The 47,934-nt window shown below is 32.6% G+C and carries 40 protein-coding genes; 22 read left to right on the plus strand and 18 right to left on the minus strand.

Annotated elements, in window-relative coordinates; genetic code table 11:
- The first annotated feature begins 184 nt into the window (after positions 1-184).
- From thrS to Q0739_RS15085, 6 genes are all read left to right on the plus strand, one after another.
- Positions 185-2,119 carry a threonine--tRNA ligase gene (gene thrS, locus Q0739_RS13960; protein ID WP_298239352.1) on the plus strand — a complete coding sequence of 645 codons (1,935 nt, stop codon included), beginning with the start codon at positions 185-187 and terminating at the stop codon, positions 2,117-2,119.
- A gap of 37 nt (positions 2,120-2,156) precedes the next feature.
- On the plus strand, positions 2,157-2,696 hold the full coding sequence (infC, locus tag Q0739_RS13965; RefSeq protein ID WP_366140814.1) for a translation initiation factor IF-3: 540 nt from the start codon (positions 2,157-2,159) through the stop codon (positions 2,694-2,696).
- 109 nt (positions 2,697-2,805) lie between these two features.
- Positions 2,806-3,003: a 50S ribosomal protein L35 gene (gene rpmI, locus Q0739_RS13970; protein WP_033955892.1), complete on the plus strand. Its 198-nt coding sequence runs from the start codon at positions 2,806-2,808 to the stop codon at positions 3,001-3,003.
- A gap of 148 nt (positions 3,004-3,151) precedes the next feature.
- Complete coding sequence (gene rplT / locus Q0739_RS13975; protein WP_298239353.1) at positions 3,152-3,496, plus strand: 50S ribosomal protein L20; 345 nt, start codon at positions 3,152-3,154, stop codon at positions 3,494-3,496.
- Between the two features lie 141 nt (positions 3,497-3,637).
- Positions 3,638-6,742, plus strand: coding sequence for an amidohydrolase family protein (locus Q0739_RS13980; protein ID WP_366140812.1), 3,105 nt, complete (start codon positions 3,638-3,640; stop codon positions 6,740-6,742).
- Positions 6,743-6,745: 3 nt separating this feature from the next.
- The gene (locus Q0739_RS15085; protein WP_366140813.1) at positions 6,746-6,919 is read left to right on the plus strand and encodes a hypothetical protein; all 174 of its coding nucleotides are present in this window, start codon (positions 6,746-6,748) and stop codon (positions 6,917-6,919) included.
- Positions 6,920-6,931: 12 nt separating this feature from the next.
- On the opposite strand, the gene Q0739_RS13985 is transcribed toward Q0739_RS15085, so the two are convergent.
- Entirely contained in the window at positions 6,932-7,354 is a 423-nt protein-coding gene (locus Q0739_RS13985; RefSeq protein ID WP_298239354.1) for a secondary thiamine-phosphate synthase enzyme YjbQ, read from the minus strand.
- A 448-nt stretch (positions 7,355-7,802) separates the two neighbouring features.
- Here Q0739_RS13985 and Q0739_RS13990 point away from each other — a divergent pair, with 448 nt between their 5' ends.
- The gene (locus tag Q0739_RS13990; protein WP_298239355.1) at positions 7,803-8,243 is read left to right on the plus strand and encodes a hypothetical protein; all 441 of its coding nucleotides are present in this window, start codon (positions 7,803-7,805) and stop codon (positions 8,241-8,243) included.
- Positions 8,244-8,250: 7 nt separating this feature from the next.
- Here Q0739_RS13990 and Q0739_RS13995 read toward each other — a convergent pair whose 3' ends face one another.
- The 6 genes from Q0739_RS13995 to tgt all read right to left on the minus strand — a co-directional run bounded on the left by Q0739_RS13995 (position 8,251) and on the right by tgt (position 15,594).
- On the minus strand, positions 8,251-9,435 hold the full coding sequence (locus Q0739_RS13995; RefSeq protein ID WP_366140815.1) for an asparagine synthetase B: 1,185 nt from the start codon (positions 9,433-9,435) through the stop codon (positions 8,251-8,253).
- Between the two features lie 274 nt (positions 9,436-9,709).
- A complete protein-coding gene (gene dnaB, locus Q0739_RS14000) occupies positions 9,710-11,248 on the minus strand; it encodes a replicative DNA helicase (protein WP_298239357.1) in 1,539 nt (512 codons plus the stop codon).
- 168 nt (positions 11,249-11,416) lie between these two features.
- A complete protein-coding gene (locus Q0739_RS14005; RefSeq protein ID WP_298239358.1) occupies positions 11,417-12,370 on the minus strand; it encodes an acetyl-CoA carboxylase carboxyltransferase subunit alpha in 954 nt (317 codons plus the stop codon).
- Positions 12,371-12,427: 57 nt separating this feature from the next.
- Positions 12,428-13,324 carry a DMT family transporter gene (locus tag Q0739_RS14010; protein ID WP_298239359.1) on the minus strand — a complete coding sequence of 299 codons (897 nt, stop codon included), beginning with the start codon at positions 13,322-13,324 and terminating at the stop codon, positions 12,428-12,430.
- A complete protein-coding gene (locus Q0739_RS14015) occupies positions 13,311-14,387 on the minus strand; it encodes an LptF/LptG family permease (protein WP_298239360.1) in 1,077 nt (358 codons plus the stop codon). The genes Q0739_RS14010 and Q0739_RS14015 overlap by 14 nt, the downstream gene beginning before the upstream one ends.
- 76 nt (positions 14,388-14,463) lie before the next feature.
- Positions 14,464-15,594, minus strand: coding sequence for a tRNA guanosine(34) transglycosylase Tgt (gene tgt, locus Q0739_RS14020; protein WP_298239361.1), 1,131 nt, complete (start codon positions 15,592-15,594; stop codon positions 14,464-14,466).
- Positions 15,595-15,762: 168 nt separating this feature from the next.
- On the opposite strand from tgt, the gene Q0739_RS14025 reads away from it, so the two are divergent.
- The 5 genes from Q0739_RS14025 to Q0739_RS14045 all read left to right on the plus strand — a co-directional run bounded on the left by Q0739_RS14025 (position 15,763) and on the right by Q0739_RS14045 (position 22,577).
- A complete protein-coding gene (locus Q0739_RS14025; protein ID WP_298239362.1) occupies positions 15,763-16,608 on the plus strand; it encodes a transketolase in 846 nt (281 codons plus the stop codon).
- Positions 16,609-16,643: 35 nt separating this feature from the next.
- Positions 16,644-17,597, plus strand: a complete 954-nt coding sequence (locus Q0739_RS14030; RefSeq protein WP_298239363.1) for a transketolase family protein — start codon at positions 16,644-16,646, stop codon at positions 17,595-17,597.
- 145 nt (positions 17,598-17,742) lie between these two features.
- Positions 17,743-18,369: an outer membrane beta-barrel protein gene (locus Q0739_RS14035; RefSeq protein ID WP_298239364.1), complete on the plus strand. Its 627-nt coding sequence runs from the start codon at positions 17,743-17,745 to the stop codon at positions 18,367-18,369.
- 109 nt (positions 18,370-18,478) lie between these two features.
- Positions 18,479-20,398 (plus strand): transglutaminase-like domain-containing protein, encoded by a 1,920-nt coding sequence (locus tag Q0739_RS14040; protein WP_298239365.1) that lies wholly within the window; start codon positions 18,479-18,481, stop codon positions 20,396-20,398.
- Positions 20,399-20,405: 7 nt separating this feature from the next.
- The gene (locus Q0739_RS14045) at positions 20,406-22,577 is read left to right on the plus strand and encodes a hypothetical protein (protein ID WP_298239366.1); all 2,172 of its coding nucleotides are present in this window, start codon (positions 20,406-20,408) and stop codon (positions 22,575-22,577) included.
- Positions 22,578-22,600: 23 nt separating this feature from the next.
- Here the strand turns inward: Q0739_RS14045 and Q0739_RS14050 are convergent, their stop codons facing one another.
- The 3 genes from Q0739_RS14050 to Q0739_RS14060 are packed head-to-tail and all read right to left on the minus strand — an operon-like array spanning position 22,601 to position 25,939.
- Positions 22,601-24,298 carry a sodium:solute symporter family protein gene (locus Q0739_RS14050; RefSeq protein WP_298239388.1) on the minus strand — a complete coding sequence of 566 codons (1,698 nt, stop codon included), beginning with the start codon at positions 24,296-24,298 and terminating at the stop codon, positions 22,601-22,603.
- A 16-nt stretch (positions 24,299-24,314) separates the two neighbouring features.
- Complete coding sequence (locus Q0739_RS14055) at positions 24,315-24,572, minus strand: DUF4212 domain-containing protein (protein WP_298239367.1); 258 nt, start codon at positions 24,570-24,572, stop codon at positions 24,315-24,317.
- Positions 24,572-25,939 (minus strand): alanine/glycine:cation symporter family protein, encoded by a 1,368-nt coding sequence (locus Q0739_RS14060; protein WP_298239368.1) that lies wholly within the window; start codon positions 25,937-25,939, stop codon positions 24,572-24,574. The genes Q0739_RS14055 and Q0739_RS14060 overlap by 1 nt, the downstream gene beginning before the upstream one ends.
- A gap of 88 nt (positions 25,940-26,027) precedes the next feature.
- Between Q0739_RS14060 and Q0739_RS14065 the strand changes: the two genes are divergently transcribed.
- The 3 genes from Q0739_RS14065 to Q0739_RS14075 all read left to right on the plus strand — a co-directional run bounded on the left by Q0739_RS14065 (position 26,028) and on the right by Q0739_RS14075 (position 28,814).
- Complete coding sequence (locus Q0739_RS14065; RefSeq protein WP_298239369.1) at positions 26,028-27,137, plus strand: heparan-alpha-glucosaminide N-acetyltransferase domain-containing protein; 1,110 nt, start codon at positions 26,028-26,030, stop codon at positions 27,135-27,137.
- Complete coding sequence (locus Q0739_RS14070) at positions 27,124-27,492, plus strand: RNA methyltransferase (RefSeq protein ID WP_298239370.1); 369 nt, start codon at positions 27,124-27,126, stop codon at positions 27,490-27,492. The genes Q0739_RS14065 and Q0739_RS14070 overlap by 14 nt, the downstream gene beginning before the upstream one ends.
- A 149-nt stretch (positions 27,493-27,641) precedes the next feature.
- On the plus strand, positions 27,642-28,814 hold the full coding sequence (locus Q0739_RS14075) for an LETM1-related biofilm-associated protein (protein ID WP_298239371.1): 1,173 nt from the start codon (positions 27,642-27,644) through the stop codon (positions 28,812-28,814).
- Positions 28,815-28,917: 103 nt separating this feature from the next.
- Here Q0739_RS14075 and Q0739_RS14080 read toward each other — a convergent pair whose 3' ends face one another.
- From Q0739_RS14080 to Q0739_RS14110, 7 genes are all read right to left on the minus strand, one after another.
- Positions 28,918-29,673: a LytTR family DNA-binding domain-containing protein gene (locus tag Q0739_RS14080; protein ID WP_298239372.1), complete on the minus strand. Its 756-nt coding sequence runs from the start codon at positions 29,671-29,673 to the stop codon at positions 28,918-28,920.
- Between the two features lie 87 nt (positions 29,674-29,760).
- On the minus strand, positions 29,761-30,105 hold the full coding sequence (locus Q0739_RS14085; RefSeq protein ID WP_298239373.1) for a 2TM domain-containing protein: 345 nt from the start codon (positions 30,103-30,105) through the stop codon (positions 29,761-29,763).
- A 12-nt stretch (positions 30,106-30,117) separates the two neighbouring features.
- On the minus strand, positions 30,118-30,423 hold the full coding sequence (locus tag Q0739_RS14090) for a 2TM domain-containing protein (RefSeq protein ID WP_298239374.1): 306 nt from the start codon (positions 30,421-30,423) through the stop codon (positions 30,118-30,120).
- Positions 30,424-30,436: 13 nt separating this feature from the next.
- On the minus strand, positions 30,437-31,777 hold the full coding sequence (locus tag Q0739_RS14095) for a histidine kinase (RefSeq protein ID WP_298239375.1): 1,341 nt from the start codon (positions 31,775-31,777) through the stop codon (positions 30,437-30,439).
- Positions 31,778-31,794: 17 nt separating this feature from the next.
- Positions 31,795-32,418, minus strand: a complete 624-nt coding sequence (locus Q0739_RS14100) for a hypothetical protein (protein ID WP_298239376.1) — start codon at positions 32,416-32,418, stop codon at positions 31,795-31,797.
- A gap of 163 nt (positions 32,419-32,581) precedes the next feature.
- Positions 32,582-33,307 carry an energy transducer TonB gene (locus Q0739_RS14105; protein ID WP_298239377.1) on the minus strand — a complete coding sequence of 242 codons (726 nt, stop codon included), beginning with the start codon at positions 33,305-33,307 and terminating at the stop codon, positions 32,582-32,584.
- 131 nt (positions 33,308-33,438) lie between these two features.
- The gene (locus tag Q0739_RS14110; protein ID WP_298239378.1) at positions 33,439-35,592 is read right to left on the minus strand and encodes a TonB-dependent receptor; all 2,154 of its coding nucleotides are present in this window, start codon (positions 35,590-35,592) and stop codon (positions 33,439-33,441) included.
- Positions 35,593-35,841: 249 nt separating this feature from the next.
- Between Q0739_RS14110 and Q0739_RS14115 the strand changes: the two genes are divergently transcribed.
- Genes Q0739_RS14115 through Q0739_RS14130 form a run of 4 tightly spaced genes read left to right on the plus strand, consistent with a single transcriptional unit; the run spans position 35,842 to position 41,739 of the window.
- Complete coding sequence (locus Q0739_RS14115; RefSeq protein WP_298239379.1) at positions 35,842-36,285, plus strand: MarR family transcriptional regulator; 444 nt, start codon at positions 35,842-35,844, stop codon at positions 36,283-36,285.
- Positions 36,286-36,295: 10 nt separating this feature from the next.
- Entirely contained in the window at positions 36,296-38,704 is a 2,409-nt protein-coding gene (locus Q0739_RS14120) for a 3-hydroxyacyl-CoA dehydrogenase/enoyl-CoA hydratase family protein (RefSeq protein WP_298239380.1), read from the plus strand.
- A 4-nt stretch (positions 38,705-38,708) separates the two neighbouring features.
- The gene (locus Q0739_RS14125) at positions 38,709-39,899 is read left to right on the plus strand and encodes an acetyl-CoA C-acyltransferase (RefSeq protein WP_298239381.1); all 1,191 of its coding nucleotides are present in this window, start codon (positions 38,709-38,711) and stop codon (positions 39,897-39,899) included.
- Between the two features lie 28 nt (positions 39,900-39,927).
- The gene (locus Q0739_RS14130) at positions 39,928-41,739 is read left to right on the plus strand and encodes an acyl-CoA dehydrogenase family protein (RefSeq protein WP_298239382.1); all 1,812 of its coding nucleotides are present in this window, start codon (positions 39,928-39,930) and stop codon (positions 41,737-41,739) included.
- Between the two features lie 87 nt (positions 41,740-41,826).
- On the opposite strand, the gene Q0739_RS14135 is transcribed toward Q0739_RS14130, so the two are convergent.
- On the minus strand, positions 41,827-43,299 hold the full coding sequence (locus Q0739_RS14135) for a S8 family serine peptidase (RefSeq protein WP_298239383.1): 1,473 nt from the start codon (positions 43,297-43,299) through the stop codon (positions 41,827-41,829).
- Between the two features lie 274 nt (positions 43,300-43,573).
- Between Q0739_RS14135 and Q0739_RS14140 the strand changes: the two genes are divergently transcribed.
- The 3 genes from Q0739_RS14140 (at position 43,574) to Q0739_RS14150 (ending at position 47,875) form a co-directional block, all read left to right on the plus strand.
- Positions 43,574-45,220 carry a M1 family metallopeptidase gene (locus tag Q0739_RS14140; protein ID WP_298239384.1) on the plus strand — a complete coding sequence of 549 codons (1,647 nt, stop codon included), beginning with the start codon at positions 43,574-43,576 and terminating at the stop codon, positions 45,218-45,220.
- Positions 45,217-45,798, plus strand: coding sequence for a YdeI/OmpD-associated family protein (locus Q0739_RS14145; protein WP_298239385.1), 582 nt, complete (start codon positions 45,217-45,219; stop codon positions 45,796-45,798). Before Q0739_RS14140 ends, Q0739_RS14145 begins: the two co-directional genes overlap by 4 nt.
- 178 nt (positions 45,799-45,976) lie before the next feature.
- Entirely contained in the window at positions 45,977-47,875 is a 1,899-nt protein-coding gene (locus Q0739_RS14150) for a S9 family peptidase (protein WP_298239386.1), read from the plus strand.
- Positions 47,876-47,934: the final 59 nt, after the last annotated feature.

The following is a 47,934-nucleotide window of genomic DNA, read 5'->3' on the forward strand; positions in this document are numbered from 1 at the left end:
AGTAGAAAGCACACAGCACAACGAAGCAGGGACGAGGATTTGGAACCCTTCGACTACGCTCAGGATAAACTCAAGCACAAACCAACCTTAGAAAGGGAAGACCATAATTAAAATTATACTGATATATATATTGTGTGGGTTTGTTTATACTATTATCTTTGCTCCCTGATTTTAATTTATATTAATGATACATATAACGTTACCCGATGGCAGTGTTAAAACGTTTGAAGAAAACGTTACACCAATGGATGTTGCGAAAAGCATAAGTGAAGGATTTGCAAGAAACGTAATTTCTGCAAGTTTTAATGGTACAACTGTTGAAACTGTGACACCTTTAACTACGGATGGCTCATTGGTTTTATATACTTGGAGGGATGATGAAGGTAAAATGGCTTTCTGGCATAGTTCGGCACATGTTTTAGCCCAAGCTATTGAGGAATTATATTCTGGTGCTAAATTAACTATTGGTCCTGCCATTGAAAATGGCTTCTATTATGATGTAGATTTTGGTGAGCATGTAGTTTCGGAAAAGGATTTCAAGGTTATTGAGAATAAGATGTTGGAAATTGCTCGCGGAAAGCATGACTTTAATTTGAGAGCCGTTTCTAAAGCTGATGCATTGTCCTTATATAAGGATAATGATTTTAAAACTGAATTAATTGAGAATCTAGAAGATGGGACTATTACATTTTGTGATCATTCAACATTTACAGATTTATGCCGTGGAGGACACATTCCTAATACTGGTATAATAAAAGCTGTGAAAATATTAAGTGTCGCTGGCGCTTATTGGAGAGGTGATGAAACTAAGCCACAATTAACTCGTGTATATGGTATTTCGTTCCCAAAACAAAAAGAGCTTACTGAATATTTAGAAATGCTTGAAGAAGCAAAAAAACGAGATCACAGAAAATTAGGCAAAGAACTGGAATTATTTACCTTTTCACAAAAAGTTGGCCAAGGTTTACCCCTTTGGCTACCTAAAGGGGCTGCTTTACGCGAACGTTTAGAAAATTTTTTAAAAGCAGCGCAAAAGAAAGCTGGCTACGAAATGGTTATAACGCCACATATTGGGCATAAAGATTTATATGTTACCTCGGGACATTACGCAAAATATGGCGAAGATAGTTTTCAACCAATTACTACGCCAAAGGAAGATGAGGAATTTTTATTAAAGCCTATGAATTGCCCACATCATTGTGAAATTTACAAATCATCGCAATGGAGCTATAAAGATTTACCTAAACGTTTTGCGGAATTTGGTACGGTTTATAGGTATGAGCAAAGTGGCGAATTACACGGTTTAACTCGCGTTAGAGGTTTTACACAGGATGATGCGCATTTGTTTTGTACACCAGACCAATTAGACAAAGAGTTTAAAGATGTTATAGATCTGGTACTTTATGTTTTTGGTTCTTTAGGATTTGAAAACTTTACAGCACAAGTTTCTTTAAGAGACCCTGAAAATCCAGACAAATATATAGGTGATCCTGAAAACTGGAAAAAAGCAGAACAAGCAATAATTAATGCTGCCAACGATAAAGGGTTGGATTATGTTATTGAAACTGGCGAAGCTGCTTTTTACGGTCCAAAATTAGATTTCATGGTAAAAGACGCCTTAGGAAGACGATGGCAACTTGGTACTATTCAAGTAGATTATACCTTACCCGAACGTTTTGATTTAACATATAAAGGCAGTGATAATGAGCTTCATAGACCTATTATGATTCACCGTGCACCTTTTGGAAGCATGGAACGTTTTGTAGCATTATTACTAGAACATACAGGTGGTAATTTTCCGCTTTGGCTGATGCCAACTCAAGCCATTATATTATCAATTAGTGAGAAATATGAAAAATACTCTGAAAAAGTTTTAAATTTGCTAGAAAATGACGAAATTCGCGCCCTTGTAGACCATAGAAATGAGACTATAGGGAAGAAAATAAGGGAAGCCGAAATGCAGAAACACCCTTATATGATCATTATTGGAGAGCAAGAGGAGAAAGAAGATAAAATTACTGTGCGTCAACATGGTGGAGCAGATTTAGGCACGATTTCTGTAGAAGCTTTTTCTGAAATAATAAAAGAAGATATTAAGAAAACGTTGAAATCGTTTTAAGAAAATAAGTATAATTTAAAAAGAAGAAACCATAGCAATTCGTAGAAGACAACAACCGAGAAGGGTTAAACAAGAGGATAAACATAAAATTAACTCTAAGATTACAGCGCCAAATGTCCGCTTAGTTGGGGACAATGTAGAAATGGGTGTATATTCTACAAGAGATGCCATTAAAATGGCAGATGACCAAGGACTAGATCTCGTTGAGATTTCGCCTAATGCAGCGCCTCCTGTATGTAAAATCATGGATTATAAAAAGTTTCTTTACGAGCAGAAGAAACGAGACAAGGCTTTAAAATCGAAAGCTACTAAGGTGGTTGTTAAAGAAATTCGTTTTGGCCCTAATACAGATGACCATGATTACGAATTTAAAAAGAAACATGCTGAGAAGTTCTTAAAAGAAGGAGCAAAACTTAAAGCTTTTGTTTTTTTTAAAGGACGTTCTATTATATTTAAAGAGCAAGGACATATATTATTATTACGTTTAGCTCAAGATTTAGAAGAGTTTGGTAAAGTTGAACAGATGCCAAGACTTGAAGGAAAAAGAATGACAATGTTTATTGCTCCTAAGAAGTAATAACAAAACAATAAATCTTATTTTATAAAAATAAGATGCTGAATAATCCCGATAGTTGTCGGAACAGCAAACAGTAATTAAGCGAAGTAATTAAAACTAGGAGAAGAAAATGCCTAAAATGAAAACAAAATCTAGTGCCAAAAAGCGTTTTAAGCTTACAGGTACTGGTAAAATTAAAAGAAAGCACGCTTTTAAGAGTCACATCTTAACAAAGAAGTCTAAAAAGCGTAAGCTTAAGTTAACTCATGATGGTTTAGTACATAAATCAGATGAGAACAATATTAAAACCATGTTACGTTTAAAGTAATATTCGTTTTAATCGGTTAAAACAATTTATAAACCCTGGAGTTAGGCCTCATTGATTTATGATTAACGATTGTTAATTTTAGATTTCTGAACCAAAGTGTCGCTAAATAAAAAAAAAGACCGCCTACTACAAAAAAACAATTAAAATTATGCCAAGATCAGTAAATTCTGTAGCAAAAAGAGCTAGAAGAAAAAAGGTTCTAAAACAAGCAAAAGGTTACTTTGGAAGACGTAAAAACGTTTGGACAGTAGCAAAAAATGCGGTTGACAAAGCGATGCAATATTCGTATAGAGACCGTAGAAACAAAAAGAGAACATTCCGTGCTTTATGGATTACGCGTATTAACGCAGGAGCCAGAGAACATGGTTTATCTTACTCTCAATTTATGGGAAAATTAAAAGCTAATGATATTGAATTAAACCGTAAGGTTTTAGCAGATTTAGCCATGAATAACCCAGATGCTTTTAAAGCAGTTGTAGATAAAGTAAAATAAGGCGCTTAGCCTATTGTAAAACATATTATTCGCTTAATAAAAATCCGATTCGAAAGAGTCGGATTTTTTTATGCCTCAAAAACTTAACATTTTATTTTTAAAAATACATTATCTTTCTACTTCATTATAAATCAACCTAGCATGTTACGCTATCTTTCAATTACACTAATTACCCTCTGTTCTATTTTCAATATACAAGCTCAAGACAAAAAGAAAGACACGTGGGATGTTTCTAATCCAGAAGGTGAATGGAACTTTAAAAACTTAAAGCTCTCTACAGATGAAGGAACTTGGATGAATTTAGATGTCAGTCCCGATGGCACTCAAATTGCGTTCGATTTATTAGGCGATATCTATATCATACCTGTTGAAGGAGGCAAAGCTAAAATATTAAGAGAAGGATTACCCTTTGAATTGCAACCTCGTTTTAGCCCTGATGGGTCAAAAATTTCATTTACAAGTGATGCTGGTGGTGGCGATAATATTTGGACCATGAATATTGATGGAACAGATGCAAAACAAATAACCAAAGAAACTTTCAGATTACTTAATAATGCTATTTGGACTCCAGATGGTAATTATTTAATTGTACGTAAACATTTTACTTCCGAACGTTCTTTAGGTGCTGGAGAGCTATGGATGTATCATATTACTGGTGGTATTGGGTTACAAATTACTAAGCGCAAAAATGATCAACAGGATGTTAATGAGCCCTCTTTATCGCCAGATGGAAAGTATTTGTATTATAGCGAAGATGTTTACCCAGGAGGTTTATTTCAATATAACAAAGATCCCAATAATCAAATTTATGTCATTAATCGCTATGAGTTTAAAACAGGTAAAACTGAAAGAGTTATTGGTGGTGCTGGAGGCGCTGCTAGACCACAAGTATCAAGAGATGGTAAAAAAATTGCTTTCGTTAAACGTGTTCGAACTAAAACGGTTCTCTATATCCATGATTTAGAAACTGGTGAAGAATGGCCTATATATGATGCATTAGATAAAGATCAACAAGAAGCCTGGGCTATTTTTGGAGTTTATGCAAATTATAGTTGGATGCCTAATAATGAAGAACTTGTTTTTTGGTCGGGAGGAAAAATTAATAAAATTAATATCAACTCATTAAAGGTAACCAATATTCCATTTCAGGTTGATACAACTATTAAAATTGCTCAAGCTTTGGAGTTTGAAACACCAGTTGCACCTAATAATTTTACTGCAAAAATGATTCGAAATACAGTTACATCGCCTGATGGTAAAACAATTGTATTTAGTGCTCTGGGACATCTTTGGTCAAAAAAATTACCCAACGGAACACCAAAAAGGTTAACCGATTCTTCAGATTTTGAATTTGAGCCTGCATTTTCTCCTAATGGAAAAAACATAGTGTACGTGAGCTGGAATGATGAAAACTTAGGCAACATTTTCAAAATTGATGTTAATGGAGGCCCACCAACAAAGCTTAATTCATCTAAAGGTATATTTAGAACGCCCACCTACTCTAACGATGGTAGTAAAATAACCTATCAAAAAGAATCTGGAAATAGTGATCAAGGTTATTCGCACTCCAAACGGACTGGTATTTATATAATGGATTCTAATGGAAGCAACAACAAGTTTATAACTAAAGAAGGGGCATATCCTGTTTTTAATACCGAAGGAAATAGAATTTTATATCAAACTGGAGGTGTGTTCTTTGGAAATTTAACCAAAACGCTAAAGAGTGTTGATCTTAATGGTAAAGATGAAAAAACCATAGTCTCTTTAAAGTATGCCAATCGCTTAGTTCTTAGTCCTGATAATAAATGGATCGCATTTTCAAACTTACACAAAGCTTATGTTGCTCCCTTACCAAAATCTGGCAAAACAGTGACTTTCGACTTAAAAAAAGGTGCTAAAGAATTTGTTCCTATTTCTCAAGTATCAAAAGATGCAGGTATAAGTATTCATTGGTCTAAAAACAGTGATAAAATTCATTGGACTATAGGTGATGAATATTTCACAAACAATATATCTGAGCGATTTACATTCTTAGAAGGCTCACCAGATAGCATCCCTCCTATTACTGAAAAGGGAACTAAAATCAATTTAATAGCACAAACTGATAAACCTAAAGGCATCACTGCTTTTACTGGTGCTACTATTATAACAATGGCTGGAGATAAAGTTATTGAAAACGGCACTATAATTATTTCTAATAATAAAATTCAAGATATTGGAACTTCAGAAATTAACATTCCTAAAAGTGCAAAAATCTATGATATAACTGGTAAAACTATTATGCCTGGTATTATAGATGTTCATGCACATGTTGGTGGTTTTAGATCTGGTATTACAACTCAAAAACATTGGCAACTTTACGCCAACTTAGCTTTTGGTGTAACTACTTCACACGACCCATCTGCAAATACGGAATCTATATTTACTCTATCAGAACTAATAAAAAGTGGTAACATGGTAGGTCCTCGACTTTATTCAACAGGTGCTATTTTATATGGTGCAGATGGTGATTTTAAGGCGGTTATTAATAATTTAGATGATGCAAGGTCTTCAATTAGACGCACTAAAGCATTTGGAGCTTTATCGGTTAAGAGTTATAATCAACCAAGACGAGAACAACGTCAACAAGTTATTCAGGCGGCAAGAGAAGAAGGTGTTTTTGTAGTCCCAGAAGGTGGTTCTCATTTTTACCATAACATGACAATGATTATGGATGGTCATACAGGTATTGAACATAACATACCTGTGACTAAAGTGTACAAAGATGTCTTAAAATTATGGGGAACTAGCGAAACAGGCTATACTCCTACCTTAATAGTTAATTATGGAGGTGTTAATGGTGAATTTTATTTTTATGAAAATGACAATGTTTGGGAAAATGAAAAGTTACTAAAATATACACCACGCAGCATTATCGATTCCCGTTCTAGATACCGCATGAAGATACCTCAAGAAGAATATGACAATGGCCATATTTTAGTTTCAAAAACGTGTAAAGCATTAACAAACGCAGGCGTAAAAGTTAATTTAGGCGCCCATGGCCAATTACAAGGTTTAGGTGCGCATTGGGAATTATGGATGCTATCGCAAGGTGGTATGACAAATATGGAAGCTTTAAAAGCAGCCACAATAAACGGAGCTGATTATATTGGAGCGAGTAAAGATATTGGCTCTTTAGAAGTAGGTAAACTGGCAGATTTAATTGTATTGGATAAAAATCCTTTAGAAAATATTAGAAATACTTAAAGTGTGATTTACACTATGGTTAATGGAAGGTTATATGATACTGAAACTATGAATGAGATTGGAAACGAAACTAAAACCCGAACGAAATTCTATTGGGAAAACAACAGGTACAATACTTCTTTTCCGTGGCACGAGAATACATTAAATTATGGACATTGTAGTTGTGGCGCTCACTAGCTAGATGGTTTGTTATTCTCCAAACGCAGTAATAACAATTTTTCTTGATCCACCATTATCACGATGTTCACATAGATAAATACCTTGCCATATCCCTAAATTTAGTTTACCGTTAGTAATCGGTATTTGAACTGATGCACCTAGTAATGATGCTTTAATATGTGCTGGCATATCATCAGACCCCTCATAAATATGTTCATAATATGGTGCGTTCTCTGGAACCATTTTATTGAAATGGCTTTCAAAATCGGTTCTCACCGTATAATCTGCATTTTCATTAATAGTTAAACTAGCCGATGTGTGTTTTATAAATACTTGTAGTTGTCCAATATTTATTTGTTCAATTTCTGGTATTGTACTTAAAACTTGATTAGTAATTAAATGGAAGCCTCTGTCATAAGGTTTCAATTTTATTTCCTTCTGATAGAATTTCATATTGGTTATATAATTAATATAATTCAAAAATAGTATAAACTATCAAGACTTTAATTTCAAGTATATTCATATAAATTAGATTAAGTTTTTTGAAAATATGATAAATTCAATAAAAATGAGACCTGTCAGGTTTTTAAAACCTGACAGGTCTAAAAACATCAACCGTTAAAACTCTTGATAATTAGTAACTTACTAATAATATTTTCAATTTTTGTCATGTATTAAAAAAATAGACGCAACCAATTTATAAATTCTTCATCTTACAGTAAAGAACCTCGGAGCAAGTTCGTGAGGCGTTTAACGGAAAATGTTTTTTATTTCGAAACAAGCTTCGAATTATTAGACCTGAAATCCCGCTATAAAAAGGAATTAGTTCAACCAACTATTTTAAACTCGTTGCTTTGCAACTTTTTAAAACAGAGTTTCACTAATAAATACAAAGTTGAAAATGAAACATAAATTTATTCTAGCGATATCATTATTATTTATACTAAATAGCTGTTCTATAAACAATGACACATCTTCAACTCCAGAACAAACCTTTAGAAGTTTTTGGCATTTAGTTAGTGTTGAAGGTGGAATTGCTGGTATTGATGATCAATTTGAATTAAATACTGTTATCTGGTCGTTTGATGAGGATAATGACGATATAACTGTTGAGAACAATAATACAGACGATACCAAACAAGATGGTTTGGATTCTGGTGTATATCCATTTGAGATTGTTCCTGTAGATTCAAAACAAATTCTTGTTATTGATGGGCTAGATTTTGGTGAGATTTATTTTACTACACAAAATACATTAATAATAGATGAAAATGAAACAACAACTGGCCCTGGTGCAGATGGTTTTTTATATACTTTCCAACGTGTAGTTGTAGCTCAATAATAACATATTATGTTTTTTGCTTCTTTTTTCTAGCAGCAGGAAAAAGTACATTATTTAAAATTAAGCGATACCCTGGAGATGTTGGATGCAAATCAAGTTCGGTTTTTGAATCCCCTACTCTATGTTGATAGTCCTCTGGATCATGACCTCCATAAAAAGTAAAAAACCCTTTACCTTTTATACCATGAATATATTTTGCTTCGCCATTGGCTTTGTTCTCTCCCATAACCAATACATTCGATTTAATTTCGTTTCTTGTAAATGCCGTTGTTTGTCCCATAAACCCTTTTACTAGTGCTGTATGGTTTTGACATAGCATAGTTGGAATTGGATCCCATTTTGCTGAAAATTCCATGAGCGAAAAGTAATCGGTTGTTTTTGGTATCCTACGTTTTCTTGTCATATCTATTGAAGAAAACTCATATATTAGGGGACTTCTTTCTAAAATAAAATCTTTGAAAGCAAAAGTTTTACCGTAATTAATTTTATTCTGATAACCTGGGTCACTGCCATCGCCATCGAACATAGGTTCACAAATATCGATGCCTTCTGCCGAAAGCGCAATATCGAAACTATCGGTTGCACTGCACATAGCAAACATAAAACCTCCTCCTACAACATAATCTCTTATTTTTAAAGCAACATCTAATTTTTCATTTGACACTTTTGAATATCCCAATTTAGTAGCTAAAGCTTCTGCATCCTTTTTCTCTTGCATATACCATGACGTTGCTCTATATGCCCCATAAAACTTACCATATTGTCCCGTAAAATCTTCATGGTGTAAATGCAGCCAATCGTAAAGCAATAATCCGTCGTTAATTACTTCTTCATCATAAACTGTCTCATAAGGAATTTCGGCATACTGCAACACCATTGTTACAGCATCATCCCAAGGTAAATTACCTTTTGGTGTATAAACAGCAATCTTTGGTGCTTTCTCTAAAACTACCGCTTCCATATTTTGGCTTGGACTACTAATTTCTTCTAATATGCTTTCTGCTTCATTGTTTGATATTAGTTCGAATGACACACCACGTATTTGGCATTCTCGTTGAATATCTTCGGTATCTGGTAACAAAAAGGAACCTCCCCGATAATTAAGTAACCACTTAACTTTTAATTGTTTATCTAGTGTCCAGTAAGTAATACCATAAGCTTTCAAATGATTTTTTTGACTCTCAACATCCATAGGTATTAGGATGTAAGATGCGAACGCATGAGCAGTAAATAAAAATATGAATATAACAGAAACTATCTTTTTCAATATGAGATAAATATTATGAGGTTTCTCTGTGTTTCTTCTTCGAAATTACCAAAAAAACCGTTTAATTATGTTGAAAGATACTTAAAATTTATTTCTATATAAATAGTTTAACCTTTTGTTATGTATAGTAGAAAATGTACTAACTTAAAGGACTTAATAATGAAGGATTTCTGCCTATGCTAGAATGAAAAAGATATTATTAAAAAGGAACATCACTTTCATCATCATTAAAGGCGCTACCAAAAGCTTCATCTGGACTAGCTTTAAAATTATCTGCTTTAAATGTATCGTCATTAGCGGCAGCATTCATTTTAGAATGAAATTCAAAAGGTGAATCGAAATCATCAAGATTATCGAACTTACCTAAATGACCAATAAACTTTAACCTAATGTTCTCTAAGCCTCCGTTTCTATGCTTAGCTACTATAAACTCAGCTTGCCCTTCAGTTGGAGAACGCTCGTCATCATCCCACTCGTCAATTTTATAGTATTCTGGTCTGTAAATAAAGCTTACAATATCGGCATCTTGTTCGATAGCACCAGATTCACGTAAGTCTGATAGCAAAGGTCGCTTACTACCTCCACGTGTTTCAACAGCACGCGATAACTGGGATAACGCAATTACTGGAACATTTAATTCTTTAGCTAAAGCCTTCAAATTTCGAGAAATCATTGAAATTTCTTGTTCTCTATTTCCACCATGGCTACTCCCTCCCGTCATTAATTGCAAGTAGTCAATCATTATAAGTTTTATACCATGTTGTGATGATAAACGACGTGCTTTTGCACGTAAATCGAAAATAGATAATGATGGTGTATCGTCAATAAAAAGGGGTGCTTTTTCTAAGCCTTTTACTTTTACATTGAGTTGTTCCCACTCGTGCTTTTCTAGTTTTCCAGTTCTTAATTTTTCAGAAGACAAGCCTGTTTCACTAGAAATTAACCTTGTAATTAACTGAACTGATGCCATTTCTAAAGAGAAAAAAGCAACAGGTATGTTTTGGTCTACAGCAATATTTCGAGCCATAGATAGCGTTAATGCCGTTTTACCCATACCAGGTCGAGCGGCAACAATAATTAAATCGGATGGTTGCCAACCAGAAGTCAATTTATCTAGTTTATTAAATCCTGTGGGTATACCACTTAGTCCTTCTTTATTAGAAATCTCTTCAATTTTCTTTTTTGCTTGAATAACTAAATCTTGAGCCGTTTCACTAGACTTTTTAATATTTCCTTGAGTAACTTCGTATAATTTAGCTTCAGCTTTATCTAATAAATCGAAAACATCTTTAGTTTCATCATAAGAATCCTCAATAATCTCACTTGAAATTTTAATAAGACTTCGTTGAATAAATTTCTGTAAAATAATACGTGCATGAAACTCGATATGAGCAGAAGAAGATACTTTTTGAGTGAGAGAAATTAGATAAAAATCGCCTCCAGCTAATTCTAACTTCGCATCCTTCTTTAATTGACTAGAAACCGTTAATAAGTCTACTGGTTCACTATTTTCAAACAAATGAAAAATAGCTTCAAATATATGTTGATGTGCTTCTTTATAAAACGCTTCGGGACTTAAAATATCAATTACTTCATCGACACCTTTTTTATCAATCATCATCGCCCCTAACACAACCTCTTCTAAATCAATTGCTTGTGGTGGTATTTTACCTTTTTCTAGATTAATTATGGTGCTTTTATCGACTTTATAGCCTTGTATTTGATTAGGTTGTTTCATAACTACGAAAGTAATTAAAAAGAAGGGTTATATTTTGTTGAACCCGATTTCTATTGTCAACCAATGGTTAACATTTTAACTGTTAATAACTTAATAATATTGTCAATAACCATAAAAAAATCTGAAGTGATTAGCTTCAGATTTTACTATGATATGATTTTAAATGGTTTACCCCTTGAAGACACCCATTTGTGCATATTTATCCATGCGCTGAGTTACTAAATCTTCTGGTGATAAGTTTTTAAACTCTTCAAAAGATTTTACTATTGCATTACTTACTAATTTAAAAGTTTTTTCACGATCTCTATGTGCTCCTCCTGATGGTTCTTTAATAATTTCATCAACAAGCTTTAGTTTTTTCATATCTGAAGCTGTTAGCTTTAAAGCTTCGGCTGCTTGCTCTTTAAACTCCCAGCTTCTCCATAATATTGAAGAACACGACTCTGGCGATATTACTGAATACCAAGTATTTTCTAACATCATTACCTTATCACCAACACCAATGCCTAATGCTCCCCCAGAAGCACCTTCACCAATTACAACTGTAATGATAGGTACTTTTAAGCGAGTCATCTCTAAAATATTTCTAGCGATAGCTTCACCTTGTCCTCTTTCTTCAGCTTCCAATCCTGGGTATGCTCCTGGAGTATCTAGTATTGTTACTACAGGTATGCCAAATTTTTCGGCAGATTTCATCAATCTTAAGGCTTTACGATAACCCTCTGGGTTTGCCATACCAAAATTTCGGTATTGCCTTGTTTTTGTATTGAACCCTTTTTGCTGACCAATAAACATAAAACTCTGGTCGCCAATTTTACCTAAACCACCAATCATTGCTTTATCGTCTTTAAAACTTCTATCTCCATGAAGTTCTAGAAAGGAATCACCACATATGGCTCTAATATAATCTAATGTATATGGTCTATCTGGATGCCGAGATAGTTGCACACGTTGCCATGGCGTCAATTTTTTATAAATGTCTTTTTTGGCAGCTAAGAGCTTCTTTTCTATTTGTGTACAAGTTTCACTTACATCTACATCGCTCTCTTCTCCTATTATTTTACATTTTTGAAGTTGGTCTTCTAGTTCTTTTATTGGAAGTTCAAATTCTAAATATTCCATAAGAATTTATAATTTTAGTTAGCATACAAATATAAAAACTTTAATTAGGTTTAGCCCTTATGAGTGTTTTCTTTTTAGCACACTTGTGTTTTTTATAACGCCGTTAAATAAGACTGTTGAAATTATAATTATAGCACCTAAATAAAAAGAATTACTCATTTTTTCTTTCTCTGGAAACAAAATTACTGCCATAACTATACCATAAACAGGCTCTAAATTATATGTCAAAACTACTGTATACGGGCTAATAAGTTTCATTACATAAACCGCTGCAATAAAAGCATAAGCCGTACATATAGATGCCAAAATAAAGAGATAACCATAGTCTGAAACACTTAATTTAAAAAAGTCTGCCGAGAAACCTTCTCCAAAAAAGCCTATAAATATGGAAATGAATATGACACCGCTTATAAATTCATAAAATGATATAACAGTAGCGGTATGTTGTTTTAAAAATTTACCGTTTAAAACGGCGAATAATGAGGACAAAAATGCAGAACTAATACCTAAAATAATTCCTGACAGGTATTTTATTTCACTTTGGGTAATAATAAAGACCCCAATAATAACAAATAGTCCAAAAAGAATTTCATACCAGATTATTCTTCTTCTATAAATTATGGGTTCTATGAATGAGGCAAAAAAAGCTCCAGTTGAAAACATAGCAAGCGCAATAGAAATATTAGCCTCATCTATGGCTGCAAAAAAGGTTATCCAATGCAATGCAATAATAATTCCTGCTAGTGAAAATCTAAGAATGGCTTTTGGTGATGCTTTCAATCTCACTTTGGCAATCTTTATATATAAGAACATTAAAATTGATGCCATTACCATTCGAAACCAAACCAATGGTATTGCTTTTATAGTAATAAGCTCTCCCAAAATAGCGGTAAATCCAGCTATAAAAACTAAAAAATGTAAGTGTAGATAATTTCTAATCTTAGCGTTTGGCATTATACAATAGGTATATTGCTAAAATACCAAAAATGATATTAGGAAACCAGACTGCTATGATTGGAGGGAAATCGGATTGCTCAGCCATAACGCCAAATACTTTATCGAAAAATACAAAGACCATAGCTATACATATTCCAACAGCTAAATTAACACCCATCCCACCACGTCTTTTTATTGAAGAAACGGCCACAGCAATTATTGTTAAGATAAAGATAGAAACAGGTAAACTCCACTTTCGATATTTTACTAATTTATACCGTCCTATATTTGAAGACCCTCGTAATTCTTCCTTCTCTATAAATTCGCTTAACTCACTATAACCTAATGTTTCTGCTATATAAATTACAGGGGTTAAATCATCAACATCGAATGTAAAAAGTGTGTCTTTTCGTCTTTGAGTTTCTATTATATCATTTACTTCACCAACAATACGCTTTGAATAATTTGTTAATCGATACATTGTATCTTTTTCAATATATCTAATACTAGAGGCGTTAATTTTATATATAAGTTTATTATTCTCTATATGCTCTAATGTGAAGTTACTACCTTGATTGTTCTTGACATCGAAACTACTAACATAAATAAAATCGTTATCGTTAATTTGTCTATATACATTTTTATTTTCAACGGCACTTCTACCCTTTTTTAAATATTTATAACTAAAATCATTAAATCCTTGACTTGCCTTAGGCGCTAAGTACAAACCTAGTATAATTGCCAAAATAGAAACAAAAAATGCGCCTATCATATAAGGTCTTAAGAATCGTGAAAAAGAAACTCCAGAACTTAAAAAAGCTATAACTTCTGTGTTATTTGCTAGTTTAGAGGTAAACCAAATAACTGATAAAAACAGAAATAAGGGAAAAAGTAAATGTGCGAAATAAATAGTAAAGTCTAAAAAATATAGCATGACTTCAACAAAAGGAACTTCGTTTTCAAGGATTTTTCCAATTTTTTCTGCTAAATGCACTGTAATCCCTATAGGAATAAACAGTAAAAGCATCATAAAAAATGTAAATAAATAACGCTTAAGTATGTACCAATCTAATATTTTCATCCTCTACCAACCTCTCCATAGGAAAGGGGTTTTTGTAAATTATATTATTCTTAAAAAACTAAATAACGTTTCTTTTTTAAAGACGTTTATCCATTTGTTTTACCATCTTATCTTTCCATGTTCTAAAATCTCCAGCTAATATATGTTTTCTAGCCTCTCTTACCAACCACAAGTAAAATCCTAAATTATGAATGGTTGCTATTTGAGCTCCTAACCTTTCATTTACAGTAAATAAATGTCGCAAATAGGCTTTGCTATAGTCTGTATCTACAAACGTAATACCCATCTCATCTACAGGAGAAAAATCATCTGCCCACTTCAAGTTTTTAATATTTATTGTACCGTGTGCTGTAAACAACATACCATTTCTTGCGTTTCTTGTTGGCATTACACAATCAAACATATCAATACCTAACGCAATATTTTCTAAAATATTGATTGGAGTTCCAACACCCATTAGGTAGCGAGGTTTGTCTTCTGGTAAAATGTTACAAACAACATCGGTCATGGCATACATTTCTTCTGCTGGTTCTCCTACAGATAATCCTCCAATCGCATTTCCTAAAGCACCTGCATTAGCAATATATTCTGCAGATTGTTTACGTAAATCTTTATAGGTACTACCTTGAACAATAGGAAAAAATGTTTGGTTATAATCATACTTTAAAGGTGTTTTCTCTAAATGATTAATACATCTATCTAACCAACGATGCGTCATGTGCATAGACCTTTTTGCATAATTGTAATCACATGGATATGGAGTACATTCATCAAAAGCCATAATAATATCGGCTCCAATGGTTCTTTGAATTTCCATCACATTTTCTGGTGTAAACACATGGTAACTTCCATCTATGTGAGATTTAAACTTCACACCTTCTTCCTTAATCTTTCTATTGGCAGATAGCGAATAAACTTGATAACCTCCAGAATCGGTTAAAATATTTCTATCCCAATTCATGAACTTGTGTAGCCCCCCAGCTTTTTCTAAAATTATGGTCTGTGGTTTTAAATATAAATGATATGTATTTCCAAGAATAATATCTGGATTAATATCATTCTTAAGTTCTCGTTGATGAACACCTTTTACAGATGCTACCGTGCCAACGGGCATAAAAATTGGTGTCTCAATTACACCATGATCTGTAGTAATGCTTCCTGCTCTTGCCTTACTTTTAGGATCTGTTCCTTTTAATTCAAATTTCATATACTAAAATCATCGGTGGGCAAATATAAATAACAATATGCGATGTGCTTCTTAATAAAATCAAAATTGTTAGCAAAACATTATAAATCGTTAATAAATGGGTTAAAACTCTTTCTTTAAGTCTATTTAAAACTTTACTTTTGTGGCTGAAATTTTAAGAAATACAACATGCTAAACACAAAACATTTAGAAGATTTAACCACCCAAGTTCGCAGAGACATTCTACGCATGGTACATAAAGTAAATTCGGGGCACCCAGGCGGCTCTTTAGGTTGTGCAGAATTTTTTGTTTCTCTATACAGCGAAATCATGGATAGGAAAAAAGACTTTAATATGGATGGTATTGAAGAAGACCTTTTCTTTTTATCTAACGGTCATATTTCGCCAGTATTTTATAGTGTTTTAGCAAGATCAGGATATTTTCCTGTAGATGAATTAAATACATTCCGATTAATAGATTCCCGTTTACAAGGACACCCTACTACCCACGAAGGTTTGCCAGGAGTTAGGATTGCCTCTGGTTCTTTAGGACAAGGTATGTCGGTTGCAATTGGAGCAGCACAAGCTAAAAAGTTGAATGGTGATAAGCACTTAGTTTACTCTTTACATGGAGATGGTGAGCTGCAAGAAGGTCAAAATTGGGAAGCCATTATGTATGCTTCTGCAAAAAAAGTTGACAACCTTATTTCCACTATCGACTTAAACGGTCAACAAATTGATGGTTCTACAGATGATGTTTTACCTATGGGAAGTATTAAAGGCAAATTTGAAGCATTTGGTTGGACTGTTTTAGAGATTGAAGAAGGCAATAATATAAACGCTATTTTAAAAGGAATGGCAGAAGCAAAATCGAAAACAGGACAAGGTAAGCCTATATGTGTTTTATTAAAAACAGTCATGGGTAATGGTGTTGATTTTATGATGCACACACACGCTTGGCATGGCAAAGCTCCAAACGATGAGCAACTAGCCATAGGACTTGAACAAAACGCAGAAACTTTAGGAGACTACTAACCAAATTCAGATTGACTAATTACGATTTTAGATTTATGAAAACATATACATACACAGAAAAGAAAGATACAAGAAGTGGATTTGGAGCTGGTTTAACAGAACTTGGTAGAACAAACCCTAATGTAGTTGCACTTTGTGCCGACTTAATTGGGTCTTTAAAAATGAATCAATTCATTGACGAAAATCCCGAGCGCTTCTTTCAAGTTGGAATTGCAGAAGCTAATATGATGGGAATCGCTGCTGGATTAACTATTGGAGGCAAAATACCTTTTACAGGAACCTTTGCAAACTTCTCTACAGGACGTGTTTACGATCAAATTCGCCAATCTATAGCCTATTCTGGAAAGAACGTAAAAATATGTGCATCGCATGCTGGTTTAACCTTAGGTGAGGATGGTGCAACACATCAAATTCTTGAAGATATCGGGTTAATGAAAATGTTGCCAGGTATGGTGGTTATTAATCCATGTGATTATAACCAAACTAAAGCAGCAACTATTGCAATTGCAGATTATGATGGTCCTGTTTACCTACGTTTTGGGCGTCCTTCTGTACCAATATTTACGCCTGCAGATCAAAAATTTGAAATAGGTAAAGCCATTCAATTAACTGAAGGAACAGATGTTACAATTGTAGCAACAGGACATTTAGTTTGGGAAGCTCTAGAAGCTTCAAAGACATTAAACGAAAAAGGAATTTCTGCTGAAGTAATAAATATTCATACTATAAAACCATTAGATGAACAAGCTATTTTAGATTCTGTATCTAAAACTGGTTGTATTGTAACAGCCGAAGAACATAACGTCCTTGGTGGCTTAGGCGAAAGTGTTGCTAGAACACTCGCTCTTAATAATCCAACTCCGCAAGAGTTTGTAGCCACTAACGATACATTTGGTGAATCTGGGACGCCAGCTCAGTTAATGGATAAATATGGTTTAAACGCTGCAACCATAGTTTTAAAAGCCGAAGCTGTTATAAAAAGAAAATAGAACTATTTTTAACTTATATTAAAGAGCTCTTTTAAAATAAAAGAGCTCTTTTGTTTTTTAATTATCTGTCAAGAAAAGAATATTTTCCATTTGGCAACGTTTTTGATATTAAATATCAAATCTTAAAACGAATATTATGAACATTATGAAAAAACTTCACAACTACCAACCAAGTACGCGTGTAAGTAGCAAGTCTTATTTTTTAGTTCCAATATTTGCTTTACTTATGGCTACCAGTATAAATGCGCAAACAGCAACTGGTTTTGGCTTTAAAGGAGGTTTAAACTACAACGCTAACGGCAAGTATTTTGAATCTATAAGCAACAATGCGCAAAACCCAGATAGAAATATAGGATATCATGTCGGTATTTTTGGGAAAATAGGTAATCAAGTATATTTTAAACCCGAATTGGTTTTTACAAGTACTAAAAGCGATTATGCTTCTAATACATTTAAAATGGAAAAGCTTGATTTACCACTTTTAGTTGGGGTTAAAGTTTTAGGTCCCATTAGTGTGTTTGGAGGGCCTGCATTTCAATATATTTTAGATTCTGAATATGAAGGTATTTCAATAAATAATATAGAAAACGATTTTACCTTTGGTCTTAATTTTGGAATTGGTCTTAATATAAATAGAGTTGGAATTGATTTACGATACGAACGTGGGTTTAATAACAACGAGGCTACTTTTATAGAAAATCAAGGTATCATACCAAGTAGATTAGACACACGACCAGATCAACTTATTTTAAGTTTGTCTTTTATACTCTAAGTATAAAGAGCAAAATAATTTAGATAATTAAATGAAAAATCATTTTTACGTAAAATGATTTTTCATTTTTAATTTGAAAGTATATATTAGCTCATATTTATATTCTTACATGTTAAAGCCTCTTTATTACTTCATTTTTATTAGTTTATTTAGTATTAATAGTTTTTCTCAAAAAAAAGTAGAACCGACTGAAGACGATAAAAAACTAGCAAAATCTCTAAAAGATATATACACAGACGATACGGTAGTATTAGAAAATAGTGAAGACATTATAACTTTTGGCTTAAATATAAAAGAACAAAAAGTAACAGTAAACCAAATTATGACTGAATCTATGATAAATATAGATTCAAGATCCGATATTCAAAAATATTGTTTTTACGACGGACAGACAAGTATAGAAGAGTTCAAAATTAATTATAGAAATAATAAGAAAGCATACTTTTTTTTAAAGGATGAAGCATATACCAGTAACGATTTATTTCACAATGATGTTCGTGTAAAATATGCTAATATAGATTTTCCTCTACTGGGTTATAGATATAACACTCATATCAAAAAAACATATGATGATATAAAATATTTTACCCAATTACAATTTTTCAATGAATATCCAATAGTAAAGAAAACCTTAAAAATTGAAATTCCAAATTGGTTAAATCTTGAATTAAAAGAAATAAATTTTGAAGGGTATGATATAAAGAAAGAAGTTTCAGAAGATTCTAAACGAAAACTAAAAACATATATATACACTTTAGAAAATATCCCATCGGCATTTAAAGAAGAAAATGCCCCTGGACCTTCATATATATATCCTCATATTCTAATTTTAGCAAAATCTTATACACTAAAGGATAAAAAGGAAAATATTTTCAATACTACCCAAGATTTATACAACTGGTATAGTTCCTTAGTAAATAGCTTAGAAAATGACAATACAGAAATAAAAGACCTCGTTAAGTCTTTAACAGCTAAAGCTAATAGCGAGGAAGAAAAAATAAAAAACATCTATTATTGGGTTCAAGATAATATTAGATATATCGCTTTTGAAGATGGTATAGCAGGCTTCAAACCAGATGAAGCAGTTAATGTATTTAAAAAAAAATATGGCGACTGTAAAGGAATGGCTAATTTAACTAAGCAAATGCTTTTAGAAGCAGGTTTTGATGCTAGACTAACATGGATAGGTACAAAAAGAATAGCTTACGACTATTCCACACCCAATTTATCTATAGACAACCACATGATTTGTTCAATCATGAAAGATGAAAAACCTATTTTTTTAGATGGTACTGAAAAATTTAACGCTTACGGTGAGTATGCAAACCGCATTCAAGGAAAACAAACACTTATTGAAAACGGCAGCGATTTTATACTAGAAACCGTACCAGAAACTTCTCCAAGTTTCAACAAAGAAACATACAATTATGAACTCACACTAAATGATGATTTAATTGAAGGAACTGCTAATAAAAACTTTAATGGAGAAAGTAGAACGAGTTTGCTTTACAACTTCGATACCTTAAAAAATGATAAAAAAGATGCGTTTCTAGAATACTATCTTAATAATAGTAACACCAATATTAAAGTTTCAAACATTGAAACATCCGACTTATCAAACAGAGAATTAAGTTTAAACATAAATTATAATATAAGTATAAAAAACGCTGTTTCTAAATTCGATAATGATATTTACATAACTGTTGATTTTGATAAGGAATTAGAAAATTTTTTACTTAAAAAAAGAAAAACAGATTTTATCTTCAGTTTTAAACGCTTTTTAGAAACCTCTACAAAAATTAATATTCCATCTGAATATAAAATTTCTTATATACCAGAAGACATTAATATTTCAAGCAAAAATTACGATTTAAGTGTACGTTTTATAAAAGATTCTAATAACATTATCTATAAAAAGTCTTTTAAAATAAAGAATGCAAAAATAGAAACTTCAGATTTTGAAGAGTGGAATAATTTTATCCATAAGCTTAATAATATTTACAACGAGCAAATTGTGCTAACCAAATAATAATTTTATGAAAATTAAATTTCTAATTATAACATTACTTTCATTTTCAATAACTGGTGTTAGCCAAACAAAGGAAGAAATTGAAGCCAAAGACTTTTTTTGGGGATCTAATGATGCTTACAAAAATGCAATCAATATTTCAGATGCTTATAAAAACGAATCTGCTGTTATATTATATAAAAATGAAAATTATGACTTTCACAAGTTTGGAAAAAATGTAACCTATAAAACCTCTATAAGAAAACGTATAAAGCTATTAGACAAAGCTGCTTTAGATGAGTTTTCTGAGTTTTCATTCAAAAAACGTTTTAGGTCAGATAAAGGACAATATTCATGGAGAAAAAAAGGCAATAATATTGTTGGTATAAAGATCATTAAAAAAGATGGAAACGAAATCGAAATTGATGTCAATGCTGAAGCTATAGAAGTAGATGGTGAGTATAAACTTGCTATATCTAATCTAGAAGTTGGGGATATTATAGATTATTATTTTCAAAAAACCGAACCCTTTAAATCTACCTATGCTTTTGGTTTTGACCCTATAGAAACAACTTTAGGAGAAGAATATCCTGTAATGGATTTCAAATTGTATTTTGAAACTGAAAACGATTTTTTCATCAACTTTAATTCATATAATGGCGCTCCAGAATTAAAAGAAATACCAACAGATAAGAAAAATTTTAGACGATATACTTTAGAAGCAGTTAACATTAAAAAAAATAAATTTCCTAGATGGTTTTTTCCTTTAATAGAAATCCCTTCGTACAAATTTCAAGTATATTTTGCACGATCAGGTAAATTTGAAGACAGAGCTCTAGCGTTTTTACCTGAAAAAGAAAACATCATAAAAAAAACAGTTCTTAAAGAGGAAGTTTTAGAATTATACGACAACAGGTTTAAACCAGATGGTTATATTGGAGATGTTAAAGACTTTTTTAAAGGAAAAGATTTTAAAAATGATGAAGAAAAAGTAATTGCAGCTTACTATTACATGAGGCACTTTTACTTAACAAGATACATAGAAGCCATATTTATAGACGAGGCTAAAATTAGCTACAACCCATATTCGTATTATGGAACAAGCCCTGTGTTTATTCAAGACCAAAAACAATTCATAAAGCATTTTACCGAATTTTTAAAGAGACATAAAATTGATTACGAAATAGTTGTGGCTAAAAAACGTTTTGATGGCACAATAGATGACTTATTAATAGAAAAGAACGTAAATGTACTTTTGAAAATAAAAACTAAAAACCCCATTTACGTCGAACATTTTGGACCACACACATGTGTAAATCAATATTCTCCATTATTAGAAGGCACAGATGTTTATTTGCTATCTGCATCAAAAAACAGAATAGATGCCATTAATAAAGGCAAACTACCCATTAGTAGCGCTTCGCAAAATGAAAACAAAAAGGAAGTAACATTCTCTTTAAATGATGATTTTAACGGTTTTGAAATTACTACAATTGATAGTTATAAAGGACATCTAAAAGAAGACCAACAATATGAAAGATTATACCTTTCAGATTATGTATACGAAGATTATAGCAAATATGAAACCAAATCATTTGTTGATCTTGTGAAAAGAAAAAAAGACAAAATTAAATTTGAAAAAGAATTAGATGCTTTAATCTCTAAATTAAATGATAAGCAAAAGGAAAAGTTTAAAAAAATTGCTGAATCTGAATATGAATTAACAGATATTGAAGATTACTCATTTAAGATTAATAGTACTGGGCGCTATGGATTAGATTCTTATTTTACTTATACAGAATCCTTTAAAGGAAAAAATGCCTTTATAAAAAAAGCAGGGCCTAATTATATTATCGAGATAGGTAAATTAATAACTGGCCAGATAGATCTTAATGAAGAGCAAAGAAATCGCAAAGAAAACATCCATATGTATTACCCTAGATCTTATAACAATGAAATTGTATTTAATATTCCTGATGGTTATACTATTTCTGGTATAGATAAATTAAGTAAAAATGTATCTAATAAAACAGGAGCATTTATAAGTAAAGCAAAAATTGAAAATAATAAGCTTATAATAAATACCTCGAAATATTACGAAAATAATTACGAACCAAATGCAAATTGGAACTTAATGGTTAATTTTCTAGATGCAGCCAATCAATTTACAAATGAAAAGATACTCTTAAAGAAAAAATAAAGTATTTGGTTATTCAGTACTTATTAATGAGTAGCTGCTCCCTCTCCACTTGGTATTCTTATATTTTCAACAATTTCTTGAACATCTTCTGGAGGAGCTGGTGTAAACTTCATTATAACAACAGAAACAATAAAATTTAGACACATAGCTATACTACCAAATCCTTCAGGTGAAATACCAAACCACCATTCACCTTTATCTGGAAGTACCTCATCGAACCAACCTAGCTTAAATTTAATCATATATAACAACATTGCTGTTATGCCAACTACCATTCCTGCTATGGCGCCTTCTTTATTCATGCGTTTATAAAATATTCCTAATATAATTGCAGGAAAAAAAGATGCAGCTGCTAAACCAAACGCTAAAGCTACTACCGCAGCTACAAACCCAGGTGGATTAATACCAAAATATCCAGCAACACAAACAGCACCAACTGCAGACAATCGTGCTGCAACCAATTCGCCCTTTTCAGAAATTTTGGGGTTAATTATCTTTTTTATCAAATCATGCGACACCGAAGCAGAAATAACCAATAATAGACCCGCCGCAGTTGATAATGCCGCTGCAAGTCCACCAGCAGCAACCAAAGCAATAACCCAATTAGGTAATTTGGCTATCTCTGGATTTGCTAATACCATAATATCCCTATCTATTACTAATTCATTTATATTTTTATCGGCAACATACTGAATAAGCCCATCGTTGTTTTTATCTGTGAAAGTTATCAAACCTGTTGTTTCCCATTTTTTAAACCATTCAGGAACATTAGCATAACGCTGATTAGAAACTGTTTCAATCATATTTGTTCTTGCAAAAACAGCTACTGCAGGCGCAGTTGAATACAATAAAACAATTAACAGCAATGCTATTCCTGCTGATTTTCTCGCGTCCTTAACGCGCTTCACAGTAAAAAATCTCACAATTACATGAGGCAATCCAGCTGTACCAACCATTAATGCTAAAGTAATGGCAAAAACATCTATTAAAGATTTTGATCCTTCAGTATATTCAGCAAAACCTAACTCGGTACTTAAACCATCCAGTTTATCTAATAAGTATATACCTGAGCCATCAGTTAATTCACCTCCAAATCCTAATTGAGGAATTGGATTCCCTGTCATTTGAATAGATATGAAAATAGCTGGTACCATAAACGCAAAAATGAGTACACAATATTGAGCCACTTGTGTATATGTAATCCCCTTCATACCACCTAAAACAGCATAAAATAATACAATAAGCATACCTATTACAACTCCCGTATTTATATCTACTTCTAGAAAACGCGAAAACACAATCCCAACGCCTCGCATTTGTCCTGCCACATATGTAAAAGACACTAACAAGGCACAAAATACAGCGACAATACGAGCTGTTTTAGAATAGTAACGGTCTCCAATAAAATCGGGTACTGTAAACTTTCCAAATTTTCGCAAATAAGGAGCAAGTAATAAGGCTAGTAACACATAACCACCTGTCCATCCCATTAAGTAAACAGCTCCATCATAACCAGCAAAAGAGATAATTCCAGCCATTGATATAAATGACGCCGCACTCATCCAATCTGCTGCAGTAGCCATACCATTTGCTAAAGGTGATACCCCGCCTCCTGCAACATAAAATTCTTTTGTAGAACTCGCTCTGGACCATATAGCAATGCCTATATATAATGCAAATGTTAATCCAACGAGAATGTAAGTCCAATTTTGAACACCAATACCTTCTACTAATAAACTATGCATCATAACCATACTTTTTATCAAGCTTATTCATCAATCTAACATAAACAAAAATGAGAATTACAAACACATACATAGAACCTTGCTGTGCGAACCAAAAACCTAATTTAAAACCTGCTATTTTAAAATTATTAAGTGCGTCTTTAAACAAGATACCAGCACCATATGAAACAGCAAACCATATAAGCAACAGTATAAGTACATATCTAATGTTTTCTTTCCAATACGCTTTAGCACTCTCTTTTTTAATCATTAGTCTTCAGTTTTTAATCGTTTAAAATAGGCTTTAATTTCTTTGGTAACTCTGGGAGCCATTATAATGGTAGCTAGCATAGTAGGAATAGCCATTAAAGCAAATGCGCCATCTATTAAATTTAGCATCATGCTAAAAGGTGTCATTACTGCCAATACAATACTTATGATATAAATATAATTATAATAATGTTTTTTATCGGCTCCAATTAAAAACGACATACATTTGGTACCATAATATGAATATGAAAATAATGATGATACACTAAAAATAAGGACACACAGCATTAATAAATAGCGTCCGTAAAAAGGCATTGCGTTATTAAATGCCGAAGCTGTTAAACTCACTCCATTATCTGAAGTTGTTTCCCAAACACCTGTTACTAATATGGCTAACGCAGTTAATGTACACACAATCAATGTATCGATAGCAGGCCCCAACATTGCTACTAAGCCTTCGCGTACAGGCTCATCGGTTTTTGCTGCACCATGAGCCATGGGTGCTGTACCAATACCAGCTTCGTTTGAAAAAGCACCGCGGCGAATACCTAATAAAATTAACGCACCTAAAACACCGCCCATGAATGCATCACCTTCATAATAATCAGCTGAAAACGCATCTGTAAAAATCATCATGAAATATTTTGGCACTAATTCATAATTAGAAATCAAAATAACTAATACTAAAACAAAATATAAAAGCACCATCGATGGTACCATCTTAGATGCAGCATTACTAATGCGTTTTAAACCACCAAGAATGATTACTGATGTTAAAGCCACTAATATAGCTGCTAAAATAATGTTTGATTTCAACCCAACTTCAACGCCATTGGGAATTAAAACAATATCATTTATTGCCTGTGTTAACTGATTTACATTAACTACAGGTAATGCTCCAACCATTCCAAAAAGACTAAACATTACTGCGAGCGGTTTCCAAGATTTCCCCAAACCTTGCATTATAAAATACATAGGTCCTCCTTGCAACTCACCAACACTATCTTTACCACGATACATAATAGCTAGAGTTGATGTATAGAATTTAGTAGACATACCAACAATGGCGCTTACCCACATCCAAAACATAGCACCTGGTCCTCCAACCGATATCGCTACTGCAACACCAGCAATATTACCCATACCTATGGTAGATGATAAAGCTGTTGCTAACGCTTTAAAATGTGAAATTTCTCCAGGGTCGTTTGGGTCGTCGTACTTACCTCGCAACACTTGAATGGCATGACCCAAATAACGAAATGGTAAAAATCGAGATAGAATTAACAGGTAAAGCCCTCCACCTATTAGCAAAATTACTAATGGTAAACCCCATGCATAATCTGAAAATGCTTTTACTAATTCTTCCATTAATGCGTTATGAATTTATAAATATATTACTTTACAAACATTCTGATTCAATTAAATAAAAGTATATTTATATTTACTAAAGTAACCTATGCCAAAATCTAATCGCTTATATTTTATTGATGCTGTTAGAGCATTTGCCATCTTAATGATGCTGCAAGGTCATTTCATTGATACGTTATTAACCCCTATTTATAGAAATGAAACAAACGTAATTTATAACATTTGGTTATATTTTAGAGGTATTACAGCACCTATTTTTTTTACAATTTCTGGATTGATTTTTGCTTATTTATTATTGCGTGCATATGCTAAAGGTGACGACAAACCAAGAATTAAAAAAGGACTATTTAGAGGCTTCCTTTTAATTGTAATTGGTTATAGTTTACGCATAAATGTTTTTAGCTGGATATCGGGTTATTTTAGCATGTATTTTTTTGTAATTGACGTATTGCAATGCATAGGCCTTTCTTTAATATTCTTAGTCGGCTTGCATACTCTGTTTAAAAAACACAGCTATATTTTTTCTATCGTTCTTTTTATTATTGGTTGTTTATGTTTTGTTAGTGAACCGCTTTATAGAAACTTAACTTTAGAAACAATATCTCCAATTATAGGAAATTATATGAGTAAATCCAATGGTTCAGTATTTACTATTTTACCTTGGTTTGGTTATTCTGCGTTTGGTGCTTTTTTATCTACTGTTTTCTTTAGGCATGCGCATCGAAAACGTTTTAAAATAGTAACTATTAGTACTTTTTTTGTTGTTGGATACTTATTTATGTTTCATTCATCTTGGTTACTAATAAAGCTATCTAGTTATACAGGTATAGATTTATTACAAAGAAGTGCAGACTATAATTATCTGTTTTCTAGATTTGGCAATGTCCTTATTTTATTTGGTGCTTTTTATTCCTTTGAACGTTATTTGAAACACTCAATTATTACACGCATTGGAGAAAAAACATTATCGATTTATGTTATTCATTTTATTTTGCTCTATGGAAGTTATACAGGTTATGGCATAAAACGTTTTTTAAGCAAATCTCTAGATCCATTTGAAGCAATACTTGGTGCCATTTTGTTTATAATTATTGTTTGTTTAATTTCCTTCCACTATGCAAAAACCAATACTTTTGTTTATAACCTGATACGTAAAACAATAGATAAATTCAAAAATTATAATCATGGCTTACGATGAATATTTAGCCGATAGAATACGGCAACAACTTAAAGATAAAAATGTAAGTTTTACAGAATTAAAAATGATGGGAGGTCTCTGTTTTAAAGTTGACAATAAAATGCTATGTGGAATTCATATCGATAAAAAATATGGCGATAGCTTACTTATGGCTCGTATTGGTGAATCTGTTTATTTAAATGAACTCAAAAAACCAGTATGCCTTCCAATGAACTTTACTGGACGCCCAATGCGCGGTTATATTTTTGTAACTCCAGATGGTTTCGACATGGATAAAGACCTCTCCTACTGGATAGATTTGTGTTTAGTATTTAATCCTTTGGCTAAGGCGAGTAAGACTAAAAAGAAAAATTGAAAACACCTCATTCGATTTTAAAGGAAACCGATGGACAATATGCCTATAAATAAATATAAAAACGAGCAGCCTTTAAATAATAGAATTGTTTATTATAATTACTAGGCTTTATTTAAAAGTTATTAATTTTACCAACCATTGAAAAAACTATGAATCCGTCAGCATCAGGTTGGGTAAAAAAATTACTTCGCGAAGTTTCTAAAGATAAAGAGCTTTTAAACTTGAAGGAAGAAGCGCTTTATAATAAATTGCGTTTATGTGGGTTCATATATGGTAGTAATGTCAAAATTTTATCTAAGTCTATTAACAGTAAAGACTTTACCGAGGAAGAACGCTCGAAAACAAACTTATGCCTAGGTTTACTTTATGTGCATGCTAGTTCAAATTCTAAAACACCTTTTTCAGATAGTGTTATAGATTTTTACAAGGCTATTAATGAACTTAAAACATCCTTTTTTCAGGATATACTTGGTTCTAAAAAAACAAGTGAGCAATTAGAGAAAATAATCCATAAACGTATACAAATTGATGACAATGTTTTAACCAAGAACTTTAACTACTTTATTATTAATGCACTGTTGTTTGTGGACATACTGGCATTTAAAAAATTCTTAGAAAATAATACTATTTCAATTGACTATATAAAAAATATAGAAAGAGCCATTGAATCTATTACCTTAGATGTTCTTAACTCTAAAGTAACAAAAAACACATATGATGAAAGTTTAATAAAATTATTCGAATCGTCTTTGCGTTTCCAAAACAACCAACATCTCGATTATAAATCTGCCATAGAATTTATTAGTACCGATTTAGAAAAATTTTACTTATTAGACTTGGCTTGTATGGCAACTTGGGGTGACCGTATTATTGATGCCGACGAACAACAGTTTATAGAAAAGCTTGGTATCGATTTAAATTTAGATAGTGAGAAAACAAATGCATCTATTGCTGCAGTAAATAATTTTTACTCCATTAATAAAGATAATATTGCTCTACTAAGTTCTAAAAATATCGTGCAGAGTTTTTATAAAAACTCAAGTAAAATGGTTAGTAAGCTTATTACTAGAAATAGTAAGCGACTGTATCAAGAATTAAAAGACAGCAAGGAACTACTGGTTTTACTATCGCAATCTACGCGTCGTGATTTAAAACCAGAAGAACAAAAAAAAGTACAAGAACAGCTACTAGATATTTTTAAATCTATACCAAGTCTTGCTATTTTTATTTTACCTGGAGGTGCTTTATTACTGCCTTTAGTGGTAAAGTTTATACCAAAATTATTGCCTTCAGCTTTTGATGAAAATCGAGTTGAAGAATAAAATTAAGAATTGACTTTGAGAAAAATTTCTGCTACCTAAGTTTAATAGTAGATATTAATGATTAAAACGATTTCATATCGAGTAGTTAAACGAGCCTAAAAAATTACTCCAGCCACACTTTAAAATCCTTAACACGTTCGCGAGCAACTATAACATTTTGCTCGTTGTAAGAACCCAGTTTTATTTGTAATCGAGAATTGGTATAACTAACCATATCTTTTATAGCATTAATATTTACAAAAAATTTACGATTTATACGAAAAAACGTTTGCGGTTCTAATTCGTTTTCAAGATGCTCTAAAGTGGTATCTAAAAGATAGTTTCGCCCTTGGGTAGTATGTAAATAAGTCCCTTTGTTTTCGCTATAAAAACATTCAATATCATCTATATTAATTAATTTTAAATGTTGCCCAACCTTTACAGAAAAGCGCTTTTTATATTCTCTATCTATTGGGTTTACTAGTAGTTTTTTTATATCGTTAAAATCTAAAGTTACTGCTTGTTTTTGTGGTACACGGTCTTGATATTTTTTTACGGCAATTTCCAATTCGTTTTCATCAATTGGTTTTAATAAATAGTCTATACTGTTAAGTTTAAAAGCTTGTAAGGCATACTCATCATAGGCCGTGGTAAAAATAACGGCACTCCTTATGTCAATAGTATCAAAAATCTCGAACGATAGACCATCACTTAATTGGATATCGAGAAATATTAAATCTGGATGTTCGTTATTTTGAAACCATTCTATTGATTCTTCAACCGAATGTAACATAACTTGTGTTTGCATGTTAAAACTTTCTAGCATTCGTTTTAAACGTCTTGCCGATGGTTTTTCGTCTTCTATTATTATAACTTTCATTTCTTTTGCTTTTTTTCTCTGGCTATAAATTCCTGCATTTTTCTTTCTTCCCAACTTTTCTTTAATTTTCTTTTAAGATTTCCATTATTATTCAAATCTATGTTTATCTTTTATTTCTTCCTCTTTCCTCATAAACTCTTTCATCTTTCTTTCTTCCCATGATTTACTAAAAAATAGATTCTTACCAAATACACTTAAGCCATGAAAGCCTAAACCTATGCCCCAAAAAACGGGTGTAGAAAATGTACCAAAGTGAAAAATATTACCATCTGATTTTATTAGTATCATTATAAAAATGAAAATATTTACAACCGCATACCAGAAGGCATGCCAATAAAAACCTTTAACTTCCTTAAGGCGCTTTTGGGCTCTTATATAAGCTTTCTCTTTAAGATAGTGGCTTGATTTACTATTATAATCTAATTTTTCCATGGCTTATTTAATTTAACTCCAACGTTCTTTTTCTTCTTGTTCCATAAACTCTTGCAGTTTACGTTCTTCCCACTGGCGTCCTAAAAAACCATTATTAATAAATACATGATAGGCATGAAGACATAAACCTAGACCCCAGCCTCCCAACGGAAACCAAAACCATTGAAATTCCCATGAGGTTTTATAATTTATAAATATTAAAAATGGAATTACTAAACAATATGTAATTAGGTTATAGTAAAAACCTTTTATGTCTTCTACTCTTTTTAGAGCTCTTTCGTATTTTTTGTTTATTTCTGAATTTGATAATTTTTCCATGATTTCTAACTATTTAATTCCAACGTTTATCTTCTTCTTCCTTCATAAACTGTTCAATTTTACGTTGTTCCCAGTTTCTACCAAAGGCACCATCATTTATAAATACTCTAAAAGCTTGAATGGTTAATCCAAGTCCCCAACCAAAAACTGGAAACCAAAACCATTGAAATCCCCATGAGGTTTTATAATTTATAAATATTAAAAATGGAATTACTAAGAAATAAGATATAAGGCTATAATAAAAGCCTTTAAGTTCGTCTACATGGTTACGTGCTCGCACATAACTATCGTCTATTATTGATTGTGATTGTGTTCTCATAATTGATATTTGTTTTGTGAGTATTGGTATGGCAACAGCAAATTTGTTTGATGTCTTACTAATGTCTATTCTTCTATCTGTTAACAGGTTATAACGTTGCATAATATTACTTAAACCTACACCACTACCCTTTTTTACCATCTGTTTTGGTTGTAAATTATTTTCGACTACCAAGTAATCTGTATCCTCATAAATTTTAATATGTAGTGGTTTACCTGAGGTTACCATATTATGCTTCACAGCATTCTCTAAAAGTAATTGAAGCGATAAGGGAACAACTTTACTTTCTGGATTTAATGCTTTCTCTGGCATGGCAAAGACTATACTATCTTCAAAGCGCATTTTTAGTAAGGACATATAGGTTTTAGCAAACTGAAGTTCCTCGTCAACAGTTACTAACTCTTTATTCTTTTGTTCTAAAACATAACGATATACTTTTGATAATGACGTGGTAAATCGTTGTGCATTATCTGGGTTTTCTTCTATTAAACTGGTTAAAACATTTAAACTGTTAAAAAGAAAATGTGGGTCTAATTGGTTTTTTAAAGCATCAAACTTAGCACTCGCCGTTCCAGCAATTACTTTTTGTTCTTTTATTTTGTTTTGTTGATACTTGTTATAAAAATAAATAACATGAAAAACAGCTACAATTGAAAGTGTAATCCACAATCCGAATTGATAATATTGCCACTTTTCTTTAGTTAAGAAAACATCAAAAGTATTACCATAATACAAAACGGATATTGAAACTCTTAACAAAAACAAACCTAGCAAAGTAATAATAGTAGAACCCAATATTCCTATTACAATGCGTTTTAATGTATCGTTTTGTTTCCATTGGCGCTTTTCCATATAATCGAAAAAGTACATATTGGAATAGCCTAAAACAAATGAATATAATTGGTAGAAAGCTAACTCAATTAAAAGATCATTAACACTATTGAAATCAAATCCATCAGAGAATAAATTGCCTATAACAAAGACAACTAGTCCTATGGCAATAGTTAAAATGATATTTTTAATTGATTTTTTCATAATATAATTTTAAACAATTATTTTCCGCAAGATTCAGAAATTTGGGTTGCACGCTCTTTACCCCATTTTGGATGAAAAGGTGTTTCTGGTTTAAAGTTAGTAAAAAGTTCTACTGCACGTTCTAAATCTTTACAATATGGCGTAATATCTTGCCCAAAATAACGCGCACTTCCCATATTCCACTCGGCTTTACAATAAACTACTCTTGGGTTTTCTGGCGCCAACATTTCCGCTTTTGCATATATTTCCACTACTTTCGGGGAAAGTGTCATACCATAATTGGCTCCATCAAATGCCACCCAAGCTGTATATAATAAAGCTTGAAGTACCATTATTTCTGGATTCTCTTTTGATATTGAAGTAGCATCATTAATTAAATCTTGCGCTTTTTTTAATTGTGCACTTAACTTTTCTTCATCTTTTTCTCCAAAGCTACTTATTATATTAATTTGTGCTGCGTAATAAGCGGGCAACCAATTATCTGTTTCTGCACTTGCTATGCGTTCAAATAAATTAGCTGCTTCAATTGAATTATTGCTCCCCCAAAGTTCAAAGGCTTTTTGCATTCCTTTTTCGTAATTAGTTTGAGCATTAATGAATCCTGTGAATAATAGTGTCGTAATAATAATTAGATGTTTCATTTGTATTTTGTTTTTTTATTATGGTACAAATATGCGATCTAAAGTAGTTTTTTTTAAAAGCTAATTACTGAATTGTCATTTTTTAGAGATGAATTGTTAAATATAAAAAAGTCAAGAAATCTAAGATTTCTTGACTTTTAATTATGTTGTTTTCAGTCCTTTTCTATCCTTCCTGAAACTTAAAGATTATAGGTACAGCATAAGTCACTTTTACAGGCTTACCGCGTTGCAACCCTGGTTTCATTTCGGGCAATAAACCTATAATGCGCTCTGCTTCTTTTTCTAAAATTCTATCTGGACCTCTAGATCTTATATTTGTTGTATAACCTTTAGCGTCAATAACAAATATTACTGAGACTCTACCTTGTAACTGTAAGTCTAAAGCTGGTTGAGGATATCTAAAATGTTTGCGTACATGCTGTTGCATTTTTTCTTGAAAACATGCTTTAGAAGCTTCTTTTGATTTTCCTTCGCATCCAGGAAAAATTGGTACCTGTTCTATAACGGCAAAAGCAACCTCGGCTTCTTCTTCTACTTCTTCAACTTCTACTTCACTTACCGCAACCACTTCTTCAATTGCATCATCTTGTCCAGTTTCGGTACTTTCAATAACCGTTTCTTCAATCTCTTCAACATCTTCGACAATTTGAATTGATTCTTGAACAGCCACAGGAGGTGGTGGTGGCGGTGGGGTATTAACATTAATTATGGGTATCTCCTCATCGATCTCCTCTGTAACTTCTAAAATATCCATAGCAATGTCGCTTTTTTCATAGGTTTTATACTCTAAGGCTTGCCAAGAAAGAAATAACATAACGTTTAATCCTATAGCAAAATAGAGGCTACTGTTTCTACCTATTTCAATTTCTGGATTCTTTTTTGGTATCATGACTCTAATATTTTATACATTAAAATTATTAGAAATCGTGAAGAATAACTATGACAATTGTCATGCCTTCAATAAACCAAAAACTTGCCTTTCATCAACTTTACTTTAAATCTATTTTAATGAAGAGTTCTTTATAAATTGTCTAATTGGTTGCTTTTTTTGTCCTCGCTAATCGTCCAAAAGAAACCTACAAAAAAGAATTGATCTGCTGCTGGTTTTAAGGCACGTCTATTAAAATTTCCATTAATATCTGGTGAGTTTGCATATTGATAACCATTTATATTTCTAAAACCCAAAACATTGTTTACTGAAGCATAAAGTATTTTTTGAGGACTTATTAAGTATGCCCAATTTATACTTAAACTATTATGGCTTTTAGTTTTATAATTTAAAAAGCCAGCTTCATTTGGATTAGTATATGTTCTCCCCGAAGCAAAAGCATAACTAAAGCCAACTTGACTTCGCCAATCATTAATCCAATATTTACCAACAACAGATAAGTTATGTGGATTTGCAAAATTAGGGCGTGCTTTTTCAGGGTAATTTCTATAATCTCGCTCTGTATCTAAAAAAGAATAGCTAATCCAATAATCTAAATTCTTAATGCTTTTACTATCTCTCCAAAAGAAATCTATTCCAGTGGCATAGCCCGAACCATCATTATTAAAAGCGCTATTAAAATCGGGAAATTCGTCACTATACTTTACTAAATCGCTATATTTTTTATAATAAGCTTCAGCTCTAAATAATTTTCTATCAGCATTATATTGGTAATTAAAAATATAATGAGACGTACTTTGAGCATTTAAATCTTGACTAAATTTTAAAACATTACTAGATGGATTTTGGTAAAAATTACCATACGCCAATGAAACTTGACTTTTTTCAGAAGTTTTATAAGCTAAAGAAACTCTTGGTGCTAAAGTGAATTGTTTTAGTAACGCACTATACTCTCCCCTTACACCTGTTTTGAAAGCTAGGTTCTTGGATATGAAAATATCTGCTTCTGCAAAAACTGCTAATAGGTTATTATTGTAACCGTAGGTCTCATTAACTATAGTTAAGTCGTTAAAATTCTCTTTAAAATCTGTTGCAAAATATTCAGTCCCAAGGTATAATTTAAACCGATTATTAATACGATTTTTAAATTTCAGCTTTGTGTGAATAGAATTCTCTGTGTCCCCAATAACTATATCCCCAACATTAAATTTGTTTTTGGCATGGGTATAACTAAATCCTCCCTGAATAGACCAATTATCATTTAAAACACCTTGATAAGAACCGTTAAAATAAAGATTCTTATTCTTGAGTTTAAAATAAAGTCCATCCATATTATTAATATCTTCTTGCATTATTTCAAAATTAGTAGAATCAAAAGCACCATAGAGTTTAACCAAGCCCAAATTTGTTTTCTTTCTAAAAACTGATTCTCCAGAGACCGTTTCAAAAGGTTTTATCCAATCATTTCTATTAGGAAAAACAGCATTATAAGGTGCTAGATTAATATAGGAAGTATTCACGCTCAATGAACTATTTTTCCATTTTTGAGTATTCCCAAGAGTTGCTCCAACACTCATAATACCAATATCTGTCTTTTCTTGATCGGGTTCATCAATAGTATTAAGTAGCAATACGCTTGACAAAGCTTGCCCAAATTCAGCAGAATACCCTCCAGTAGAAAAAGTAATCCCATCAAACAAAAACGGTGAGTAACGTCCTCTTGTTGGTGTATTATTTGTGGTGGGATAATAAGGTGTAAACACACGAATACCATCAATAAAAATTTGGGTTTCATTAGCATCACCACCCCGAACAAATAATCGACCATCTTCTGCAACTGTTGTTGTTCCAGGCAAGGTTTGCAAGGCACCTACAAAATCGCCTAAAGCACTTGCGGTTGTTACCACATCCAATGGTTTTAATACATTAACTTTACTATTATCTCCTGCTTGAAAAGTTCCTGCAGAAAGCACCACAGCATCCAAAGTATTCACATCTTCCCGTAGCTTAATCTTTAAATCTTTCATATAAGACACATCACCAAGCATTGTAAAAGTTTCATAAGATAGGTAAGAAACAACCAAGGTTTGAGTATTCGTTTCATTTGTATTAAATGAAAATGCCCCGTATTCATTAGTCGTACTTCCATCGTAAGTTCCTTCCAAATAAACATTAGCTCCTACCACAGGTTCTTTTTTAGAATTAAAAACTACTCCAGAAATAGTAGTTTGAGCATAAATCCAACTTGAAATTAATATTGCAATTACAGTTATTAGATATTTCATATATAAACTTTGTCAATTTGTTTTTTGATGACACAAATTTGCAACAGAAGTTTTTGTACAAAAATTTCTCTTTACCGAACTGTAAAATATTAAAGATGAATTGCATTTTATTTTATTATTATCCCATTATTTAAATGACCTTACTAATTGGTGATTTATTTGATACTTTTGATATTTCATTAATAATAATAAAAATACTATGCATGCATAGTATTTTTTTATATATTTGAACTCACCAACCCTAACCAGATGAAAGATAAAACAATAGAGTACGTATTAAGAACAACATGGCTTGCTGTACAAAAAATGTATAACGAAGAAGCTGCCAAATTTGAAAGTACCATGGCGACTGGATTTACACTACTTAGTATTGATCCAGAAAAAGGAACACCATCAACAGCTTTGGGACCTAAAATGGGAATGGAAGCAACTAGTCTTTCTAGAATATTAAAAACAATGGAAAAACGTGGTGTTATTGAAAGAAAACCAAACCCTTCAGATGGTCGAGGGGTTCTTATTCATTTAACTGAATTCGGACGTGAAAAACGTGCACTCTCAAGAGATAAAGTACTAAGTTTTAATGAAGCAATACGTAATAATATTTCAGAAGAAAAAATAAACAACTTTTATGAAGTTGCAGAGTTAATCAATGATATGATTGCAAACAAAAAAATATACAACCAAAAGAAATAAAAGCTTAAAAATGAGTAAGCGAAGAATAAAAAAAATAGCCATTATTGGCTCTGGAATAATGGGGAGTGGCATTGCATGTCATTTTGCTAATATTGGTGTAGATGTACTTTTGTTAGACATTGTTCCTAGAGCACTTAATGCTAAAGAAAAAGCTAAAGGATTAACTTTAGAAGATAAAGTGGTTAGAAATCGATTAGTAAATGATGCACTAGCTGCATCTTTAAAATCAAAACCATCCCCTATTTATCATCAAAAATTTGCTAATAGGATAACCACTGGAAACCTTGAAGATGATATTTCAAAAGTTGCTGATGTTGATTGGATTATGGAAGTGGTTGTTGAAAGACTTGATATTAAGCAACAGGTTTTTGAAAAATTAGAAAAACACAGAACACCAGGAACGCTAATTACAAGTAACACCTCTGGTATTCCTATAAAGTTTATGAGCGAAGGCAGAAGTGAAGATTTTCAAAAGCATTTCTGCGGGACTCACTTTTTTAATCCAGCACGTTACTTAAAACTCTTCGAAATTATTCCAGGTCCAAAAACAGACGATTCGGTCTTAGAGTTTTTAAATGGTTATGGGGAACAATTCCTTGGAAAAACATCTGTTGTTGCTAAAGACACACCTGCATTTATTGGAAACCGAATTGGTATTTTTAGTATTCAAAGTTTATTTCATACAGTTAAGGCATTAGATTTAACAATTGAAGAAGTTGATAAATTATCGGGGCCCGTTATTGGTCGTCCAAAATCAGCAACTTTCAGAACGGTTGATGTTGTAGGCTTAGACACCCTTGTACATGTTGCAAATGGTATTAGAGAAAATTGTCCGAATGATGAACGTTTAGAGCTTTTTGAGTTGCCCGATTTCATCAATACCATGATGGAAAATAAATGGCTAGGAAGTAAATCAGGACAAGGGTTTTATAAAAAACAAGTTTCAGCTGATGGAAAAAAAGAGATTCTATCTCTAGATTTAAACACTTTAGAATACCGTTCTGCTAAACGCGCTAAATTCGCCACTTTAGAATTAACAAAATCTATTGATAAGGTTGCAGACCGTTTTAAAGTTTTAGTAAAAGGAAAAGATAAAGCAGGTGAATTCTACCGCAAAAGTTTTGCTGCTTTATTTGCTTATGTTTCAAACAGAATTCCAGAAATCACAGATGATTTATATAAAATTGATGACGCTATGAAAGCTGGTTTTGGATGGGAACATGGTCCTTTCCAAATATGGGATGCTATTGGCGTTGAAGCAGGAATAGAAATTATGAAAGCTGAAGGCTTAGAACCTAACGCATGGGTAACCGATATGTTAGCTTCAGGAAATTCTTCTTTCTATACCATAAAAGATGGCGCATCATACGCCTATGAGATTCCAAAGAAAACTCAAGAAAAAATTCCAGGACAAGATAGTTTCATCATTTTAAATAACATTCGAAAATCTAATGAAGTATTTAAAAACCCTGGAGTAGTCATAGAAGATTTAGGAGACGGTATCTTAAATTGTGAATTCCAATCTAAAATGAACACCATTGGTGGCGATGTACTAGCAGGACTTAACAAAGCTATTGATTTAGCTGAAAAAGATTTTGAGGGATTAATTATTGGAAACCAAGGCGCCAATTTCTCAGTTGGCGCCAATATTGGAATGATTTTTATGATGGCAGTAGAGCAAGAGTATGAAGAACTAAATGCTGCGATAAAATATTTTCAAGACACGATGATGCGCATGCGCTATTCATCTATACCTACAATATCTGCGCCTCATGGTATGTCTTTGGGTGGGGCTTGTGAATTATCTATGCATGCAGATAAAGTGGTTGCTGCTGCTGAAACTTATATGGGGCTTGTAGAATTTGGCGTTGGGGTTATTCCTGGTGGTGCGGGCTCAAAAGAAATGGCATTACGAGCATCGGACACGTTTAAAAAAGGTGATGTGCAATTAAACACTTTACAAGAATACTTCCTAACTATAGGTATGGCTAAAGTATCAACATCTGCTTATGAAGCCTTTGATTTAGGTGTGCTTCAAAAAGGGAAAGATATTGTAGTTGTTAATAAAGACCGCCAAATTGCAGTTGCTAAGCAACATGCTAAACTTATGGCAGATATGGGCTACACACAACCAGTACGAAGAACTGATGTAAAAGTTCTTGGAAAACAGGCTTTAGGAATGTTTTTAGTAGGAACTGACGCTATGGAAAACAGCAACTACATAAGTGAACATGATAAAAAAATAGCCAACAAACTGGCTTATGTAATGGCTGGCGGAGATTTATCTGAACCAACATTGGTTAGCGAACAATACTTATTGGATTTAGAGCGTGAAGCTTTCCTTTCGTTATGTACTGAACGTAAAACTTTAGAAAGAATTCAGCATATGTTAACCAAAGGTAAACCGTTAAGAAACTAAAACAATGAAACAAGCATATATAGTAAAAGCATACAGGACAGCTGTTGGTAAAGCACCAAAAGGCGTATTCCGTTTCAAAAGAGCAGACGAATTAGGCGCTGAAACTATTCAGCACATGATGAAAGCATTACCAAACCTTGATGTTTCAAGAATTGATGATGTTATTGTTGGTAATGCTATGCCAGAAGGTTCACAAGGTCTTAATATGGCTAGGTTTATTTCTTTAATTGGACTTAATAGCGTTGATGTTCCTGGTGTAACAGTAAATCGATTTTGCTCTTCAGGAATAGAAACCATCGGGATTGCTACGGCTAAAATCCAAGCAGGAATGGCAGATTGCATTATTGCTGGAGGCTCAGAAAGTATGAGTTCTGTACCTATGACAGGCTTTAAACCTGAATTAAACTACGATACGGTGAGTGCTGGTCATGAAGATTATTATTGGGGTATGGGAAATACTGCTGAAGCGGTTGCAAAACAGTTTAAAGTCTCTCGAGAAGATCAAGATGAATTTGCCTATAATTCTCACATGAAAGCTTTGAAAGCGCAAGCTGAAAATCGTTTTCAAGACCAAATTGTGCCTATTGATGTGGAGCAAACTTATATTGATGCTAACGGAAAAAAAGCAACAAAAAAATATACAGTTACTAAAGATGAAGGCCCTCGTGCAGGGACTAGTCTTGAAGCTTTAGCTAAACTAAGAGCAGTATTTGCAGCTGGCGGAAGTGTTACCGCTGGAAATTCATCGCAAATGAGCGATGGTGCAGCATTCGTTATGGTTATGAGTGAGGATATGGTTAAAGAGTTAAATCTAGAACCTATTGCACGATTAGTCAATTATGCAGCTGCTGGTGTAGAGCCAAGAATTATGGGAATTGGTCCGGTTAAAGCTATTCCAAAAGCATTAAAACAAGCAGGTTTAAAGCAAGAAGATTTATCACTTATTGAATTGAATGAAGCTTTTGCTTCTCAATCTTTAGCTGTAATTCGCGAGTTAAACTTAAATCCAGATATAGTAAACGTTAATGGAGGCGCTATTGCACTTGGCCACCCTCTTGGATGTACAGGAGCTAAATTATCAGTACAATTATTTGATGAAATGCGTAAACGCAATATGCAAGGAAAATATGGTGCTGTAACCATGTGTGTAGGTACAGGTCAAGGTGCATGTGGCATTTTCGAATTTTTAAATTAATACCAACCCAAATTAAACTATAAAACAAATGGAAGCAACAGAAAAAGACATATTAAGAGGTGGGCAATTTCTTGTAAAAGAAAGTAAATGTGAAGACATATTCACTCCTGAAGACTTCAATGAAGATCAGCTAATGATGAAAGAAGCTGTAACCGAATTTGTGGATAGAGAAATTTGGTCAAAAAAAGCACAATTTGAAAAGAAAGATTATGCTTTAACAGAATCTTGTATGCGTCAAGCTGGAGAACTTGGTTTTTTAAGCGTTTCTGTTCCTGAAGAATATGGCGGTATGGGTATGGGTTTTGTAGATACAGCATTAGTCTGCGATTATATTTCTGGAGCAACAGGTTCTTTCAGTACGGCTTTTGGTGCACATACTGGTATTGGAACCATGCCAATTACATTGTATGGAAATGAAGAACAAAAACAAAAATACGTTCCTAAATTAGCATCTGGAGAATGGTTTGGCTCATATTGTTTAACAGAACCAAGTGCTGGTAGTGATGCAAACTCTGGAAAAACAAAAGCAGTTTTATCTGCCGATGGAAAAACATATAGTATTACGGGGCAAAAAATGTGGATTTCAAATGCGGGTTTCTGTAGCGTAATGATTGTTTTTGCACGTATTGAAGATGATAAAAACATTACTGGATTTATTGTTGAATACGATCCTGAAAACCCCAACGGAATAACCATGGGAGAAGAAGAGCATAAACTAGGTATTCGTGCATCTTCAACCAGACAAGTATTTTTTAACGAAACTGTAGTTCCTGTTGAAAATATGTTATCCACGAGAGGTAATGGATTTAAAATAGCTATGAATGCACTTAACGTAGGTAGAATAAAATTAGCTGCTGCTTGTTTGGATGCACAACGTCGCGTTATTTCAGAGTCTGTTAAATATGCCAATGAGCGTATTCAATTTAAAACGCCTATTTCTAGCTTTGGAGCTATTCGTCAAAAAATAGCAGAAATGGCTACTAACTGTTGGGTTGGAGAAGCCGCAACATACCGAGCAGCAAAAAATATTGAAGACCGAATTACTATTCGTCAAAATAATGGAAAAGACACCCATCAAGAAGCAGAATTAAAAGGAGTTGAAGAATATGCTATTGAATGTTCTATCCTTAAGGTAGCCGTTTCAGAATTTATTCAAAAATGTTCTGATGAAGGCATTCAGATTTATGGAGGCATGGGCTTCTCTGAAGAAACACCAATAGAATCTGCTTGGAGAGATGCTAGAATTGCTAGAATTTATGAAGGTACTAATGAAATTAACAGAATGCTCTCCATTGGCATGTTAATTAAAAAAGCTATGAAAGGTCATGTAGATTTATTAGGACCTGCTCAAGCGGTAGCTAAAGAGCTTACAGGAATTCCTTCTTTTGATGTTCCAGATTTCTCTGAGTTATTTTCAGAAGAAAAAAGTATTATTAAAAATCTTAAAAAACTATTTTTAATGGTTGCGGGTGCAGCTTTACAGAAATATGGTGAGAAAATTGAAGAGCAACAACAACTTATGTTAGCCGCTTCAGATATTCTAATCCAAATTTATTTGGCTGAATCTGCAATTCTTCGAGCCGAAAAAATGGCTAATAAACAAGGTGAGGATAATGTAAAAGAACAAATAGCTATGGCAAAATTAAACTTATTCCATGCTATTGATGTTATTGAAACCGCTGGAAAACATTCTATTATATCGTTTTCAACAGGAGACGAACAACGTATGATGCTCATGGGATTAAAACGCTACATCAAATATGTTAATATGCCAAACATTATAGAATTAAGACATATTATCGCTGAAAAAGTAATCAAAGAAAATAAATATTGTTTTTGAGTAAAGCTCAAAATTTATTGCGACTAATTCAAATGAAAAATGCTCTGAAATATCAGAGCATTTTTATTTATAAATACTAAAATAACTTTAATCACTTACAGCATTATATGCATTTACTCTGCCTGAACCATAAAAATCATCCTTTCCAGGTTTGCCTAAGTCATCTGAAGAAGCTTTAAGTGCCGCTTCAACTTGTGCGGGTTTCATATCACCTCCATTTTTACCAATAATTATAGCTGCAACGCCTGCTGCGTGGGGTGAAGCCATACTTGTCCCAACAGACCAATACCAATTACCATTACTACCAGTACTAAAAACATAGTCAAATATAAAACAAACGTTTTCTAAAGGTCCAACAGTGCATACATCAAAACCACCTGGCTCAAAAGCATATAAAAAGTCTCCTCCAGGCGCTGCAAAATCAATTACAGATTGTCCATAATTTGAATAAGATGCCAGTTCATCAAGGTTATTAGAAGGATTAGCTCCCCATCCTCTAGGTGCGGTAGCAGATATTGAAAGTGCGTGACGTGCACCAGATGGCATATGTATTAAATCTGCACTATGGTCATAATCTGTTGCTGCATTACCCGCAGAAGTTATAACTGTTGTACCATTTTGATAGGCAAAGGTTATAGCGCGGTTGTAAACGTTAATATACTCCGCAATATCCTCGGCAGTTGCATAACCAAGTAAGTTACCTTCAGAGTCATAAACCCCACCTCTTCTCGAAAGCGTAGTACCAATACTCATATTTATCACATCTACATCATTCATGGCCGCATGATAAATTCCACCCAGTATAGCACCCAAAGAACCAGACCCAGCATCACTTAATACTTTAACTAAAACCAATTCCGCTTCTGGTGCAACACCAATGGTTCCATAGGCATTATCAGCTGCACCTATAGTCCCTGCCGTATGCGTACCGTGACTAAACGAATCATCTATTAAATATTGTAAGCCTTCTCCAGTAAAATCTTTACTTAATTCAAAATTAATATTAGGCTCTAAATCTGGATGGGTAAGATCAAAGCCTGAATCGAGAACTGCCACTCTTACACCAGCACCTCTATATCCAGCTTCCCAGGCTTCTGGTGCATCGACAGCATCATGCCCCCATTGCAAATCAAAAAAGAAATCGTCGTCGCCACTAGCTGGTGGGTTTCCAAAATTAGCATCAATAGCTTCTTTTCTCTCATTTGGATCCAACCAATTGATTGTTAAATTCGGGACAACAGATTGTACCCCTTTAATTTTAGAGGACTTGGCAATAAAATCAGCATCGCTAGATTTTACAACTGCAATACCAATTTCAGATAAGCTACTAGTTATTTTACCATTTGCCGCGGCTAAATCGGTTTTTAAATTTTTAGGCAATTTGTTTGTTTGTGAAATTACAAGAAAAGAACCATTAGAATTTCCTTTGGGTTTACTACTTTTTCCTAGAATGTCGGAATTCGAATTTATTGATGAATCATCAATTTCTAAAACTTCATTTTCACAAGAAAAACACAACAATACTAATAAGGCAAGCGCAATACTTTTTAAAAATTTCATAAATTAAATTTTTTGAGTTAGTCAATAATTAAATAACACAATAAATTAGGTTAAATGATAAACTTTGGGGAAAATGCACAGTAATTTAACAATAAAGAATGCAATCAATGTTATGCAATTAATTAAATATTCAACAATTAGACCATGTGTAATAAATAATAGATTAATAGTAAAAAATTAGCCAAGAAATCATATAATAAAACTCTTAATTTTGCACAAAGATTAACATACCTTTAAGAAGCTTTTATTTATTTTTGAAAAAAAGCAATAAACTATGTCAAAACGTTTTTTAATATTTCTGTTTTTTTTGATTGCTCTTTGTTTTTCAATTCAGGGACAAAGTCTGCTTTCTAAAAAAACATCTTTTAACAAGCAAGATACCCTAAGAGGCAGTATAACTCCCGAACGTGCATGGTGGGATTTAAGCTATTATCATTTAGATATAAAGGTAGATCCTGATAATAAGTTTATTTCAGGTAAAAATACAGTTCAATACAAAGTTTTAAAACATGATTCAATCATGCAAATTGATTTACAACCGCCTATGAAACTACTAAAAGTGGTTCAAAATGGTGAGGAATTAAAAATTAAACATGATGGAAACGCACATTTTATATCCTTAACAGCCCCTCAACAAATTAATGACATAAAAAACTTAACCGTTTACTATGAAGGTTATCCTAAAGAAGCTGTAAGAGCACCTTGGGATGGTGGGATTTCTTGGGAAAAAGACAAAAATGGAAATCATTTTATAGCATCATCATGTCAAGGATTGGGTGCTAGTGTCTGGTGGCCCTGTAAAGACCATATGTATGACGAAGTAGATAGCATGCAAATAAGTGTAAATGTACCTTCTAAACTAACTAATGTTTCGAATGGGCGGTTACGACTTGTAGAACGTATTGGCGACACAAAAACCTATCATTGGGTAGTGAAGAACCCTATTAACAACTACGGTGTAAATATCAATATAGGAGATTACGTTAATTTTTCTGAAGTGTATGATGGTGTAGCAGGAAACCTTGATATGGAGTATTATGTACTTAGAGATAACCTTGATAAAGCTAAAGAACAATTTAAGCAAGCTCCTATGATGATGGAAGCTTTTGAACATTGGTTTGGTCAATATCCATTTTATGCTGATAGTTTTAAATTAGTTGAAGTCCCCTATTTAGGTATGGAACATCAAAGCTCTGTTACCTACGGAAATGGGTATCAAAATGGGTATTTAGGAAATGATTTATCGGGAACTGGTTGGGGTTTAAAATTCGATTTTATTCTTATTCACGAATCTGGTCATGAATGGTTTGCTAACAATATTACTAATAAAGATGTTGCAGATATGTGGGTTCATGAAAGTTTCACTGCGTATTCTGAAAGTCTGTACTTAGATTATCATTTTGGGAAAGAAGCTTCTGCTGAATATGTTATTGGTACTCGAAAACGTATTCAAAACGATAGACCTTTAATTGGACATTATAATGTTAATGAAGCAGGCTCTGGCGATATGTATTATAAAGGAGCCAACATGCTTCATACCCTAAGACAACTTATTGAAGATGATGAAAAATGGCGCAAAATATTGCGTAAGATGAATGTTGAATTTTATCATCAAACAGTAACTACACAACAAATAGAACACTTTTTAAGTAGAGAAACTGGTTATGATTTAACCGAGTTTTTTAATCAGTACTTGAGAACCATTAAAATACCAACACTAGAATTTTCTATAGAAAAAAAACAACTAAAGTATCGTTGGACTAACATTGTAGAAAAATTTGATATGCCAATTCAGGTTTCAATAAATAGCAAACAACAATGGCTATTCCCGAAAGCAGAATGGAAAACATTAAACATTGAGTCAAAAATTAATTCTTTTGAAATTGAACGAGATTTCTATGTGAATTCAAAAAAATTATGAGTTTAAATCAATTACCAGAATTATATTTTGAGCGTGATACCGATTGGTATGATTGGTTATTAAATAATCATAATACAACCAAAGGTGTTTACCTTATTTTTTATAAGCTAGAAATGAATATCCCTACCATGCGCTGGGAAGAAGCTGTAAAAGTTGCTATATGTTTTGGTTGGATCGATTCAACAGTAAAGAGCTTAGGAAATGGTAAAAGAAAGCAATACTTCTGCCCTAGAAATCCAAAAAGTACTTGGAGCGCTTTAAATAAAAAATACGTTGAAGAACTCACCCCTAAAGGATTAATTCATATATCTGGTTTTAATATAATTAATATTGCTAAAAAAACTGGTACATGGATTGCGATGGATGATATTGAGAATGGTGTTATCCCAAATGATTTACAGAAAGCTTTTGATAAAAATCAAAGTGCTTTTAAAAACTACCAAAATTTTTCTAAAGGCTATAGAAAAGGGTATTTATCTTGGCTACATAGTGCAAAAAGAGAAGAAACAAGAAATAAAAGAATTTCTGAAATAATTAAACTCTGCAAAGCTAATATTAAATCGAGAGATAGTTGGTAAATCAATATACTCCAAATAAGACGCTAATAAGTATTCTTTAAATTAATCTAATAGACAATTTATGCTTCATAAATTGCCTAAATTATACTACCACCTGCAACATTAATGTTAACAATACTCTATTAAGTTTTCATTATATTTAAGGCAATCATTAGTTTAATTAAAATCAATCAAAAAAATGAAAAAAATCTTTTTACTTGCTATCATTATTTTATTTGCCTCTTGCAAAAAAGATAAAGAACCAGAAAAAACTTCTTTGAACTTAAAACAGTATACCATTGAACAATTTATGGACAATGAAGCTATTGGGGGTGGTAGTTTTTCGCCTGATAAATCTAAATTGCTAATATCAAGCAACAAATCCGGCATTTATAATATGTATACCGTGCCTACTTCTGGAGGTGACTTTACTCCTATTACTGCATCAGATTCTTCATCTATTTTTGCCGTTTCCTATTTCCCTAATGACGAGCGCATGCTTTATCGTGCAGATGGTAATGGCAACGAAATTTTTCATTTATATCTACGCGATTTAGATGGTACTATTAAAGATTTAACACCAGATGAAGGTGCAAGGGCTACTTTTTATGGATGGTCTCATGATGGAAAAAGTTTTGGCTATGGCTCCAATAAAAGAGATAAACGTTATATGGATATCTATGAAATGACTATAGACAATATGTCCTCTGAATTAATTTATCAAAATGATGAAGGATATAATCTTAATGCAATCTCAAACGATAAAAGCTTACTCGCATTAAGTAAAATCATTACACGTACCGAAGTAGATTTATACATTTATAACAGAACTGATAAATCATATACTAAAATAAATGAATCTTTAAGCAGTAATTCTGCCCAAGACTTTTCACTTGATGGTAAAACATTGTATTATACTACAGATGAAGGTTCTGAGTTTTCACATTTAATGAAATATGATATTTCAACTGGTTTAAAAGAAAAAGTGCTAGAAAAAAACTGGGATGTTATGGGAAGTTATTTAACCCATAATAGTAAATATATGGTTACATATATAAACGAAGATGCTAAAAATGTTATTGAAGTAAAAGACACAGAATCAGGAGAAAATTTGGATTTACCAGATTTTAACAATGGAGATATTACCAACGTTGGATTTTCAAGAGATGAAACAATGATGCGTATGTATGTTGGTAGCTCTAAAACACCATCTAACCTGTATACTTACAATCTTCAAACAAAAGAACATAAAAAATTAAGTAATGTCCTTAATAAAGAGATTACTCCAGATCATTTAGTTGAAGCAGAAGTTATTAGATATAAATCTTTTGACGATGTTGAGATTCCTTCTATTTATTATTTACCGCATCAAGCTTCAAAAGACAATAAAGTTCCAGCAATTGTTATGGTTCATGGAGGTCCAGGAGGGCAAAGTCGTCAAAGTTTTAGATCACTAACTCAATATTTAGTTAATCATGGTTATGCTGTACTAGCTGTAAATAATAGAGGAAGTAGTGGTTACGGAAAAACATTTTTTCAAATGGATGATCAAAACCACGGTGAAAAAGACTTACAAGATTGTGTTGAAGGAAAAAATTGGCTAGCAGCACAACCAGAAATCGACGGGAGTAAAATTGGCATTATGGGAGGCTCGTATGGTGGCTACATGACTATGGCCGCTCTTACCTATACTCCTGAAGAATTTGCCGTTGGTGTAAACCTTTTTGGTGTTACAAACTGGATGCGTACATTAAAGAGTATTCCACCATGGTGGGAATCATTTAGACTAGCACTTTACAAAGAAATGGGAAATCCACACACGGCAGATTCCATACGATTACACAGAATATCTCCTTTATTTCATACAGATAAAGTAACCAAACCTCTAATTGTTTTACAAGGCGCTAAAGACCCACGAGTACTTCAGGTAGAGTCTGATGAAATTGTTGCAGGAGTTAAGAAAAATGGTGTCCCAGTAGAATACGTTCTTTTTGAAGATGAAGGACATGGTTTTGTTAAAAAAGAAAATCAAATTGAAGCCAATAGTAGAATTCTTAAATTCTTAGACACCTATCTTAAAAACCTGAGTTCGACGTAAGAAAGTCAAATTTTCAGCATAGAAAAAGCAGAATATTTAGTATATTAAAGTGTTGAAAT

Origin of the sequence: uncultured Algibacter sp. (genome assembly GCF_947487605.1) — a bacterium.
Taxonomy (GTDB): Bacteria; Bacteroidota; Bacteroidia; order Flavobacteriales; family Flavobacteriaceae; genus Algibacter_D.

Excerpts from the sequence above, each read along its gene's own strand:
- rpmI (WP_033955892.1), top strand. The coding sequence starts at position 2,806 with ATGCCTAAAATGAAAACAAAATCTAGTGCCAAAAAGCGTTTTAAGCTT.
- tgt (WP_298239361.1), bottom strand. The coding sequence starts at position 15,594 with ATGAAATTTGAATTAAAAGGAACAGATCCTAAAAGTAAGGCAAGAGCA.
- Q0739_RS14010 (WP_298239359.1), bottom strand. The coding sequence starts at position 13,324 with ATGCCAAACGCTAAGATTAGAAATTATCTACACTTACATTTTTTAGTT.
- Q0739_RS14080 (WP_298239372.1), bottom strand. The coding sequence starts at position 29,673 with ATGAAAGTTATAATAATAGAAGACGAAAAACCATCGGCAAGACGTTTA.
- Q0739_RS14005 (WP_298239358.1), bottom strand. The coding sequence starts at position 12,370 with ATGGAATATTTAGAATTTGAACTTCCAATAAAAGAACTAGAAGACCAA.
- Q0739_RS13980 (WP_366140812.1), top strand. The coding sequence starts at position 3,638 with ATGTTACGCTATCTTTCAATTACACTAATTACCCTCTGTTCTATTTTC.
- Q0739_RS14150 (WP_298239386.1), top strand. The coding sequence starts at position 45,977 with ATGAAAAAAATCTTTTTACTTGCTATCATTATTTTATTTGCCTCTTGC.
- Q0739_RS14100 (WP_298239376.1), bottom strand. The coding sequence starts at position 32,418 with ATGAAACATCTAATTATTATTACGACACTATTATTCACAGGATTCATT.
- thrS (WP_298239352.1), top strand. The coding sequence starts at position 185 with ATGATACATATAACGTTACCCGATGGCAGTGTTAAAACGTTTGAAGAA.
- Q0739_RS14065 (WP_298239369.1), top strand. The coding sequence starts at position 26,028 with ATGCCAAAATCTAATCGCTTATATTTTATTGATGCTGTTAGAGCATTT.
- Q0739_RS14075 (WP_298239371.1), top strand. The coding sequence starts at position 27,642 with ATGAATCCGTCAGCATCAGGTTGGGTAAAAAAATTACTTCGCGAAGTT.
- Q0739_RS14035 (WP_298239364.1), top strand. The coding sequence starts at position 17,743 with ATGAAAAAACTTCACAACTACCAACCAAGTACGCGTGTAAGTAGCAAG.
- Q0739_RS14015 (WP_298239360.1), bottom strand. The coding sequence starts at position 14,387 with ATGAAAATATTAGATTGGTACATACTTAAGCGTTATTTATTTACATTT.
- Q0739_RS14140 (WP_298239384.1), top strand. The coding sequence starts at position 43,574 with ATGTCAAAACGTTTTTTAATATTTCTGTTTTTTTTGATTGCTCTTTGT.
- Q0739_RS13985 (WP_298239354.1), bottom strand. The coding sequence starts at position 7,354 with ATGAAATTCTATCAGAAGGAAATAAAATTGAAACCTTATGACAGAGGC.
- Q0739_RS14135 (WP_298239383.1), bottom strand. The coding sequence starts at position 43,299 with ATGAAATTTTTAAAAAGTATTGCGCTTGCCTTATTAGTATTGTTGTGT.
- Q0739_RS14055 (WP_298239367.1), bottom strand. The coding sequence starts at position 24,572 with ATGATTAAAAAAGAGAGTGCTAAAGCGTATTGGAAAGAAAACATTAGA.
- Q0739_RS14030 (WP_298239363.1), top strand. The coding sequence starts at position 16,644 with ATGAAAACATATACATACACAGAAAAGAAAGATACAAGAAGTGGATTT.
- dnaB (WP_298239357.1), bottom strand. The coding sequence starts at position 11,248 with ATGAAACAACCTAATCAAATACAAGGCTATAAAGTCGATAAAAGCACC.
- rplT (WP_298239353.1), top strand. The coding sequence starts at position 3,152 with ATGCCAAGATCAGTAAATTCTGTAGCAAAAAGAGCTAGAAGAAAAAAG.
- Q0739_RS14130 (WP_298239382.1), top strand. The coding sequence starts at position 39,928 with ATGGAAGCAACAGAAAAAGACATATTAAGAGGTGGGCAATTTCTTGTA.
- Q0739_RS13990 (WP_298239355.1), top strand. The coding sequence starts at position 7,803 with ATGAAACATAAATTTATTCTAGCGATATCATTATTATTTATACTAAAT.
- Q0739_RS14105 (WP_298239377.1), bottom strand. The coding sequence starts at position 33,307 with ATGATACCAAAAAAGAATCCAGAAATTGAAATAGGTAGAAACAGTAGC.
- Q0739_RS14085 (WP_298239373.1), bottom strand. The coding sequence starts at position 30,105 with ATGGAAAAATTAGATTATAATAGTAAATCAAGCCACTATCTTAAAGAG.
- Q0739_RS14070 (WP_298239370.1), top strand. The coding sequence starts at position 27,124 with ATGGCTTACGATGAATATTTAGCCGATAGAATACGGCAACAACTTAAA.
- Q0739_RS14090 (WP_298239374.1), bottom strand. The coding sequence starts at position 30,423 with ATGGAAAAATTATCAAATTCAGAAATAAACAAAAAATACGAAAGAGCT.
- Q0739_RS14045 (WP_298239366.1), top strand. The coding sequence starts at position 20,406 with ATGAAAATTAAATTTCTAATTATAACATTACTTTCATTTTCAATAACT.
- Q0739_RS14040 (WP_298239365.1), top strand. The coding sequence starts at position 18,479 with ATGTTAAAGCCTCTTTATTACTTCATTTTTATTAGTTTATTTAGTATT.
- Q0739_RS14145 (WP_298239385.1), top strand. The coding sequence starts at position 45,217 with ATGAGTTTAAATCAATTACCAGAATTATATTTTGAGCGTGATACCGAT.
- Q0739_RS14110 (WP_298239378.1), bottom strand. The coding sequence starts at position 35,592 with ATGAAATATCTAATAACTGTAATTGCAATATTAATTTCAAGTTGGATT.
- Q0739_RS14060 (WP_298239368.1), bottom strand. The coding sequence starts at position 25,939 with ATGGAAGAATTAGTAAAAGCATTTTCAGATTATGCATGGGGTTTACCA.
- Q0739_RS14095 (WP_298239375.1), bottom strand. The coding sequence starts at position 31,777 with ATGAAAAAATCAATTAAAAATATCATTTTAACTATTGCCATAGGACTA.
- Q0739_RS14120 (WP_298239380.1), top strand. The coding sequence starts at position 36,296 with ATGAGTAAGCGAAGAATAAAAAAAATAGCCATTATTGGCTCTGGAATA.
- Q0739_RS14125 (WP_298239381.1), top strand. The coding sequence starts at position 38,709 with ATGAAACAAGCATATATAGTAAAAGCATACAGGACAGCTGTTGGTAAA.
- Q0739_RS14025 (WP_298239362.1), top strand. The coding sequence starts at position 15,763 with ATGCTAAACACAAAACATTTAGAAGATTTAACCACCCAAGTTCGCAGA.
- Q0739_RS14115 (WP_298239379.1), top strand. The coding sequence starts at position 35,842 with ATGAAAGATAAAACAATAGAGTACGTATTAAGAACAACATGGCTTGCT.
- Q0739_RS13995 (WP_366140815.1), bottom strand. The coding sequence starts at position 9,435 with ATGGATGTTGAGAGTCAAAAAAATCATTTGAAAGCTTATGGTATTACT.